The sequence below is a fragment of the Gloeocapsopsis crepidinum LEGE 06123 genome (assembly GCF_015207655.1).
Lineage (GTDB): Bacteria > Cyanobacteriota > Cyanobacteriia > Cyanobacteriales > Chroococcidiopsidaceae > Gloeocapsopsis > Gloeocapsopsis crepidinum.
Map to the genome: position 1 here is coordinate 1 of NZ_JADEWN010000050.1, position 48,139 is coordinate 48,139.

The window sequence follows — 48,139 nt, forward strand, 5'->3', positions numbered from 1 at the left end:
CCCCAACTACTGCATTCAGGGTTGATCTTCTCATTGCCACTGCACTCGATTTAATTAATCCCGTGCATTTGAAAAACTGGTTTACTCACTGTTGCTACTGTGCCTCATAAAACTGCAATAGGCTGTATGTTGAAAAAAATCATGGTAGCTACTGCTTCTCTAGTAGCACTATTTTATCCAAATTCTGTTTTAGCAAGACAATGGGTAATGATAAATTCTGAACCTTATCTTGCTGTAGATGTTGATAGTATCAAAGGCACAGGAGATGCTAGAACTTTTTGGAGTAGATTAATATACGATCAAAACTTAAGATCTAGCTCGTACATTTCATTGAGTAGCTCAACACCTCAATCCATAATGTCCTTAACTTATGTTGATTGTGTAAGCAACAAAATAGGTGTACTCAGACAGATTGAATATAATTCAAATGGAAAGGTATTAGACAATTACGACCGAAGTTATCTTACAATACCACCTAATTTGCATTCGCCCGTACCTGATAGTCTTGGGGAAGCAGAATTACTTTATGTTTGTAGCTTAAGAACTGCTAATGGAGGAAGACAACCGACAAATTCTCGCACAATTAGTAACTCAGTAGTCACGAGAAATAGTTCATTTCCCCGCAGCTCTTGTGGAGATCCCTTCCAGAGGCAAGGAACTTATTGGCCAGTATTTATCGATGGTGGTAATCTTAGTAACATTAGAACCAATTTATGTAATGATGCCTTTTCAATTGTTAGAGAACGGGGAATTAGATCAGTTCAATTAGCATCTTTCACTTCCTACGAACGAGCGTCGTCTTTCGCTAAACAAGTAGGTGGAACAGTAGGTGAAGCGACACACTATGTTAATGGACGGATTGTAAATTAGTTTGTTTTGCTAAACAAAAGCAGTTGTATCGAATCATACAACTGCTTTTGATGATGTTAATTTTGTTTACTATGAGCTAGCGGAATTAAGGGTGTACCGACTTGTAAAACTCGGATTATTTCACCTTTGGCGATCGCCGGTTGACCGATCGGAATGACTGCTAAACCGTTGGTTTGGGCTAGATTAATTAAGTTTCCTGAACTGTGGCTACCATCAGCTAAGTGAAACTCATAGCAACCCTCAATGAGATGCAGTTGTCCCCAAAGATAAGTTTCGCGCTGACCATCAGATTTAAGATCGTGCTGCGATCGTGCTTGGACAAACATTGGTCCCCAACTATGCGCTAGTCCAGAAAGCTTGCGTAATGCTGGTTGTACAAACCGCCAAAAACTGACTAAAGCAGATACTGGATTACCTGGTAATCCAAAATACAGCACTGGTTTATGTTTAGAAGCTACAGATGCAGAAAACGTAGCAAATGTCAAGGGCTTACCTGGTTTAACTGCTACAGCACGAATATGAATTGTCGCTCCTAGATCTGCCAGAATTTGCTCTACATAGTCATAATCACCAACAGAAACTCCACCAGAGGAGAGAACAACATCAGCGGTGGCGATCGCCTGTGAAATTGCTCTTCTTAAGATGTGGGGTTTATCAGGGAAAATTCCCAAATGCAAAGGTTCTGCTCCTGTCTGGGCGACAAGTGCGGCTAAAGCATATTGATTGGAATCAACAATTTGACCAAGTTGTAAAGGCTGATCGGGAGTAATTAATTCGTCGCCAGTAGACAAAATTGCGACTCTCGGTCTGCGATAAACTTTAATTTGCGTACATTGTGCCGCTGCTAGTACTGCTAATTCTGGAGGTTGTAACGCAATTCCAGGCAATAAAAGTGGCGCTCCTGCTTGATAAAACGATGCTCCCTCGCGGACAAAAGCTTTTTCTTCTGGTGGTGCTGTAAAAATAAAGACGTGATTGCCTTCGCGTTTTGTGTGTTCTTGTATCACTACAGTATCGGTTCCTGACGGCATAACTCCGCCTGTGAAAATGCGTGCTGCTTGTCCTGATTTGATTTCCCGCTTCGGTGCTTGTCCTGCGCGGATTTCTTCGACAATCTCTAAAGCTACAGGTTGCTCAGCATGACTAGTTCTGACATCTTCATAACGTACAGCATAACCATCCATTGCTGAATTATCCCAATGAGGAAAATCCAACTGACTCACAACTGGTGCTGCCAGGATGCGGTCAATTGCTGTTAAAAGTGTTACAACCTCACCATTGCGCTTTCCGTCTAGGGGTTGCACCAAATCTAAAATCATTGCCTCTGCTTGGCTTGCTGGCAGCATACAAATTAACTCTGAATTCTGTATTCCTAGCTTAGTAACAGCAATTAGCTGTTAGCAATTAGCTGTTGGTCATAATTCCTAAAAATTAATTTAGGAGTTGTCACTAGACTTGTGCAACATGTTTTATGAATCACAAACAACTCATTGCTTTCTCAAAACGTTCCCAATTACCCATGCCTTAATACAACACTTATAACAGGCTGTGTAGCAAGGCGTCAGGTATCTGCCGTTGTATTGTTGTGCTGCACCGAGTCACACGCTCTCAAGCTCTTGGGCATGAAATGGCTAAAAGCACAACTACATACAAACTTTCCGCAACAAAGTGTGATGAACGCACATACTGTATTAGTTAAGACCGCCGAGATCGAAAGAGTTTGTCTAGTAGCGAACTTATTCTCCCAGCATTCGTGCAAAAGGTCTAGTTAAATGTCACCAATATGGTAGCTATCAGCATAGGATATGAAAGTAGCCAATTACTATTTTTTGCTATGAATACTTCGCCAGACTATACCCGCTTTCCTCGGGTGCAAATGGGAAGACGCGCTGTAGCTTTTGGAATAGATTTTTTGGGAGTTTGGCTACTCAGTTCTTTGTTGGGTGGACGTCCTAGGTTTTCATGGGCGCAGGTTTTTGTATTTTTATTAGCTTGGTGTGGTATGCGAGTATTGCTCGTGTATCGAAATCAGGGACAAAGCTTTGGTCACTGGACTTTGGACATGAAATTGCTGGATGTGGAGGCGGGCACAGTTCCAGATCTACTCACTTTGGTGAAGCGCGAAAGCGTTGCTGGTTCGTGTACCATGCTAGCAGCGATCGCCTTGAGCAATTTCTTGATGAATGCAGGTAGTATATTGTTGCTAGTGCCTTTAGCACTTGACTGTGGCATTGCGTTAGCAGATAGTACCCGACATCAAGCAGGACACGACTTGATTGCTCGGACGATTATTGCTAGTTCATTGCGAGGATACTCACTTGATATTAAAGTGAGCCGTTTTCTTGCCCAAGTTCGCCAGCGTGTCGTAAAATAATAGATTGTGTTTAATTTGTTTAAACTTGAGTAAGTAGCAATATGGCTAAAAGTAAAGGTGTCCGGATCACTGTGACACTAGAATGTACTGAATGTCGCACTAATCCAGATAAGCGATCGCCTGGAGTTTCGCGTTACACCACAATGAAAAATCGGCGTAACACAACTGCAAGATTAGAACTAAAGAAGTTTTGCCCGCACTGCAACCGCCACACTGTTCACAAGGAAATTAAGTAACAATGAGTTATTTTCGTCGTCGTCTGTCACCAATTAAACCGCAAGATCCCATAGATTACAAAGATATCGAATTGCTGCGCAAGTTTGTCACCGAGCGAGGCAAAATTCTTCCTCGGCGAATTACAGGATTAACCGCCAAGCAACAACGCGATCTCACAGTGGCGATTAAACGAGCGCGGATTTTGGCTATGCTGCCGTTTATTAATCAAGAAGGGTAGATAAGAGCTAGGAGCGAGGAGCTAGTGCGGTGCATAGGTGTCCGCAACCTGTAGCAACCAGCGTCAAGAAATGCGGTTGTTTTTTGATGACTTGCCCTCAACCCTACTTTCAACACCTAAATTGAACATTAACTTAACTGCTGAGTGCGCTTGTTGTGGAAAAGGGAAAGCTAGTCGAATTTAGAGTGCAGGGCGATCGCCGACTTGGTGTTGTTGATCGTCCTGATGGCAAATCACGCTGGATCGCAATCGATGAGCGCGGTCTAACGCACAGTCTAGCTCCGCGACAAATTACCTATGAATCCGAACAAACTTGCAAACCGTCAGAAATTCCGCATTTTTTGGAGGAAGTACAAACATACCTTGACCCTTCAAGCTTAGAAGTTGCTTGGGAATTGTTGGTCGAAAGCGGCGAAACCGTTGATCCAGCACAAATGGCAATGTTGTTATTTTCAGAGCAGAACCCGTCACAATGCTATGCTGCTCACTGCTTACTCTCAGAAGATAAACTGTATTTTAAGCAAAAAGGAAACACCTACGAGCCACGGAGTGCGGCGCAAGTTGCAGAACGAAAACATCAAATCGAAGTCGAAGCAAATCGACAACGCGAACAACAGGATTTTCTAACACGAGTTTCTCAAGCGATTAATGGTGAGACAGTTGAATGGAGTCGCCAAGATCGCCAGCGAATCGAAGCTATAGAAAAGTATGCGACACTACTAGCAGAATGTGTGCGTTCGGGTTTAACTCCAGACTCGCTAGCGCGTACTTATTCTCCACCAGTTTCCGTCGTAGAAACAATGAATACTTTGGGACGTTCTGCCACACCGCAAGCGGCTTTTGAGTTGCTCGTTGATTTGGGTGTTTGGAGCGTTCATGAAAATTTGTTTTTGCGGCGCAGCCAAATTTCGGTTCAGTTCCCTACTAAGGTGTTAGAAGTGGCTCAACAGCGCATGGATTCTCCACCACCTGACCCAGATCGTCGCCTGGATCTGACTCATCTTAAAGTTTACACAATTGACGATCAAAGCACGAGCGAAATTGATGATGGTGTAAGTTGGGAACTACTCGCCGATGGACGTCAAAAGCTGTGGATTCATATTGCCGATCCTACACGGTGGTTAGTTCCAGAAGATGAGCTTGATTTAGATGCACGAAAACGAGGGACGACAGTCTATTTACCAACAGGAATGATTCCCATGTTCCCTTCTGCGTTGGCAACAGGACCAATGAGTCTATTGCAGGGAAAAGTTTGTTGTGCTTTGAGTTTCGGTGTTGTTTTAGATGAATCAGGAGCCGTACAAGAGTACAGTATCCATGCAAGTTCGATTAAACCTACTTACCGTCTAACATATGAAGATGTAGACGAAATGTTGGAATTGGGTTTAGAAGGCGAACCAGAAATTACGGCGATCGCTGCTTTAGCCCGCCGTCGTCAAATGTGGCGACAGTCGCAAGGAGCAGTTAGCATTAACTTGCCAGAAGCAATTATTAAAGTTCAAGATGACGAGATTACGATCAAAGTTTTAAATGATTCGCTGTCACGTCACTTAGTGGCAGAAATGATGATTTTAGCAGGAGAAGTTGCTGGTCATTACGGTCAAGTTCATAAAATTGCTTTACCATTTCGCGGTCAACCTCAACCAGAATTACCCTCTGACGAAGAGTTAATTCAACTACCCGCAGGATTTGCTCGCGCTTGTGCGATGCGCCGCTGTATGCCTAAAAGTGAAATGAGTACTACACCTACACGTCATGCAGGCTTAGGTTTATCAACTTATACACAAGCCACTTCACCAATTCGCCGCTATACAGACTTACTCACTCATTTTCAATTAAAAGCTCACCTCCGTGGCGAAACGCCTCCATTTTCTGGAGAACAGATCCAAGAAGTCATGTTGAGTGTGACGACAGTGACTCAAGAAGCGACATTGGTAGAACGTCAAACAAACCGCTACTGGGGCTTAGAATATTTACGCCGTCATCCTAATCAAGTTTGGCAAGCTTTGGTGTTGATGTGGCTGCGAGAGGATAGCCGCTTGGCATTGATTTTGATTGAAGACTTGGGATTGCAGTTACCAATGGTTTTCAAACGCGGTGTCGGTTTGGGCGAACAGGTGTCAGTTAAAGTCAGCTACGTCGATCCGCGTCAAGACGTATTGCAGTTTCAGGAAGTGACTTATTCCGAAGCGCAGCAAGCAGCTACTTAAGGCTATTACAATTAAATAAGTTTTGAATTCTAAGTTTTGTTAGCGTAGCGGTGCCTTAGCACGTTTTGAATTAAAGATTTTTCTCAACTCACTTAAACTCATTACTCAACGCTTACAACTCCCCTGACCCTTACTACACTAATTACCATTATTCACATATTAATTTCAATTGCCAAATTACTCCAGTACGGCTAAGACAGATTTAGGTTGTAACTTATCTTTAAACCACACAATTCTTGCAGGACAATCATTAAGTTTCACGCCAACTTTTTCTAAATTCAAGCGTTCGGAAATTGCTAATATTAAATTATCACAATTGGCTTTGCGCACTTGAGAAAACTTCTTTTGTAAGTATTCGGGTCGCCAATAACCGACAATTTCTAGTAAGAATATTCTGCCATCAGGATGTACCAACCGAAAGTCAGGAATCATCACACTACCAGGAATTGGAATTAAATCAACTTCGCGTTCTAAAACCCACTTTGTTTTCAACGACTCCCAGCGATCGACGAATGAGGCTTCAAGCATACTATCGTAGGTTTTACCTGGTGGATAGTGCGATATTAAACCGCATTCGGAATCAAGATTAAAACGACCAGTTTTCCAATTATTTGTATAAAAGTCGCGAAGTTGTAGCGCAGCGCTGAGACTCCACTTAGTAACGTGTAAGAGGGCAGGAATCAGTTTTGCGATCGCTAGTCCATAGCGAGTACTTGGGCTAAATAAACTTGTAGGACCATCAATTGTAATTGTAAATCCATGCTCTGCGTCACCCTCGATATAAGCCATTAATTGAAATAATTTTAGATAACGAAATAACAACTTATATTGACCAGGAACATTGCGATGTGCATTAATAATTAAATGACTCGCCTTATAAAAAATTCCTTGAACTTGAGATAAGTTATATCGATGTAATAATTCCTCTGGTGTAGGCGCGTCAAAAGAAGTTAAAATTCTATTTTCAGCAAGGTCGGCATACAACCCCATCCGAATTTCCTCAGCAATAACTTCTCGTTGTAACTCGTGACTTAGTTGTAAAGCTAAATTCTTGAGAGTTTGCTGACTATTAAAACTACTAGGAACTGTTTGCGCTGCAACTTTAAATACTCGTTCTCGCAAAACTTGAGGTTCCAGTGGACTAATCACTTCAAATTCACACAAACCTTTTAATAGATGCGCCAAGCCGCGCTTAATGCGATAATCAGGGCTATCTCCCTCAAAATCTTGCAAGCGCTCATTTAATTCGCCCTGAGAGTTACCAATTGATTCTTGGAAACAAGCAATTAATTCTGCTGCTAACTCCAAATTTTTAGTATCAATTGCTAATCGTTTCGGAACAATCGTTTCTCCATTCAAGCGATGTGTTAGTAAATCAGTTGGTAACATTTCAAACTTGAATTAAGTAAGTGGGTAAATAGTAGTTGGTAATTGGTAACTGGTAATTGGTGGCACAAACAACATTTATCCACAATTAGCTAACAAAGAAAGGGTGTGATATCTGATCATTCCTACCTATCCTCTTGATTATCAATATCAACTTTATACATATCTTGAGACTCAGCAGCTCTGCGTGTAATATGATTCACACCGTAAGTCGTTTGAGAAGGCAAAATCTCTAACTGCTGTATTTCCCCCTCGCCTCGCTTCGCTAACGCCCCGCGTCCCGCGCCCCTTCTTCTCACTGAAGTTCCCTCTTCCGAAGTATCCTCCGCTACCACTTCATACAACACAGCCAACTTGTCTTTATCTGTACCGCGTCGCAACACCCGCCCTAAGCGTTGAATATACTCCCGCGCCGAACCCGTACCCGAAAGAATAATCGCCACACTCGCTGCGGGAACATCAACACCTTCATTTAAAACGTGCGAAGCGACTAAAGCACGGTACTCTCCTTCCCGAAATCGCAAAAGAATCTCATGACGTTCCTTAATCGGAGTTTGATGCGTAATCGCCGGAATCAAAAACTCTTGTGAAATGCGATACACCGTTGCGTTGTCTGCAGTAAAAATTAACGTACGCTCGGGATAATGTTGTGCAAGTAAATTACTTAATACCCGTAACTTACCATCCGTACCTAATGCGATCGCCTTTGCTGTACGGTGCGCTAACATTGCTTTACGTCCTGCTGTCGAACGCGCACTTGCTTGAACAAATAATTGCCAACCTTTCAAGTTCCCTAACTTGATATTTGCTTGCTGTAAAAATGCATTGCGTAACTCGATTGATTCGTTGTAGCGATCGCGTTCGTGTTGCGACAGTTTTACTTTAATTTGAACAACTTCGTGTTTTGCTAAAGCTTTACCGGCGAGTTCTTCCGCAGTTTGGCGATAAACTTCGGTTCCAATTAAGTAATTTAAATCTGAGTGCTTCCCATCGCTGCGTTCTGGGGTTGCAGTAAGTCCTAATCGATAGGGTGCGATCGCATATTCCGCGATCGCGCGATTAAAATCGGTAGGTAAATGATGACATTCATCAAAAATCAGTAGTGCATAACGGTTTCCCAAAGCTTCTGCATGAATTGCAGCACTATCATACGTCGCAACTAACAGAGGAGATTTATCTCGCGAACCTCCACCTAGTAACCCTACTTCTGCATCTGGAAACGCTGCTAATAGTTGAGCATACCACTGATGCATTAAATCTAAAGTGGGAACTACGATGAGTGTACTACGAGGAGTAGAAGCGATCGCCAGTTGAGCTAAATACGTTTTTCCAGCAGCGGTAGGTAATACAACTACACCTTGACGCCCTGCTTGTTTCCATGCAGTTAAAGCTTGGGTTTGATGAGGATACGGTTCCATTGCCAAACTTGAGACAAGTTCCAACGCAATAAACGCTTTGGCTTCATCAATAAAATTAATGTTCTCGTTTTGTAAGGCTTCTACAAGCTGACGATAATCAATTGCTTTGATGCGGAATTTTTCTACTCTGTCATCCCAAGTAGCGTAATCTACCCAAGCCTTACCCTTGGGCGGAGGATGCAAAATTAAAGTACCGCGATCAAAAGATAGTGTAGGAATACGTACCATCAACTTATTACTGATCTATTTCCGCTTATTTTAGAAGATGGATAAAGTTGGGGAAATTCACAATGAAACTACTCGGATTAGTTTACTGTGATGTCAGTAATTAACTCAAAATATATAGAGATTCAGAACCACTACTACGGGAAAGCAATCCCTCGCCCCTCTGATACCCTACTATAAATAATTCTGCAAAGCGATCGCACTCATTACACTTTTCGGGGCAAAATCATTTCATAATGACGTAAACCGAGTCAGTGCAAATTATCCATGTTGCAGAAACAGGAAACGGTTATTGAATTCCGTGATGTCAGTTATAGCCCACAACACCGCGCGATCGTGTCGAATCTCAATTTCTCCATCCGTCGAGGTGAAGCACTGATTTTGCTAGGACGCAGTGGTAGCGGTAAAACAACGACGATGAAGTTAATTAATCGGTTACTCACGCCTACTCAAGGGGAAGTCCTATTCGATGGTATTCCAACAAATCAGTGGGATGAAATTAAACTACGCCGCAAAATTGGTTATGTGATTCAAGAAACTGGCTTGTTTCCTCATTTTACTGTGGAACGCAATGTCGGTTTAATTCCTGCTTTAGAAGGCTGGAAACCTAAACAAATCAAAACGCGGGTGTTTGAACTATTAAACTTAGTCGGTTTAGAACCCGAACAATTTGCGAAACGCTATCCGCATGAATTATCTGGCGGACAACGACAGCGGATTGGTGTTGCAAGAGCTTTAGCCGCAGATCCTCCAGTATTATTAATGGATGAACCTTTCGGTGCATTAGATCCAATTACCCGTTTAGAAATTCAAAGCGAATTTCGCCGCCTACAACAAGAATTAGGTAAAACAGTTGTTTTTGTAACTCACGATATTCAAGAAGCATTCGTCTTAGCATCCCGTATTGGTTTAATGGATACTGGGCGGTTGGTAGTCTTGGGTACGCCAGAAGATTTTTTAGGTTCGCAAGAACCTGAAGCACTCGCTTTTAAGCAATGTTTGCGGGGAATCGCATCCTCAGAAGCATCATTTCCACAATTTTCAGATGGAGATAGCAATAACGGGAAATGGATTTAAGTGAATTTTTCCTTGTCAGATACGCCCCAGAAATTTTGCAAGAAACTGGTACGCACTTATTCATTGTTGCAATTGCAGTTGGTGTTGCAACTTTAATTGGTATTCCTTTAGGAATTCTCATCACGCGCCAAGTCCGCTGGCGAAAACCGATTCTTGGCATTGCAAACATCTTGCAAACAATTCCGAGTTTGGCGCTTTTCGGGTTTTTAATTTCTGTACCCGTTATTGGTGGGATTGGAGCGCAAACGGCAATTATTGCTTTAACTTTATACTCTTTTCTGCCAATTATCCGCAATACTTACACGGGAATTACGAGTGTCGATCCGGCAATCCGAGAAGCTGGACGTGGTATGGGTATGACTGATCGCCAACTGCTCTTACAAGTAGAAATTCCCTTAGCATTAAGCTTTATTTTAGCAGGAGTGCGAGTCGCTACCGTGATTGCGATCGGTATTGCAACAATCGCCGCTGCGATCGGTGCTGGCGGTTTAGGTGTCTTTGTCTTTCGCGGTATTGCTATGGTAAACAATCAACTTATTCTCGCAGGCGCAATTCCCGCAGCAATATTAGCAATTTTAGCCGACTGGGGTATTAGTCTATTAGAGCGACGCTTGCTAAAAAAAGGTTCGCAAGCAACGACTAAGGGGTTTTAAATGAGCGCAAGCTCACTAAATCTTACCATGTTTTTCCACACTACCTACCCCTTCGAAAAGCCAACAAGTATGGCGAGTTAGCTGTATTCACTAAAATATAAGTAAATTCAACTGTTCACCCAACCGATTCTCTTGCATTAGTTCATTTCTTCCCTTGTTAAGTGCATCAAGCCACTCAGCCTGAACATACCAATTCTTACGCCAGTTGATTGTAGCTTGTGGCGGTACAAAACCAGAACAAAGTTTTTGTATTTGTTTTAGAGGCAATGCAGGAAAGGAAAAGCTCTGACGTATTAAAGTGCCATATGCAAATTCACAGTTCTCGAAATAAATGTCATAGAATTCTTTGTCTACTCCCATAATATGATGATACTGATTCCACATCCTAGGAGGAGATAAGGATATAGTTTTATCAGCTATAAAGCCTCCTCTTATAACAGAATCAGGATTAGTTTCATATAGAAGAATAAGATCGCCTAGTTCGATACCAATTGGGCGCTTTCTTAACTCAATTTTCTTAGTACCAGCAATAATACGTTCAGCATAGATCTGCTTGATGCTGAGAGCCTTAATATGCTTAACCTGCATAAACACCTCCAAGTTCAACTGCTCTTCATATAACGCTCTAAGGAAATACTATGCATGGTTTGAGGTGTTCCATTTAGGATACCATTACTTAATAAGTCACTTCGACTGATCGCTTGACGAAGTGGCATTAGGAAATCGTACTCAACAGCTTGTCGAATTTGTCCTTCCCCGCCGATTTGTTCTAGAGTAAGAACACCTCTTATACCCAAATCATTGTAGAGTTGAGCAGGTGTTCCAATATATCGATTGACGATTCTAGCAATCGCTACAACACCAGATATAGGACGGCTAGCATAAAACAATACCGATGCCCCTCTCATATCATCTTGAGTACAAGTGGGTTTACCGTAATAAACCGTTTTGCCAGCTTGAAATATTTGAATTAGAAACTGAGGACGAATTGGTATAATATAAGCCGTCCGAGGATCATAGATCGACTCTGCGGGATATATCAGATTGAGCCAGGAATGGAAAGAACAACGATGAACCGAATTTCCATCAGAGTCCAGTAAATTAATAGTTGCATCGTTGTATTGAATCTGTGTGACTTCCTTTCTACCTTCAGGATTATAAGAAGACCCAATAATTGATGGAAATAGATGTTTTGCCTTATTTATAACATCCAGTTTACTCGTATCAGGGTCATAAAATAGTAGCTTTGTCAAGAACCATTCCGGTTGATGACCTTCACGTTCCTATATCTCACGCCCTATACCTTCTACCCAAAAGCCGTAGCGTTCAAAGAATGGAATAAGCTCAACTCTAGCTGTTGTAACAAAAGTTCTTCTAATTCTCTCTGATTTCCACTGTTCAAAGCAGGTTAAAATCAGGTTTCTCCCAATACCACTACGTCGAAAATCCTGATAAACATAGAGAGTTGATAATTTAGCGATTCCACGACTTTTAGGTTTCCAAATTGCAACTCCAATAGCTTGTTTATCTCTGTAAGCCACATTGAACACAGTTTTTGAATCCCTCATTGTTCTATCTAGCCATTGAGGGAAACCAGGATAGAGGGGAGATAGTTCATTATCAAGCATCCTGACCAACTCAATCTCACGTCTAAATTCGCTACCGCTTAACTTTCTCACTCCAAATGCATCAACAACAGACTCGAACGAGTCTCCCTCAATATCTGTTCGTCCACCGACTAGTTCTGAGAAATCATCAAAAATTACAGCACGATAAAGTTTATTTACAAAATCTTGTAATTCTTGTTGATTAGGGAACCTAAACCACTCAATACCAGGTGCTTCTGAGACATGATATCCCTTTGCTGTCAACTGAGAATGAATAATTGACTCTACACGCTCGTCTGAAATTTTAATTGCGCCCAATAAATGAGGTTCTTCTGGATGCGAGGTTCTAATCTGTGCGCGTATGCGCTGCCATGCTAATTGCATAGGATCAGCATCAATACTTCCAGAGGTTCTACCAATTTTTACCCTTGGTTGCTCTCTTAGATATGAAGGAAATGAATATATGTAAAGAACAACCTGGGTTTCCATAAATTATTCAACTAATTACAAGCTACCTCAGCCTACTAGGTAGGAATAAGCAAAGGGTTTAGTGGGGTTATTATAACTAACTAAGAAGCTTTAGATGTAGTCGCCAGCATCTAAGGTCATCTTACAAGATGAGTATCACTCCTCTTCAATCTCAACTCCCAATTCACGCAACTTTTGCTGTAATGCTTCTACTTTGGCTTCCGCCGCATTAGCTCTTTGACGTTCGATTTCAGTTCGTTGACGTTCTTCTGCTTCTGCTTCCTCTGGAGTCGGAACTAATTTTCCATCTGGCGTAAAAAACCGCAATTGTTCGCCCACAATTCCCAAATACAATTGTAATTCGTCACTCCATAGCCATCCTTGCTCATTAGGGATGAGTGCTTCATAGATGCGGTAATTAAGTTTAAAACCCGCAAATTCTAAGGTATAAGGGTCAAACCAGAAGTAATTTGGCGTGCGAAACACATCCTGATACAATTGCTTTTTTAAACCTCGATCATTTTTAGCAGTAGACTCAGAAAGAATCTCTAAAATAAAGTTAGGATACTTCCCTTCTTCTTCCCAAACTGTCCAGCTTTTTCGCTCTTTGCGTTCAGTATTTAAAACAACAAAAAAATCTGGTCCTTTAATATCTTCAGATTTTATCTGACGGATACTGTAGTAAATGCTTAAGTTACCTCCAGCAAAAAAATCTTGCCGATGCCATAAGCGTTCTAAAGAAGTTAAGAGTAAGATGAGTTGTCTAAGATGGCGATAGGTTTCTAACGGCGGTTCATTACTTAGTAAGTCAGTAGGAGGATATGTTGGAGAATGTGTTTGACTGCTTTGTACCATATTACTTAAGCTGAATTTCGCGGGCAAGGCGAATCAAGTTTATTTCTAGTTTAATTCATGAAATTTTTCCTATTAGTAGGCATGAAAAAATTTATTCTTCTTTGCTTTGTTACTTTTAGTTTGATTTTGGCGATCGCAAGTTGTAACCCCAGCACAACAACGGGTGGTAGTGGGGATATTATTGTTGCTTCTAAAGATTTCACTGAGCAAGATATTCTTGGCGAAATGTTGGCTCAACATATCGAAAACACAACCGGATTAAGAGTCGATCGCCGCTTACATTTGGGTGGAACTTTCGTCTGTCACCAAGCCTTACTTGCAGGACAAATTGATACTTATATTGAATACACTGGAACTGCTTTTACTGGTATTTTGAAACAAAAGCCAATTGGCGATCCTCAAGCTGTTTATCAACAAGTGCGATCGTCGTATGCAGAACAATTTAATCTAGAAGTCACTCCACCTTTGGGCTTTGAAAATACTTTCGCTATAATTGTGCGCGGTGAAGATGCAAGAGCCTATAATTTACAAACAATTTCCCAAGCTGCTCAATACACTCCACAATGGCAAGCAGGCTTTGGTTACGAATTTATTCAACGCGAAGATGGATTTCCAGGACTCGCTCAAACCTATGGTTTAGAGTTTGCGCGATCGCCCCGAGTGATGGATTTAGGCTTAATGTATCGTGCCTTAGTTGATAAGCAAGTTGATCTAGTTGCCGGTAACTCTACTGATGGACAAATTGCCCGTTTGGATTTAGCAATTCTGGAAGATGATAAAAGCTATTTTCCCCCTTATGAAGCTGCGCCAATTATTCGCCAAGCAACTTTGCAAAAATATCCTCAGCTACTACCTGCTATTCAACAACTTGGTGGGTTAATTACTGAAGATGAAATGCGTAGTTTGAATTATCAAGTTGAAGGGGAATTACGCGATATTCAAGAAGTCGTGCGCGAGTTTTTACAAGCTAAAATTCCAACAAAAAATGTGAAGAAGTAGGTAATGATGGTTGAAGTTTACAGCTCTGTCTGATAGAATTTATACTATAATGGGCATCTGTCTAAAAATTTTATTGGAGATTAGATCTTTATTATGAAGAAAAACATATTAAAATAATACAATAAATTCATGCAGTTGTATACTACCGATTTTTTGAGAAATATTCTTAATATTCAAGTTTAAAATCATTTCCAACCACCAACGACCAGAGAGATGACATATATTTATTACATCAATGGGAAATATACTACTGCCGATGAATCTTGTTTACCAATCAACGACTTAGGAATTGTTCGAGGATACGGCGTCTTTGACTTTTTACGTACTTACAATGGAATTCCTTTCAAACTTAGCGAACACGTACAAAGGCTGCAAAAATCGGCGGAGTTAATTGGTTTAAATTTGCCGTGGTCAACGCCCGAAATTGAGGCGATCGCTCAAGAGACATTCAACCGCAATCATCTGCCTGACGCCAACATTCGTATCATTGCTACAGGTGGGATGTCAACCGACTTTATTACCCCTTCCGGTGAACCTAGCTTGATAGTCATTGTGACTCCTGTAACTGAATATCCTGAAACATATTACACACAAGGAGTCAAAGTTATTACAGTCCAAGCTGAGCGATTTATCCCAGGAGCCAAAAGCCTAAACTATATCTCTGCAATTATGGCATTACAACAAGCAAAACAAGTGAATGCAATTGAAGCACTATATATAAATCAGCAGAGACACGTTCTAGAAGGAACAACCACAAATTTATTCATATTTCGCGACAATAAACTCATTACCCCAAAAGAAAACATTCTCCAAGGTATTACTAGAGAAGTTGTTTTAGAACTTGCAAAAATTGAATTTGAGATCGTCGAACAGCCAATTCACTACAGTGACTTAAACAATTGTGACGAAGCATTCATTACAGCCACAAACAAAGAGATTATGCCAATAACGCAAATCGACGATCTCCAAATCTCAAGCGGCAAATCAGGGAAAAACACCCAAAATCTTATACATTTATTTCGCAACTATACGAGATTTGGTCATGGGTTATAAGTAATAGGTGAAAAAAGTCATTACAATTACCAATTACCACTTTTTATCCATAAGAACACAATTATATTAAAGTTCAGGTGTAGCTTGTAAAAACCTGAAATGTGGATAGCTTCTAAGTGCAAGCAAGTGACGCTTGTCACCATTTTTCTATACTTTATTACTCCTGCCAAACCTGCAACCTCTGCTTATGTTCAACCACTCCGCACCAAACAAGCAATGGTTGTTTCCGCACATCCTTTAGCTAGCGAAGCAGGAGTAGAAATATTACGCAAAGGAGGTAATGCAGTCGATGCCGCAGTTGCAACAACGTTTGCGATCTCTGTTGTTGAACCATTTTCAGCGGGTATCGGAGGGGGTGGTTTTCTTTTACTCCACCAACCAGGGAAAGAAATCAAAGCTTTAGATTTTCGCGAACGCGCACCCCTAAAAGCAACGCGGAATATGTATTTAGACGCGCAAGGCAAAGTGCGCCCCAATGTCAGTATTGATGGTTATTTATCAGTAGCAGTTCCTGGTACTGTGGCAGGAATGTACGAAGTGCATCGCCAGTATGGAAAGTTACCGTGGGCGACATTAATTGCACCAGCAATGCGCTATGCTCGTGATGGCTTTGTGGTATCACCAAGGTATACTAACGCTGCTGAAAGTCGTCAGGAAGCTATTCTAGCAAATCCAGCAGCACGACAAATTTTTACACGCGATGGCAGAATGTACCAGCCAGGCGAGAGATTAATCCAGCGAGATTTAGCAGCAACGTTACAATCAATTGCCAAGAATCCTCAAAGTTTTTATACCGGAAATATTGCGCGGGCGATCGCCTCCAACATGGCAAGAAACGGTGGTTTAGTTTCTCTTGAAGACCTTAGAACCTATAAACCGATTTGGCGTACTCCTGTTTGTGGCAACTTCCGTACATACCGCATCTGTTCAATGCCACCGCCGTCTTCTGGAGGGGTACACTTATTACAGATTTTGAATATCATCGGCAATACTGACTTGAGATCGCTAGGATGGCGTAACCCTGATGCACTGCATCTGATGGTAGAAGCCATGCGAATTGCCTATGCAGATCGTTCCGAATATCTCGGCGATCCTGACTTTGTGAAAGTTCCTGTGGCGCAACTTACTAGTCGTGACTATGCTACTCAAAGACGTCAGGAAATCCGTATGGACACTGTACGACGTTCAAGCGAAGTCAAACCCGTAGACAGACAAACGCTACTGCGCTACATCAAAGGCAAGGAATCATCCGAAACAAGTCATCTAACAGTCATTGATCCGCAGCGTAATGCTGTAAGCCTCACCTTTACAATCAACTACGGTTTTGGTTCTGGTGTTGTAACGCCAGGAACAGGAATTCTCCTCAACGACGAAATGGATGACTTTGCTGCCGCACCAGGTGTTCCTAATGCTTATGGACTTGTTGGCGGAGATGCCAATGCGATCGCACCGCGTAAAACTCCTTTATCGAGTATGACACCTACCATCGTTACTGAAAATAGTCGCTTGCGGATGGCAGTTGGCGCACCTGGCGGTAGCACGATTATCACTACAGTATTACAAACAATCCTCAATGCCCTAGAATACAGCATGGATGTCGGCTCTGCAGTAGCTGCACCTCGAATTCATCACCAATGGCTACCCGATGAGTTACGAATAGAACCTTTCGGTTTAGACTATGCCACAATTGTCGAACTGTGTCGTCGGGGACATAAAATTGAGGAACGCTCCACTTGGGGTAATGCAAATGCGATCGTTGTGACTCCTGATAATATGCTAGAAGGTGCTGCCGATCCTCGTGGAGAAGGTTCTCCGAGGGGATTTTGACTCAAGAGTTATAAGCGATCGGGGTTGAGTGTTGAGTTTAGGAGAGTTATGAGTCGTGAAGTGCTGAGTTATGAGTTATGAGAATTCTGTTAATTTAAAATTCAAAACTCAAGACTAATCACTAGCCACTAGTGACTATTCACTCACTCCTCGCCCTTAGTATAAAATTTCTGCTTCTGTGGCAACCTTACCAAACTCTGTAGCGCGGGCACTAGGCACTAAAATCCAACCCTGCTTGATCAGTTTTTGGTAAGTCGCCCAACCTTTAGAACCTCCAGGAATTTGGTAATCGGGTATCGCATACTGCGGAAAATGCGTGTAAGGTTTCCACGGTTCATTGGGTGCAGTTCGCAAATACAAGACTTTCTCGCCATCTGTACCGGATTTTGATAGCCAGCACAATTGTCGAGGCATAGGCACTCCTTGTCTCAAATAACGGCATAAAACGCAATGTGCTAATTCGCATTTAGCAAAAGCTTGTACTTAGGCTGATAACTTTGAAGAATTATGTTGCCTCAAGCTTATAAATGTTTAAGCATACTATTTTACCTTTGTCAAGAGTGTTGACTTGCAGTCAAGATACTTTTTTCTTTAAGTTTTGTATATCTATCTAGGGTAAGAGTTCATACCGATCGCTCAGTACTAATGCAGGGGATCGCCATATATTAAGGTTTTGCAATATAGAAAGATCAGGTGCAGGGGAATTAAAAAATTCTAATGCCTCCGGCAGCTTTGTTCGCGAACAATTCAAAGCTCAAAACTAATCACTAATCACTAGTCACTAGCCCCTGCAAGACATAACTCATTGTCTGACGAATTTCTGCCACTTTGTGAGCATAAGCTGCGTCGGATAAAACAGGTTGGAAGTTTGCTACAGAAATTGTTTGTGCTATGTCAATCCAAGACTTACAACCGCCATATTCTGCACGGTAGGAAATATGCACCTGAGGAAAGATGTAAACTCGTAGCAGCAATACGTATAAAGGCTGACGTGATTTCCACTTCAGGCGATCGCTAATAAATTTTTCATTCCAGATATGAAATGGCAACAATGCCTCTATTGCTTGCAGATCGCTAACAGGCAAAATATCAGTAATTTCTGCCCAACTACCGATACGCACAGTTTCAGGATGCCAACCAGAAGTGACAGGAATTACGGTGTCAGCATATTCCGGTTTTAACAATGCAGGTTGCTGATGCTCGTAGGTAGGGTAAAGCAAAACTTGGTTGTAAGCAACCCGAAAGCGCCCGCTTTGTTCGTGAATACCACCTTTGCGTAGCAGCATAATTGTTTTTGCTTGCTCTAGCGCTTCAACTGCTACAGCCCATTCTTTGAGTGCATGAGAAGTATGTAATTGCATATGGATTTCAGTAGAGGGGGCAGAGGACGCAATTTTCTCAGACCTACGGTTCAGGGATTAGGGATAGTTTCTGATTTTAAATGATGGCTAAATATTATTTTAGTTAATTTGTCTAATGAAAGCTTTGGATATCAGCGATCGCAAAATTCATACGATCTCTTGCCAGTAAAAAACAGGTGGAGATCAAATATTATCCCCACCTACTTTGTTACTAAATTACAATTAGTTTAATGACGAAAAACGAATACTACTTACCACTCAGCATTACGTTGAGGTTTAAAAGGTTCTCCGGTAAACGGTTGAACTCCCGTCATTGGATAAGCATCATCGCTTGGTCCAAAAATTCGCGTGACAGCTTCAGAAATATAGCGAGCCATGCTGTCGATTGTGCGATAAATACTCATAGGATCATTCTCCTAATGATGATTATGAGGAAGTCAGTTTTTAATGTGTGTAGTTTAATTCCCTTCTGCTTCAATTATGATACTTGCTTAATTCTTTGCACGTATTTGTAATGCTTATTCGTTTATGTTTGCAATACTTTATTGGGAGTTAGAGGTTAGGGATCAGAAGTTAAACATTCTTAGTTTATATTAGGTTCAGTTTTGTTGAGTCATGTGTATCAACTCAATTCTATATGAAATATTAGGTGTGGGTTAGGCATCTTGAGCTACTTACCAACCAATAAGTTGACTTACTTAGAGGGGAAAATATAGTAAATTTGACTACAAACGAATATAAATTAAGTGAGTATTTTATGTAACAATTGCCGAGCTTTAAGCTAAAAGTCCGGTATCTGGCAAATAATTACAGCTTAGCTTGACAACATTTTGGTGAATTACACTATAATTAAACAAACTACACAATTGCTGTGCAATGACACCCTCCCTGGATTGCGTACCAACTCAGGAACTTACGTTGAGTGCAGAAGATTATAGTCTACTGACAGACCTTTATCAGCTGACAATGGCAGCTTGCTATACAGGTGAAGGGCTAGAGCAAAAATGGGCAAGTTTTGAACTATTTACCCGCCGCTTACCTGATGATTTCGGTTACTTGATCGCAATGGGGTTAGCCCAAGCATTGGAGTATCTCGAAAATTTACACTTTAGTGCAGCGCAGATATCCGCTTTAAAAGCAACCAAAATTTTTAATAACGCACCAGAAAGCTTTTGGACGCTGCTAGAATCAGGACACTTTACCGGAGATGTTTGGGCAGTACCCGAAGGAACCGCCGTTTTTGCGAATGAACCACTTTTGCGAGTCGAAGCGCCGCTATGGCAAGCACAGCTAGTGGAAACCTATTTACTCAACACACTTAATTTTCAAACACTAGTTGCAACACGGGCAGCGCGACTGCGAGATATTGCTGGATCGTCTGCAACACTTCTGGAATTTGGGACGCGACGGGCTTTTAGTCCGCAATCTTCATTATGGGCAGCAAGGGCAGCGCTAGCTGCTGGATTAGATTCTACCTCAAATGTGTTAGCTGCACTGCGGCTTGGTAGTCAACCGAGTGGGACAATGGCACATTCTTTAGTCATGGCGATCGCTGCAATGGAAGGTACGGAAGATCAAGCTTTTACAGCGTTTCATCGTTATTTTCCAGGCGCACCCTTGTTGATTGACACTTACGATACTGTCGCAGCTGCCCAACGTTTATCCGAAAAAGTCAAAGCAGGAGAAATGAAACTTACAGGAGTGCGGTTGGATTCGGGAGACTTGGTCTCGCTGTCGAAACAAGTGCGATCGCTTTTACCCGAAGTCAGTATTTTTGCTAGCGGCGATCTTGATGAATGGGAAATTGCCAACCTGAAAGCAAATGGTGCAGAAATTGATGGTTATGGTTTGGGAACGCGCTTAGTCACAGGTACCCCTGTCAATGGAGTCTACAAAATTGTTGAAATTGCCGGCATCCCTGTTATGAAACAATCGAGTGGTAAAGCAACTTATCCAGGATGCAAACAAATTTTTCGGAGTTTTGAGGGCGATCAAGCAATCAAAGACTGTTTGGGCTTAGTGACAGAAACAGATGCACAACCATTATTGCAACTAGTCATGCAGCAAGGCAAACGAATTCAACCGCCAGAGTCAATCACACAAATTCGCGATCGCACCGCTAAATCAGTTGCCAGTTTACCTGATTGTGTCAAGCAACTTGATAATCCGACACCTTTTCCTGTAGAAATATCTCCCGCCTTGCAGCAATTGACTGAGAAAACTCGGCTAGCTGAGACAACCGTAACCGCTTATAGCAGGGTTCAGGGGTCAGGGGTCAGGGGACACTAAGGCAGACCTCCGGTTCAGAGTTAACACAGGTTCGATTGCCAATAATAAATCTAAAATTTAAAATGCTCAAAATTGCGTTATTTGGTACAAGTGCTGATCCTCCTACCGCCGGACATCAAGCAATTATTAGCTGGTTATCACAATGCTACGATTGGGTGGCAGTATGGGCAGCAGATAATCCCTTTAAGTCTCACGGTTCACCTCTAGAACATCGCGCTGCTATGCTGCGGTTGCTGATTGAGGATATTAATCCTCCTCGATCCAATATCGGCTTACATCAAGAATTAAGTAGTCATCGCACGCTAGAGACAGTCTATAAAGCAAAACAACACTGGGGTAAGAACACAGTCTTTACACTTGTTATTGGTTCTGATTTGATCGATCAGTTACAACAATGGTACGCCATTGAAGAATTGTTGCAACAAGTTCAGTTATTAGTTGTACCACGACCAGGATATGAAGTAGAAGACAGTGATTTGCAACCGCTAAGACAGTTGGGCGCGAAGGTGGCGATCGCCAATCTAACTGCCCCTAATGTTTCCTCAACAGCGTATCGTGAAAGTGGAGATGCCGAAGCGTTAACACCTCCTGTAGAAGCATATATTCATCAACAGCATTTGTACGAATGCCAACACGCAGCCAAAGAAAAATTGCCGATGTAGTTAAGCCACAGCCCTTAGCAGATTTTAAGGTTGGGGTAGACAACGCGATCTTTTCCGTTGACACTGCCCAGAATCGGCTTTTAGTCCTACTAGTGATGCGGCAGCAACAACCTTTTTTAGGTCAATGGTGTTTACCTGGAACCTTGGTACGCCAAGGCGAATCGCTAGAAGACGCAGCGTATCGTATTTTAGCAGAGAAAATTCGAGTCAAAAATTTATACTTGGAGCAACTGTACACCTTTGGCGGACCCTACCGCGATCCTCGTGAGGAAACAGACAAAGTGCGCTATCTTTCGGTCAGTTACTTTGCGTTAGTGCGCTATGAAGATGCGGAACTGATTGCCGATGGAGTGAGTGGAATCGCTTGGTATCCGGTAAAACAAGTTCCACAACTAGCATTCGATCATAATGAAATTTTAGCTTATGGACATCGCCGACTCAAAAATAAATTGGAATACAGCCCTGTCGCGTTTGATGTCTTACCCGAAGTTTTTACGCTCAACGATCTATATCAATTTTATACTACAGTATTAGGTGAATTTTCTGATTATTCAAATTTTCGTGCCCGACTTTTGAAGCTAGGTTTCTTGTGCGATACAGGTTTGAAAGTCTCACGCGGTGCAGGACGTCCCGCAAGTTTATACCGCTTTAATGCTACAGCCTTTGCTCCCTTTAAAGATAAACCTTTAGTATTTATTTAGCGATTAGCAGAACTAACGACTCCAACACAACTGTTACTTCCTTTATCTTCATTTACTAGTCACTAGCCACTAACCACTTAGTATGAAAATTGCGATCGCTCAAATTAATCCTACTGTTGGTGATTTAGCAGGTAATGCGCAAAAAATTCTCACAGCTGCCCAAGATGCAGCGGCACAAAGTGCAGACTTATTATTAACACCTGAACTTTCGCTATGTGGCTACCCACCTAGAGATTTATTACTCGATCCGAGTTTTATTACGGCGATCGCATCAACCCTACAACAACTCGCACAAGACTTACCACTTCAGTTAGCAGTCTTAGTTGGTTGTGTCGAACCTAACGCCCAAGCATACATTTCTGGTGGTAAACCTTTATTCAACAGCGTTGCTTTACTTCATCAAGGAATTCAGTATTTTCACAAACGCCTCCTTCCTACCTACGATGTTTTCGACGAAAATCGCTACTTTGAACCTGGGCAAGAAACTAAATTTTTTACACTTAATTCCTCGCCTCAGAAAATCGGTGTTACCATCTGCGAAGATTTGTGGAATGATGAAGAGTTTTGGGGAAAACGTCACTATGCAGTCAGTCCAATTACTGACTTAATTGAGGCAGGCGTTGACTTAATTGTCAATTTATCAGCTTCTCCTTACAGTGTCGCTAAACAACAACTACGCGAAGCTATGCTGAGTCATGCTGCTAGCCGTTATCGTTGCCCAATTCTGTACGCCAACCAAATCGCTGCTAATGATGACTTGATTTTTGATGGTTGTAGTGTCGGATTTAACCGTAATGGTGAAATGGTATGCCGCGCTGCTGCATTTGAGCCAGATTTACTTTTTGTTGAATTTGATGAAAAAAAGCAAGACTTACAACCTAGTATAATTGCCTCGATGCCAGAAAATAATGATGCCCAAATCTGGCAAGCTTTAGTTTTGGGCGTAAAAGATTATACCCGTAAATGTGGCTTTTCTAAAGTTGTCATTGGTTTAAGTGGGGGTGTTGATTCTGCATTAGTAGCTGCGATCGCCACAGCAGCCCTAGGTAAAGAAAATGTTTTAGGCGTATTGATGCCTTCGCCCTATAGTTCCGAACATTCAATTAAAGATGCATTGCAACTTGCCGCAAATTTAGGAATCCAAACACAAACCTTACCTATTGAAGAGTTAATGCAAGGCTATGACAGAACTTTAGCATCTTTATTTGCTGATACGGAGTTTGGACTTGCTGAAGAAAATATTCAGTCGCGGATTCGCGGTAATTTGTTAATGGCGATTTCCAATAAATTTGGACATCTACTACTATCTACAGGAAATAAATCAGAAATGGCAGTCGGCTATTGCACCCTGTATGGTGATATGAATGGTGGCTTAGCCGTTATTGCTGACGTTCCTAAAACCCGCGTTTACTCTTTGTGTCGCTGGTTAAATCAAGACTTAGAGATTATTCCAGGAAACATCCTCACTAAAGCCCCTAGCGCCGAATTAAAACCTGGTCAAGTCGATCAAGATTCCTTACCATCATATGATGTACTTGATGATATTTTAGAGCGCTTTATTTGCAATCATGAATCTGCTAGTCAAATTGTAGAGGCAGGTCACGATCCAATAATAGTAGATCGCGTCATTAAAATGGTGGTACGGGCTGAATTTAAGCGCCGTCAAGCACCACCAGGGCTAAAAGTTACCGATCGCGCCTTTGGTACAGGCTGGCGAATGCCAATTGCCAACAAATGGGTATCCACAAGTAACTGCCAAACGAATACTCTTGAGCAAACCAGCCTTACCTCACAAACCTCAGCCTAATTTCTGGTCTAAAGCCGCCAATTCTTCTGCGCATGGGATAGCGGTTATTATGGATGCGGCGACGGTGGAAACTACCAGTATACAAATGATAGAAAGGATCGGCACGGTAAGCAGTATTGACACGCTGTCGATAGAATCTACGCGATCGCGGCAATCCATGCAGGCGACCAAAATCTGATGTGTAGACTCTACCGCGATACCCAGCACTATTATCGTAAGACTGTTGTGCTATAAATGTTGAAGTATCTGCTAGCAAGGGCATAGCTGGGACAGGACAGGATATTCCATTGACTAGGGCAATAATTCCTAAGGTAGCGATGACTCTACAAATGAGTAGCATGACCCTTTCTTAGCTATCTATCTCCTAATATATCAAGACTAAAATACTACTTCGCCAAAGCGATGAACTTCACATATATCTAAATATTCAAGCGATTAGCACTAAGTCATTGATGATTGGCAAACTACTTATATCTTAATAAAGATAAACAGCTCCTGTTCTGCTAATGTTAACAACACGATATCCTTCTTCTTTTGTTGGCTGAACAAGGACTGTTAGTATATTATTTCTGACAGAAACAGCATAAGTAAGATTAACTTCATCTCCCGCTCCTGCCTTTGGTGAGGGATCGTAAACCGCTATGTTCATTGGTAAAATAGCTTTGTTGAGCTGAACTTGGTCGCCAACAATCAAATTTGCTTCGGCACGGTCATCTAAAAAGTTATACTTGAGCGGCATCTCAGTTTGATTTTCTAAAATAACTGTAACAGGCATTTTTGGATTGACCCGCGCTCGTGGTTGCCAGTATCCAGGTTGATAAGTGCGTGCAGGTGGAGTCTGGGCAATTACAGGTACAAATGAGTTAACCAATAACGCAGTTCCAGCAAGGCACAACAACTGTGCCCAAGCTTGTGATCGCATATATTTACCTACCTTGGTAGAATTAAATCTTATACTTCAGACAAATTATTATCTCAGACTGCTTCAGCACGAAATGGAAAATTTTAGACTAAATTTATTTCCTTCGTTACTCTATTCTCTTTCCATCAAAAGAATGCTGCGACTACCAGCGAATTGATTTTTGTCTTGCAAGTCGGGTTGTGTAACTACCGTCGCACACTAGTGATGCTCTTGCAACCAGCGCGTAGCGAAACCTAGGTGATAATTTAAGTATGAATAGATTTAATGAACTAACGTAAATATTGATGTCTGCTGTCTTGCTGCAAAACGTTCACAAGTTTTACAACAACATTCCTGTTGTTAATGACCTGTCTTTTACAATTCAACCTGGAGAAATGTTTGGTTTGCTAGGACCAAACGGCGCTGGTAAATCAACAACAATTCGGATGCTGACAACTTTAACGAAACCATCTCAAGGGCGGATTGAAGTCGCAGGGTTTAATGTCATGCGTCAATCACTGCAAGTCAAGCAGTGCATTGGAGTAGTTTTACAGCAAACAAGTGTTGATGGCGATTTATCTGTGTGGGAAAATATGGAGTTGCATGGCAGACTACATCACATTGATAATCCTCAGCGTCAGCGACTCATTAGCCAATGGCTGGAGTACGTAGAACTTGCAGATCGGCGAGATGCTCTTGTGAAAACATTGTCTGGTGGTATGAAGCGCCGCTTACAAATTGCTAGAGCATTGTTACATCAACCCCAAATTTTATTTTTAGATGAACCAACAGTAGGACTTGATCCGCAAACTCGGCGACGTTTGTGGGAAATCATTCTTGATTTAAATAAGCAGGGAATGACAATGTTACTGACAACGCACTATATGGAAGAAGTCGAGTACTTATGCGATCGCATCGGCATTATGGATAATGGCAAACTGATTTCCCTAGGAACGCTACAACAGTTACGTGCCAAACACGGAGAAGGATTAGCGATCAAACAAACAGATACGAAGGACGCAGGGCGCTGGGAATATCAATTTTTCCCCACCCTAGAACAAGCCAACGCCTACCTTAACCAGCAAAAAGATAAAACTGGCATTATGGTACGTCCCTCAAACCTTGAAGATATTTTTGTCGAACTCACCGGACGCCAACTCGATTAGTTATAAAGTTGAGGGAGACTTCCCATACAGCAGAGACGGAGAGTCTTGAAGTGTTGAGTGTTGAGTTATGAGAGTTATGAATGTTGAGTTATGAGTTTAAGAGAAGTTTGAAATTTCTTTTAATTAATTCAAAACTCACGCATTCACAACTCAAAACTTAAAATAAATGCCTCCGGCACCTTTGTTTGCTTTCCAAAACTCAAAACTAAAAATTCAAAACTCACGCACTAGCCAAAGCGCCACTAATCCCTAATTTCTCTTAAAGCCGTGACGGAAGAGGACGATTTAGATGATTGCTACCTGGTTGATTGAGCAGCATATCATTCATTGCTTTTTGGGCTTCTGCTAAATCTGGCTGCAACGCCAAAGCACGTTTGTATGCGTCTATTGCACCTTGAACATCGTTTTGAACTCTGAGAATGTCCCCCATTTGAAGTAATGCTTTGACATTTTGTGGGTCTATTTGAATAGCTTGTCTCAAAGTCATTAACGCTGCAGTGATATTGCCTTGAGTCGCCCAAGCAGTAGCTAGATTGACTAAAACGTTAGCGTTGTTAGGGTCAATTGTCGCTGATCTTTGCAAGGTAGCGATCGCATCGCGAAACTGATCTTGTTGCAGTTGAATTGCACCCATTAATTCATAAGCACTCGCATTATTTGGATCGCGGTTGATTGCCTGCCGTGCTGCCCACTCTGCACCTTTATAATTCCTTTGGCGCAATAGCACTACACCTAATCCAAGATAAGCATTAATATTGTTCTGGTCTAGCTCTGTTGTTCTCCTATACGCACTTGCAGCCTCTGCATACTGTCCCGTCCTTGCTAGCGTATAGCCAAGAGCGTAGTGAAAGTCTGCATGGGTTGGCGCTGCGTCAATAGCTTGCCGATATGCTGTTGTTGCTGCTGCAAAGTTTCCTAGACGGGCGTACAAAAAGCCAATTGTTGAAAAAATCCGCGCATTTTTCGGTGATAACTTCGCTGCTTGTTGGTAGCGAGCGATCGCTGCAGCTGATTTTCCTGCATCCATCAATCTACGTCCTTCTTGCAGCAATTTTTGCAATTGCTGACTTCTTTGGTAAGGACTACTTGGTACCGCGCCTTTATTTTGTGCTGCTACTACCTGAGCCTCAGCAGTTGGCGGTACAATAACACCAATTCCTCCTAGCAGCAAGATACTGATAGCTAATAAACTTTGCTTTTGCACGACTAATTTTCTGCTATACTTTTGCGATTTTTGCCAAGGTTCTACTAATGCTCTACATTAAACCAGGAAACCCTAGATTTGGAAACTTTTTTTCTTACTTTCTAGTTCGCTGCTTTTAGCTCCTCTCTGCTCAATTTAGCTTTTACGCTTCTTCAGAAGAGTTTACTTTTCTCAAGCAAATTTTGTTTTTCTAGGTTGCCCTATGCTTTTAACGACTACAGATGTTATTCAAGGCTCTACGATTGAAGCTTACTTAGGCATTGTGACTGCTGAAGTTGTTTACGGTAGTAATGCACTACGTGATTTTTTTGCTGGAATTCGAGATGTCATCGGCGGGCGAACTGGCAGTTACGAACGTTTGTTCGAGAGGGGTCAGCGAGATGCACTTCAGGAATTAGAGAAACGCGCACTTAAACTAGGTGCCAATGGAATCGTTGGCATTGAGATAGATACTGGCACAATTAACATTGATCAATCAGGGGCTTTACTGCTCATCACAGCAACGGGAACTGCTGTTAAGCTTCTTTAAATACCCTTGAAAATTAGTTTGAGCCAAGCTAGAAATCAAGATATGTTGAGATTTGACTCTTTCACTTCTTATTTGATAAGTTAATCAAACTTATAAATACTGACAATTCCTATTATTCATTAAGTTTTAGTAACTTAATAGAGTACCGATAAATTAATAAAAAAATAAATTTTTATTAGCTAATTGAACATCCGTATCTGATTGAATTCACTTTACTCCCAAAGGTAGATTTCGGAACTATTTCTACTGATAGATAGTTAAAATGAAATTCCAATTTAAACTTATAGGCTCAAGTAGAAATATAACAAAGTAGAACAGGGAAGGGGGGCAAGTTACCCATGTCATATGTAAACAGACCGGCAGATGATGTCATTTCAGAGCCTGCCGTTGCGACTAGAGCAGCTGTCGTCGATTATCACGATCGCGTTCGCTGGGGTCCTATTATTTCAGGTTTAGTTGTTGCTTTAGCAACTCAATTACTCCTCAGTGCGCTATTTGGTGCAATTGGTGCAACGACAATTTCAGGTTCCGGTGCTCCAAGAACAAACGCACCAGATGTTGCCGGTAACGTAGGTATTTGGTCAACTATTGGTTTATTGATTTCCTTATTTGTTGGTGGCTGGGTAACAGCCCGTGCTTGCGGACCAATGAATCGTAGCACAGCTCTTTTAAACGGAGCGATTCTTTGGGCAACAACATTAGCACTTGGTTCTTGGTTACTCGCAAGTGGAGTAACAGGTGCCTTTGGTTTAGCAACTCAGGCAGCTGCTAATGTAGCAGGAGGTGCTATTGGTCAGGTGCCATCTCCTAACGTTAACGTAACTCCACCGAATGTAACTGCTCAAGATACTCGTAATATCGCAAGCAATCTCTCTCAAGGATTGTGGTGGTTCTTCTTTGGTTCCCTATTAGGTTTAATCGCTTCAATGATTGGTGCAGCTGCTGGCGCACGTAGCCCAAGAACAAATGTCACTACTACCAGCACTTACTAATTAACAGTACCACTTAGAAACAAATCACAATGATATTTTTTAGCACCTAGTCCTAGGTGCTATTTTTGTCTTCTCAGGGGTTAGCAACTGCGTGAAAAACGATTAACTGATTGACCACTGAGTAAAAAGATGGAGTAGGGCAATCCCTCTCGAATGGAGAGATCTACCAGCTTGGTGCAACAACTGCAAACAAACACAACACCAACTATTCTCGACCGAGATAGCGATGGTCAACCAATAGCAGACAACACCAAACAATTGTGGTATCCAGTTTAGGGAGACAATTACACACTACGCACTAAAATATTTTGCTACAGGGTGATAGGCAATAATTGCCGTAGTTGATTGTTCAGGATAAAGTTGTTCGCTTTCATCCATGTAGAGATTGATGCGATCGCTTTCCAATAACTCCAACAATTTATATTGATCCTGAATATTCGGACACGCAGGATAACCAAAACTATAGCGCGAACCGCGATAGCGCTGCGCCAAAACATCCCGAATATTATCCGGTTCCTCAGCCACAAAGCCCAACTCGCACCGAATTCGTGCGTGAACCCACTCTGCCAAAGCTTCCGCCATCTGCACCGCCAAGCCGTGGAAATAGAGATAGTCAGTGTATTGATTCGCAGCAAACAATTCCTGCGCAAATTCCGTTGCAATATTTCCCATCGTCACCGCCTGCATCGGAAACACATCAATCACACCCGACTCTTGCGATGCAAAGAAATCAGCAATACAAAGCCTCCTCAAAGACTTTTGTCTAGGAAACTCAAACCTTGCCACTTCCTGTGTATCTTTATGGTTTGGAGCGTAAACTATCAATGAATTTCCCATAGCCTGACATGGAAAATACCCATAACTCACCTGTGGATGCAACAACTTTTCGGCAACAATCCGCTGCTTCCAATGCTCTAAAATCGGATATACCTTCTGTGTTAAGAACGCCTGATATTCCTCCTTTGATTGCTCTTTTGGTTTACGAAACTGCCACTGTCCTGCAATCAAAGCTTGTAAATCCAAGTACCAAAATAACTCATCCCAAGCAATATCTTCTGGTTGCAAGATCTTCATTCCCCAAAAAGGCGGCTTAGGACGCTCAATATCGACTGCTACAGCTTCAGAACGACGTGTATCAACAGGGAGAGGTGAGGAGTTAGGGGTGAGGGGTGAGGGATTTTCTGCAGGGGGTTCTTGATGCCCATTTTGTGATGTTTGAGGATCTTTCGCCAATCCATTTAAAAAGCCTTGGAGATTGTCCCAGTTACCTTGCGACTTAGCGGGCATTAACTTATCCATAAAATGCAAGTCAGAGAAGGCATCTTTACCATAAACTACGTGTCCTTTGTACGTTTGCTGGCAATCTTCATAAACAAATTTAGGGGTCAACGCTGCACCGCCCAAAATCACCGGAACCGTAATTCCTCGCTGGTTGAATACTTCTAAATTTTCCTTCATGAAAGCAGTGGACTTCACTAACAACCCACTCATCGCAATGCAGTCAGCTTTATGCGCTTCATAGGCATCAATAATGTTTTCCACTGGCTGCTTGATACCAAGGTTAACGACTTTGTAGCCATTATTCGACAAAATGATATCAACAAGGTTTTTACCAATGTCATGAACGTCACCCTTAACCGTCGCAATCACTACCGTACCTTTAGAGTTATTACCGCTTTCTTGTTTTTCCATCAATGGCTCAAGATAAGCCACTGCAGCTTTCATTGTCTCCGCAGATTGCAACACGAAAGGTAGCTGCATTTGTCCAGAACCGAACAGTTCTCCAACAACTTTCATGCCATCGAGTAAGAAGCTATTGATAATATCTAATGGTGCATATTTTTCCAAAGCTTTTTGCAGTTGTTCTTCTAAGCCAATACGTTCGCCGTCGATGATGTGACGCTTGAGACGTTCTTCGATCGGAATACTTTCGTCAATTGTGCGATCGCGTTTAGTTGTTGCGCCTTCAAACAAGGTTGTCAACTTTGCCAAGGGATCGTAAACACAAATATCTCCATCAAATTGCCGGTCATCATAAATCAACTTGCGACAGAGTTCCTGGTGTTCTGGTTCAATCTTAGCTAACGGCAAAATCTTGCTAGCACTAACAATTGCTGCATCCATTCCTGCCATCATTGCTTCGTGGAGAAACATCGAATTAAGTACCACACGCGCAGCGGGATTTAAGCCAAACGAAACATTGGAAACCCCCAAAACCACATGACAGCCTGGTAGTTCTTCGCGAATGCGACGAATTGCTTCAATCGTTGCTTTACCATTAGCGCGATCTTCTTCAATTCCTGTCGAAATCGGTAGCGCTAAGGTATCAAAAAAGATCTCTTCTGGTGGAATACCGTATTCTACAGCTTGATTGTAAGCACGTTGGGCAATTTCAAATTTCTTTTCGGCAGTTCGCGCCATTCCATCTTCATCAATCGTGCCCACAACGACACCAGCACCATATTGTTTTGCTAACTCCAATACCTTAAAAAATCGTGGCTCTCCATCCTCGTAGTTCGTCGAGTTGAGCAAACATTTACCACCAGCTACCTTTAACCCTGCCTCCATCTTTTCCCATTCAGTGGAGTCGAGCATTAACGGCAGTGTCACATTCGTTACTAATCGAGATACCAGTTCATGCATATCCCGTTCGCCATCACGCCCTACATAGTCTACGTTGACATCGAGAATATGTGCGCCTTCTCTTACCTGTCCTTTAGCCATCGACACGAGTCCATCCCAATCTTCCGCATTAAGCAATTCGCGGCATTTTTTGGAACCACTCGCATTTAATCGTTCGCCGATAATCAAAAATGAATTATCTTGGTCATAGGGTTGCGCACTGTAAATTGATGCTGCTGCTGGCTCATAGCTAGGATGCCGTTCTTTAGGCTTCAGTGTCGTGGCAATTTCCGCTAATTGTTGAATGTGATCGGGACGCGTACCGCAACAGCCACCAATCACCTGCACTCCCAAATCTTCAATGAAATGCATCAACGCCATGCGCAATTCCATCGGTGTGAGTCGATAGTGCGCTTGACCGCCTACGTTTTCTGGTAGCCCTGCATTAGGAATACAAGAAACGACAAACGGCGAATGCTGCGAAAGATATTTAATATGTTCTGCCATCCGGTCTGGACCCGTAGCGCAGTTTAGACCGAGAATATCAATTGGGTATGGCTCTAAAATTGTCAACGCAGCACCAATATCGGAGCCTACCAGCATCGTACCAGTTGTTTCCATTGTCACCGATACCATCAGGGGACGTCGTTCTCCCTTGCGATGAAACACTGATTCGACTGCATTTAATGCTGCTTTGATTTGCAGCACATCCTGACAAGTTTCAACAATGAATAAATCAACCCCACCGTCATATAACCCTTCAGCTTGTTCGGCAAAAGCCGCTTGCATCGTATCAAAGTCGATGTGTCCCAATGTTGGTAATTTGGTTGTGGGTCCCATTGAACCAGCAACAAAGCGGGGTTTTTCTGGAGTAGAAAATTCTGCGGCAACTTGAAGCGCGAGTTCTGCTGCTTTTTTGTTTAAATAGTAAGCTTGGTCTGCTAAGTCGTACTCTGCTAGGACAATTGATGCAGCACCAAATGTATCTGTCTCGATAACATCCGCACCTGCCATTAAAAAGTCACGATGTACCTTGGCAACAGCTTCGGGTTTTGTATGAACTAAATACTCGTTACATCCTTCGTATTGCGCTCCTCCAAAGTCCTCTGCGCTGAGATTTTGGGTTTGCAAATTTGTTCCCATTGCGCCATCAAAGACGATGACAGGGCGATCGGGACTGTGAAGGCGAGTCAGAAAAGGGCTGTTCATATATAAATATCGCTAGCAAATGGGACGAACTGTCTGATTGCTGAGAATTAAGTTAAGAATATTCAACTTCTATATATTTTGCAAAATTTCTGCGCAAGAGGGGGCGATCGCATCGAAATAATTACCTTTTATTACCTAATGTCCTACAAAAACCCATCATGCCTATCTATGATGCGATCGGTCAATTCTATACTTGCTCTCGCCTTCCAGATGTTCGGATAGTCGATTCGCTAGTACAGTTACTTGCGTTGCATCCAGGAAGTGTTATTGCTGACATTGGTGCAGGAACAGGTAGCTATAGTAGGATGCTTGCTGAACGCGGATTTAATCTTTATGCGGTCGAACCTTCAGCCGTGATGCGATGTCAATCACTGGCGACACCACATCCACAAGTGCAATGGCTGAACAATTACGCTGAAGCAATTCATTTACCTGACGATGCAGTAGATGCTGTTATTTGTCTTCTGGCAATTCACCACTTCTTTGATCTCAAAAAAGCCTTTTGCGAGATGAACCGGATTGCTAAAAGAAAGTTATTATTCTTACTTTTGACGCGATCGCAGGTGAAAAATTCTGGTTGTATGATTATTTCCCTTGTATTCGAGAGTATGACAAACAAGTCTTTTCATCTTTAAAAGACGTCGTATCTCTCCTTAAACAAATGACCCAAGGAATCGTTGATGTTTATCCTTTTATGCTGCCACCAGATTTATCAGATGTGTTCTTAGCCGCAGGCTGGAGACGACCTGAAATCTATTTAAATCCTCAAGTTAGAGCAAGTATGTCAGCTTTTGCGCTAGCTAATCCTGATGCAGTTCAAACCGGAATAAATCTTCTTCAAGCCGATTTAAATAATGGTCAATGGAATGCAAAATATGGGCAATTTAAGCAACTTAATCAGTTGGATGTGGGCTATAGATTCTTATGCGCGAAAAAATGAATTAGAAGTTAATTTCATAACAACAAAGGAGTAGGAACATTTTTCTCTCCTACTCCCTGTTACTCTACAATGCTTTAGGAACAACTTGAGTCTTAGCTGCATCCACAACCACTGTGACCGCAACCTGAACCACTTGTATGACCATTAGCACAAGCTTCGCTGCAATAAGGCTTACCGTCTTTCTGGATAGCGTCTTCTAGCGAAACAATACACAAACAATTTTCGCACGCACACTTCATTTGGGTTACAGTTGTCATTTTTTTCTCCTAGCTCTGAATATTAATATAACATATGAACAGATATTCATGTATTTTTTAAAAAATTTACAGCAAAAATCTTTGGTGAACTAGCGATCGCTCTAGCGGTAGTTAGTAAACTGCAAAGCTACCGGAAAATCTTCTTGCTTCAGACGTTGCATGACAGCTTGCAAGTCATCCTTTGTTTTACTCGAAACTCGCACTGCATCGCCCTGAATCGAAGCTTGTACCTTCTTAAATTCATCGCGAATCAGCTTCGAGATTTGCTTACCAATTTCTTGACTGATGCCTTTTTTTAACTTAATTTCTTGGCGAACACGGTTTCCACTTGCTGATTCAACTTTGCCAAAATCAAAAATCTTCATCGACAATTGACGCTTCGCAGCTTTCTCTCGCAAGACAGTGTGTACTGACTCTAGAGTAAATTCGCTATCAGTGTTCACTGTGATAACTTCATCGCCAAGTTCCACAGTAGTTTGGGTATCTTTTAAGTCATAGCGACTTTTAATGTCCCGTACAGTTTGATCTACCGCATTGACTAACTCTTGACGATCAAAATCACTAACGATATCAAAAGAGTATGTAGCAGCCATAAGCAAGGGGTCAGGGGTCAGGGTTTGTTGAAGCTGGGGGAGACTAGAAGTGTTGAGTGTTGAGTTATGAGTTAAGAAAATTCAAAATAATTGCCTCCGGCACCTTTGTTCGCTTTCCAAAACTCAAAACTAAAAATTCAAAACTTTTCACTAACTACTAATCACTATTCACTCGCTCCTAATTAGTTTGCAAAAGACTTAGGACAAATAGAGTACCAGAACAGAGGGAACCGATCGCGAACATGAACGATCGCCCAATAGGAATGTCGGCAACATAAAATACCGAGTACAGGAAACGAACAATCACGAATGCGATCGCTGCGCCGACGGCTAAGTTAGAATTCACCCCTGTGACATAAGCCATCAAAGCTGCGGCAGCAAAAATCATAAAGGCTTCAAAAGAATTTTGATGTGCCCACGTTGCCCGTTGTGCATAGGGTGGCAACTTATCAAACATAGCGCGAGGAGCGGCAATATCATAGCCAACTTTTACCCGCGCATAACCGACGACTAAGAACGGCAGATAAATTAAGATGACTGCCGCAACAATGCAATATAAAAAGACTACAGAAGCTGGTAGTTGTGAGAAATCCATATTTTACCAGTTGAAAAGAGCGAATAACTAACAGCCTTAGTCTAAATAAAATAGCGTCACTACCTTGCGCTGATCCTCTGCCTCTTGGCAAGTTTGTAGCAAAGTACGGCTATCGTGAAACGCAAAGCAAATCAACTGCTGACAGCGCGAGATAATTTCTTGGTTACAGATAGCACTAGCTTCTGCCAAAGACAAATTGTCATTGCTGGGGTTTTCTACTAAGTGCATTACTTGCTCAAGCTGTTGTCGTGACTCCAGTGGTTGGCGTTCTAGACTTTGAGGAAGAATGACCGTTAATAAATTAGCATCAGCCCGCATTGCACCTCGGATCGCAGCAGAGTTCGTTCCAGTTGCGCCAGAGGTGATCAATCGATTGCCAGATAAAACGAGGGCATAACTCATCATTTCGATCAGATGCTGATGAGTAAGGGGAACATGACGAGAACCTAATAAGGCGATTCGCTTAGCACCTGTTTGCTGAATCGTTGCTAGTTCTTGCGCTAAGGTGTCAACGTTGTTGACGAGATCTATAGACTGACTCAAAGACGGAATCAGATTAAACAACCTAGCTATTCTAGCAGACAGCGCGATCGCAGTTATTTACGATTAACGAAGTATTTCAATTGCGCGATCGCACCAAGCCACCCAGTCGGTTTCATAACTAATACCTTTAAGCAGCGTTAGATAATGAAACTTCTCGGCTAAAGACAGCGTTTGTAGATTTTGGAAGTACCGCTGTTCTAGAGTTTTGTATATCGATAACTTCTCTAAATGCGCTTGGCGATGCTGCTGTAACTCATCCAAAATTATTTTTGGGGAAGCTATATAACCTGCAAAGATTTTTACTAAAAGATCGTCTTTAATTGCTGCTGGCTCACAAGGTTGAGCGATCCACGCTTGCAGTTCTTGTTTCCCTGCTTCGGTAATGTAGTACAGCTTTTTATCAGGACGTCCTTCTTGCGGAATGATTTCACCACTCAGCCAACCTTGCTTTTCGAGTTTCGATAACTCCCGATAAATTTGTTGATGACTGGCTGCCCAAAAGAACCCTACAGAACCATCGAATTGCTTTGCTAAGTCGTAACCACTATTGGGGCAATCAACCAGAACTGCCAAAATTGCGTGTGCTAAAGCCATGAAATTATTTCCTTGACATATGCAAACAGTTGCATATAATTTATATATGCAACTAAACACATATTAAATTAATTGCACAAAAAATCTCCAGTTGGGTATGATTTGCGTTCATATACGTTATCAGCACCTGACGAGTTAAGCGAATTGTTTGTAAAACCTTGCAATACAACGGAAGATAGTCATGGTTCAAATCATGCCAGGGCGCTTTACAGCGCAAGTTGACGAACCCTTTGTCGTATTTCTGATTGGAATGCGAATTAATCAATTCTTCGCTTTTTCCAAATGGATTCCCACAGCACGGGCAATGGCACCAATGCTGAATACGCTTTACCAACATCCAGAAAAAGGATTTTTAGGCGGAGAAAACTTTTTCTATTGGCGGGGTGCTGGGCTAATTCAATACTGGCGCTCGTTTGAGGATTTAGAGCGTTTTGCCAGGAATCCTGCTGATCCTCATCTAGCGGCATGGCAACATTTTAGTCGCGCCATAGGGAACGATGGCAGTGTAGGAATTTGGCACGAAACTTACCTGATTGAACCTGGTAACTATAAAGCCATTTATGGCAATATGCCAATATTTGGCTTAGCCAGTGCAACTAAGCATGTTCCAATTACAGGACGCAGAGAAAATGCACGGCAACAGTTAAAAACCGATCAATCTACTTCCACTACTTCATGAGATTCTGAGGCAATGCCACTGCAGGCTTTAAGTCTAATTGCGACAACAAGCGCTCGATATCAAAATGCTCCTGCATCAACTCGCGGATACATTGTACTTTAATCGGTTCATGCAGACGGACTTGTCCAAAAGTGCGATCAATAATTTCTACTGTCGAGAGTGTATCGAGATCGACCGACAAAATGGGAATTTCTAGTTCCTCAGCTTTGGAAAGAATAAATGGTGGTGGTGGTAGTTGTCCCGTTAAAATTAAACATTGCGTCGAACTTTCCAAAGCAGCAAGTTGAATTTCGACGCGATCGCCACCTGTTACCACTGCCAGGTTCTGCCGTCTGCGGAAATATTTTAGTGCCGCATTGACATTCATAGCGCCAATTGCCAGACTTTCTACCATTAAATCCAGGCGATCGGGACGACACAATACTTCTGCACCTAAGTGCTGAACAAGTTCAGCGACGCTGACGCTCCGCAATAAATTATTTTTTGGTAGTGTTCCCAAGACTGGAACACCTTGTTTTTCCAAAAATGAGCGGACTTCTGTATTAACAGTCTCCATCTGTTCTGGAGCAATATCATTGATTAAGAGACCAATTAAGCGATCGCCCAAGCGCTGCTTCGCCGATAAAAGTGCCTCTACTAAAAACACTGGTTTGTATCGTGCGACAAGCAGTACTTTCGCATCAACAACTTCAGCAATCTCTAGTAAGCTTAAACCAAATAAGCTGCCTTCTTCTAAAGTACCTGGACCTTCAAGTAGCACCAAATCTCCCTTTGACTGCAGATATTGTGTTGCAGCCGATTGGTAATCATTTGTATCTTCACCGCGCAGGCGCTTTTGAATGTTTGCTTCATTTAAAGTCAGGAGCGATGGTAACAGTTTGTTTTCTGGTAGCTGAAGTATTTGGTTAATAAACTGAACATCTGCGTCAATCAGCGATTCATCAGAGTCATTCATCCAATTACCCAAAGGTTTGCCATAGGCAATATCGAGTTTTGAATCCTTTAGCTGATCGGATAACCCCAGCACTGTTGCCGACTTACCGCTGTAAGCTTCCATTGATCCAATCAGCAAGTACTTAGCATTCGGCACGTCCCCACTCCCTAAACTCAACATTTTGCCGCACGCGACTTTTATTATTTATATATTCTAGGTTGAACATGCTATTTGATAAGACTCATCAGCAGTTCTTGTAGTTTGAGGGTAGACGGCTAACAGATTGGAAGTTTAAGTTACAAAATGAAGTAAGATTTTCTGATCTAATCGTCGAAGCGGAGTAGTTTTCGGTAAAAACCCTTAGAGAAATCAACTGTATTAGTCCGTTTGAAATGTAAAATCGTCTCGATCAGAAAGTCTACGAGTTCCGAACTAGACATCATCACCTCATAACTGAGATCTGCCTTACCGTCGAACTGCATTCGATAGCGAGTTAAATCGGCAGGTAGAGTAGAAACGTTCCAAGTCGCAACAAAAGGAATATCATCACCACCTTCTATATTGCGCTGTCCTTGAAGCACTCCTTGTTTGTAAAGACTAATTGCTAAGGGGAGTGTATTGCGTTTATTGCCCTGAAAATACGGTTGATAAACTCTGACTTCTTGCAAAACAGCAGGTTGTAGTTGCTCAATTGACATATTGGGATTGTGAAAATATTTATACGTGGCAATAAGGAGTAAAAACAATAAAATTAGCTCCTACGCCTAGTATTCCCAAATATTGAGCTTCTGTAGCACGGGTGTGTGGAGTAATAAGTTATGAGTTTAAGAGGGTTGATAAAATTTTTCAATAAATGCCTCCGGCACCTTTCTTCGCTTTCCAAAACTCGCGCATTCAAAACTCAACATTAACCAAAGCACCACTAACACTTCCCCCTTGCTCCTCTCAATGTCGGGTACAATAGGGCTGCACTTGCTTTTATTGGAGCTAAGAAAAATTGCATTGAAATTCGTGCTTCAGCGGTTGTTGCAGCAATCGCGATTTTTCCTGACAACAAAATCTGTTTCTGATGCTAGCGCTACCATACTCGGTCTGAGACAATTAGGTAACGCAAGACAAAGTTACGTTGAGACGTCAGTATGCATGATATTAAGGCAATCCTAGCTTCTTTAAAGTGTGTAAATAAATTCTGGTGGTTGATCAAGTAAATTATGCCAGCGAATTCCTGGCCGGAAAACGATTCTTACAGTGAGCTTGATGCTCTTGGCTCCTTGTTATCTGAATTATCAGAGGACGAGTCACAAACGTTGCAAACAACGTCTCTCAAGTCTTGTGGCGAGAATCGCAGGCGTAAAGCGGCTGTTGTGTTAGTCGTAGTTTGGAGTGGCACAATTGCCCTTCATTTAATTTCTTTTGGATTTTGGCTAGTACTAGGTTTAACGACTTTGTGGGGAATTCATACCCTACGGTTGGTTTTTGCTCGTCCTCGTACGCGAAATGCGCCAGCTGATTATTTACCTTCGGTTTCTTTGCTAGTTGCAGCTAAAAATGAAGAAGCAGTCATTGGTAATTTAGTCAAGACTCTTTGTAGCCTCGATTATCCAGTAGACCGCTACGAGGTTTGGGTGATTGATGACAATAGTTCCGACCAAACACCAGCACTTCTAGAAAAATTACAGCAAACTTACCATAAGTTAAAAGTGTTACGACGGGGTACAGGTGCTGGTGGTGGTAAGTCAGGCGCATTGAACCAAGTTTTACCACTCACTAAGGGTGAGATTTTGGCAGTATTTGATGCGGATGCACAGGTAACGCCTGATTTGCTGCAGCGTGTATTGCCAATATTTCACAGACGCGCTGTCGGAGCCGTACAAGTACGCAAAGCGATCGCCAACTCTTGCGAGAACTTCTGGACTCGCGGACAAATGGCAGAAATGGCTGTAGATAGCTACGTTCAGCAGCAGCGCGTAGCTGTTGGTGGAATCGGTGAGTTGCGCGGAAATGGTCAATTCGTACGCCGTCAAGCGCTTGAGCGTTGTGGTGGTTGGAACGAAGAAACAATTACTGACGATCTCGATCTCACTTTACGCTTGCACTTAGACAATTGGGAAATTGAATTTGTCAGCTACCCAGATGTCGAAGAAGAAGGCGTAACAAATGCGATCGCCTTATGGCATCAACGTAATCGCTGGTCAGAAGGTGGCTATCAAAGATATTTAGATTATTGGCGGTTAATTGTCAAAAGCCGCATCGGTGCTGGTAAAAAATTCGACTTGTTGATGTTTTTGCTGATTCAGTACATTGTCCCGATCGCTCAAGTTCCTGATCTACTGATGGCGATCGCCCGCAACCGATTACCTGTGCTCACGCCGCTAACAAGCTTTACTGTCACCATATTTATGCTCTGGATGTTCCTTGGTTTAAAGCGCATTCGCACGCTTGAAGATAAGCTCACTTGGTCAGCATTGTTTGTTATCTTTCTACAAACGCTGCGCGGTACTTTGTACATGTGCCATTGGATGGTGGTGATGGCAAGTACCACTGCACGAATGTCAGTGCGACCAAAGCGGCTAAAATGGGTGAAAACCGTCCATCAAGGCAATAATTAGAAATCAAAATCGGTATCTTCAGCATCATCCCAATCTAAGGCAGCCTGCGGTGGTAGGCTGCTTGTTGTCATTGGTTGAGTAAATAGCGAACCATCATTGAGTTGCAGAATCTCACCCTTGAAAAAATCAGCTAAACGTTGAGCGGCGATCGCTACTTCATCTGTGGCATCAGCAGATTCAAAAGCTGAGAGTGGTTCGCTAATTGGTGTTTCCGGAACAGCTTCAAGTCCGATCGTCTCTGGTGCTGCACTCTGGGTAATCGCGCCTTGTGTGACTAACGTAGACGTAGTGGTGGGTGCTGATGCAGTTGCTTGGGGAGAAGAGACGGTACTTACCGCAGAATTTCTTGTAGGCTGTGGTACTGCTTGAGGAGCAGATTTTGATTGATGAGTTGCTGCAACTTCTAGCTGTACTTTTATCTTGCGATCGGATATTTTTCCTAATGCCGCTTCCAAATCTGTTACTTTAGTTTGAGCAATTTTGAGTAATTTCGGCGAACGAATCCCAATGACAGCTTGTTGCTCATAAATTGCGACGAGGCTGCCATGTTCTTTAAACAGTGCTTTACTTGGCAATGGTAGGTTTTGTAGTATCTGTTGCCAAACTTGTTCTAAATCAACAGAGTGATTTGCTACAACTTCTTCAGTCTGAATTTCAAGTTCATCTTCTTCACTGCTGGACTCTAGATTATTTTGATGAACTGGCGCTGGAGGTAATGGTTCAACGACTTCTTGTTGTACGGCTTGTACAGGCGCAGCAATGACTGTTGATGAAGAAGGTGTTTGGGGCTGTGGAGTGTCTTTGACGGGTAATGCGTTGGCGTTACTGATATTACGATTGATGCTCACCGGAGATATCTGATGCGTACTTGTTATAGGTAATAATCCAAGTAGTGTGACCTCTAACCACAGTCGCGGTTGCGTAGAAGTTTTAATTTGTACTTCACTCGTTTTGAGATTTTTTTGTCCTTCGAGAATTGTTGCTATTTCCCACTGCTGCACTAAGTGACACATTGCTTGCCATGTTGTTGGAGTACAAGCAACTAAATCGTTACGGTGAGGGGCGGTTTTGGCAATGAGTAAATCGCGATAGCAACTTGCGAGATTTTGCAAGATTGTTAGAGGTTCTCTACCGCGTTCTAACAATTGACGCGTACGGTCTAAAAGTTGTTCAGCGTTATTATGAGCGATCGCCTCTAGTAATGCGAGTAAATCTGGTTCAGCAACAGCACCGACTAAGTCCCAAACGCTCTCTACTGTGACACTGCCTGATAACAAACTCAGTTGATCTAAAAGGCTTTCGGCATCTCGCAATCCTCCTTGAGATAGTTGTGCAACTAGTGTTATGGCTTCACTGGTAATGTGGATTTGTTCTTGTGCCGCGATCGCTTGGAGATGCTGCACCATCGCTTCTAAGGGAATTCTGCGAAAATCAAACCGCTGGCAGCGGGAAATAATTGTTGGTAAAACTCGCTGGGGATCAGTTGTTGCTAATACAAAAACAACGTGTGGTGGTGGCTCTTCGAGCGTTTTCAGTAAAGCGTTAAAGGCTGCGGTACTCAGCATATGGCATTCGTCGATCGCATATACTTTGTAGCGACACTGCACTGGAGCAAACTGCGATCGCTCGATAATTTCCCGAATGTTGTCTACCCCTGTATTACTCGCAGCATCAATTTCAATTACATCCAACGCGGAACCATTTGCAATTCCTCGACACACCTCGCACACTCCACAAGGATCTGCGGTAGGCATGTTGCTTGTTAAACAATTAAGCGATTTTGCCAAAATGCGAGCGCTAGATGTTTTTCCTGTCCCTCGCGGACCTGTAAACAAGTACGCAGGAGCTATTCTGCTGGTACGAACAGCATTACTCAACGTTGTGGCGATCGCCTCTTGTCCCACCAGTTGTGCAAAATTTTGGGGTCGATACTTGTGATGTAGTGGCTCGTACATGCAAAAAGGTTTAAAGGTGATACATTTGAGCGAGTGTTGTCTTTGAAGGTCAAAAGAAGCGTGGTTTATTCGAGTGAGATCTGTTGCAAAGTAGAACAAATATACTAATAAGGTAACTTGCTAGCAAAAATTTAGGTAGAACCAAACGCAATTATGCTAGCCTTAATAGTCCTTCACCTTTTTGTTATCAAGACTTAGCAGTATTGTCTTTAGGCGAAGTTATTTTTGAGGCGTGTATAGCAGTCAATTTTCATATGCCTTCTAACTCCACAATCAAAAGCATATACACTGATGGAGCCTGCACTGGCAACCCTGGTCCTGGTGGTTGGGCTGTTGTTGCTTACCTGGCTGATGGCTCAGTTCACGAACTCGGTGGTTACGAATCACAAACCACTAACAATCGCATGGAAATGCAAGCTGCGATCGCCGCGCTAGAATTGCTCGCAACCGTACCGACTCATGAACCCATTACGCTGTTCACCGATAGTGAATACCTAATTAAAGGCATCACACAATGGGTAAAAGGTTGGAAAAAGAAAGGTTGGAAAACTGCCCAAGGAAAACCAGTACTTAACCAAGATCTCTGGCAAATTCTGGATGAAAGAAATAACCAAGGCGTGCAATGGCAGTATGTGCGAGGTCATGCAGGTAATGTGGGTAACGAGCGCTGTGACAAAATTGCGCGGGCATTTGCCATTGGTAAAAACCCAACGCTGCAACAACTCACATCAAATTCTGTACTGGTAACAGAAGTATCTGATTGCGTACCACACTCTACGATAACTTACGAAAAGACTACAACTTCTAGCCACCTTGTCTCAGATATGACCATGATGGAATCTACCACACCAAACTCCGTTGTCGCTAGTGAAGAAATGCCCCGCGAGACGAGAGTGGCACTGCTACGTAGCTTAGTAGAAACTTTACGGATTGCTGACGAAATCGCAGCAAAAGGTTACTTAATTACAAGCTCTGAATTAGCCGATTTGATGGACGTACACGCCAGCGCAGTAACTAGTCGTGGTGACGAGTGGCGCTGGCGCAACTGGATTGTGTCACGCGTCCGACGCGAAGGAAACCAAATTCTTTGGGAATTAGAACGCGCAGATCAAGTTAACTCGGACGATCGTAGTGGCGACCCCGCCACTGAGTAGGAGTGTGAAAAGCAGATAAGAAAATCCGTAACACTGCTAAAGGATCGGCGAAAGGTGAAAACCAGAATAACCAACCTCCTTGTGCTTGAGAGCGATCGTAGGAAGGCGCGATCGCAAATAATAAAGCAAAGCGGATGATTAGCACAAAGACATTGAGTCCCAGCAATGATAGTAAAAAAGGTGTAGGTGTAGACGGTAAAAACAGCAAGTAGCTCAAGACAATGGGCAAAGGTAAAGCTTGAGCTGCAAATAGCAGCCACAAATCCCACCATAAAGCCGCAGACGAGGAGGCATCTTTTAAATCAAGCGATCGCCCCCATTCTTGCCATGTTTGGATTGCTCCTTCATACATCCTTACCTTAAAAACCTTTGCACCATCCAAAAACCCTACGCGGAAGCCCTGAGATGAAATATTTCGTGCCAATGTTACATCATCACAAAAAGAGCTTTTAGCGCTACTATAGCCACCCACTTGAGCCAATACCGCACGACGGCACAAAAAGCACTGTCCATTCGCCATGACTCTTTCGGCAACTGCAGCATCGACACCAGCACTGTCAAATCTATACAGCAGGGTCATTAATAACGCAGGTTGTAACCAGCATTCGCCAGGAGACTTGAGAATGAATTGCGGTGATAAAGAGACCAAGTCATAGCCTTCATCTTGTGCAGTTTTCACCAAGCTAGCAACTAAACCAGGATGAGGTTGAGTATCCGCGTCCATCCCTAAAAACCATTCACTATCTTCCGAACTATGTAAAAACCCATTATGTAATGCCCACGGACGACCTACCCAACCGGAAGGTAAAGGGTCATCTGTCATCAAATGAAAGCGCGGGTCGTGTTTTTGTGCCGCCTTTACTAAATCTGGTGTCCCATCCTGAGAGTTGCTGTCTACAACAATAACTTCTCGAACTTCGTAACTTTGCCGACTCAACCCAGCTAAACAGGGACTAATGCGGTCAGCCTCATTTAAAGTGGGAACCACAACACTCACACTACCTACAAGTTCTGGTGTAGCCAAGGTAGGTTCTAAGGGAGGATGGCGACGAGGACCTTTGAGTAAGCGCGATAGCAAAACTGCTGTTGCTGGAATTTGAATCAGTAGCAACAATGCGATAGCGCCTTGAAATATTAACCAGCTGACCACATCAACTCCCTGCACGGTTTACTTTAAAGCAACTTTGACAGAAGGGTTGTTAACAACACCTGTCGTTGCTTCTGTGACAGGAGTATTTTCTGTACTGGGTTGTGCCATCCACCATAGAAAAATAACTGGAATGACACCCAAGATTAAACCTATAGCTACTGGAATCCAAAATCCAGAAGCTAAGCTAATAGCAGCAGCAAACGCAACGTTACTTAAATAAACAATCAATGGCACAACTAGCTGCGAGCGGTTTAAGTTTAATGGGGGATTTTTCCATAACAATGCAGCCACACTCATAAATAAGGCACTCGTGCCATACCAGCCCAAATAATTACGATAGGGTGTACCAAAGAAAGCTCCTGGTTCTGCCCAATACCAAAAAGGAAAAGTTGTTTGACTCATTGCTGGTTCCAGTGCAAAATCCCAAGCTGTAAACAGCATTGCACCTAGCAGCACAGCACCCAATTGGCGCAACCAACTAGACTTAGCAGTATTCAAAGCAACATTAGCAATTAAATAGGAAGAAAAACCCATATAGAACCAAGACAAAGGGATAGTAAAAGGCACTAGCCCTGCAATCTTGTAACCCAATCCACTAAGGTAGCTGTAATCTCCAAACGGAAACCCAGTACCTGTTCCTAATAATTCACTCGCCAAAGATATAAAAATGGCTGGCAGCATAAATGCTAATGTTAGTCGTACTCCAACCGTGCGGTAGGCAAAAATTGAGACAGCGACTAATCCTAACAGGATGTCAGTTACACCACCTCCAGCCATAGACTTTTCTACACTCCACTGAAATAAAGTGCTTCCCTCTGGCAGTAAATGTAAGATGGCGTCAGCATGCGGTACGACTAGGATCAACCCTGCAAGTCCAAAAGTCTTTGCCAAAATATGACCAATCAAGCAGTAGCGTTCAGCAATAACAAGTTGCTTCATGAGAGTTCCTTGAGACAATCTGACACTGGATAAATGTCACTCATAATAGTTTACAAATGTTTACGAATACAGCGAATAAGTTTTTTGTTCATAAGGAAGATAGTTAACTGACTTGCTAAAAGGCTAAGTATAAAGCGCAGAGTGTAGAAGATAAAGATATCTCATACTGGTTCTGCTGGTGTAAGCCTCAATCATAAAGTCTTTGTGAAGGTGTAAAACTCCTAAGACAGGTAGTGCAGTACGAGTAAAGCTATAGCCGAGTTACAATACGACTGCTTAAGTAGGAATTTGGCATAAAACTACAGCTAGATAGAAGTTTTATCCAATTTGTTGCACATAAAGACAATTATGAACAGAGCTGTTAAGCAAATTTTGTTGTTACCTCTACTACCCTCACCGACGTGTTAAATGAGTAACTTACCAGTTCAATGCTAAGTTTCAAAATTCCTTGGCTATCTTTCACCTTACTGCTATTAACGTACATTTCCTTAGGCTGGTTGTTAGAAGCATTCGACGATCCCATAGCAGCTTGGGTAGTTGCGATCGCGTGTATTGTCTTCCTCTCCACCCTCCTGGCTTCTCCGTGGTCTCAATTAAAAAATGATCTAGGACTTTTATTTAAGTCTGACACCAGAGCTTTTTTTGTCGCTGTCGTCGGAGCTTTTTTAACCGTCCTGATTATCTCCTGGTTTCATATATTTGCACATGGATTAGTTGCTGTGTCTTCTGCTACATTATTTCGCTTGGATGCACAAAGAGCCGGATGGAGTGAAATGCAAATATTTTGGATATTAACTGCTGTTTCGATTGTTGGTTTGGTGATAGGTGGAGTAGCACAAACTTGGATTTACTGGTGGCTGTAATTGAGTGAATAAGCAAATTAAAAGGCTACCGCCTTAAGCAAGTAGCCTTCCTGACCTAGAAGATCGCCTGTTACGATCCTGTTGCTGCCACAGCTTCTTGTACGGCAGCCGGATATATACTAACTTTTTTGCGGGTTCTGTCCTTTCTTTCAAAAGTCACCACCCCATCAATTAAAGCGAATAAGGTGTCGTCGCTGCCAATGCCTACATTATTGCCAGGGTGAAATTTAGTACCGCGCTGGCGCACTATTATGTTACCAGCACGAACTTTTTCGCCACCGAAGCGTTTTACACCTAGGCGTTGGGCATTTGAATCACGACCGTTGCGGGTACTACCAGTTCCTTTTTTGTGAGCCATAATTTCCTCTGATCTCTGTCTTTCTATTGTGCTTCATCAGCAGTTTCAGCAGAGGATTCTACCTCAGGTTTGTCAGATGAAGCAGCTGCGCTCGCATTTGGTTGTGCTGCGTCGGAAGTAAACACCGAACCATTCAAGCTGATGGAATTAATCATCAACCGCGTGATTTCCTGACGATGTCCCCGCTTTTTGCGTGTTTTCTTCTTGGGTTTCATTTTGTACACAAGAATTTTGCGATCGCGTAGATGACGTAACACTGTGCCTTCTACTGTCGCTCCATCCACAAACGGCTGTCCAATCGCAATGCCGTCGTCGTGTTGTACAAATAAAACTGAGTCCAAAGTAACTTTTTCATCTTGTTCAACGCTCAAGCGTTCAATATCGTAAAAGCGACCAGGCTCTACTCTTAATTGCTTGCCGCCAGTTTCAATAATTGCGTAAGTCATGGGATATTTTGTAACTTTGCCGTACAGGTAGCTGGTAAGCTTTGCTGATAAGCTACCAACTTTTGCTAATCATTCACCTGATCCGAGCAGGGTTTAGACAGCACAATCTACTATTGTAGTAGAGTTGTTAAGGATTTGTCAAAAAGTGAAGAGCGAGTAATCAGTGGCTAGTGGAAGAGTGATTAGTTTTGGAAAGCGAACAAAGGTGCCGGAGGCATTAGAATTTTCTTAACTCAAAACTCTCTTTAACTCATAACTCAACACTCTTAACGAGTAACTTTTTAACTGCTAATCGCTAATTCCCAATACACAAAAACATCGCCGTCAGTGATAATGAAGACAACGCTACAAAACTTAAACTTGCTGCTCTATGCCAAGAATTGAAACGAGAACGGAACCTATGGTGCTGAACATGGGTCCGCACCATCCTTCGATGCATGGCGTACTACGACTCATCGTCACCTTGGATGGCGAAGATGTAGTAGATTGCGAGCCAGTCATTGGCTATCTGCACCGTGGAATGGAAAAAATCGCGGAAAACCGCACCAATATCATGTACGTTCCTTATGTTAGTCGCTGGGACTACGCTGCCGGAATGTTCAATGAAGCCG

49 protein-coding genes and 3 pseudogenes are annotated in these 48,139 nt (G+C 42.5%); 26 read left to right on the plus strand and 26 right to left on the minus strand.

What is annotated here, in order from left to right; all coding sequences use genetic code 11:
• Positions 1-126: 126 nt before the first annotated feature.
• Positions 127-870, plus strand: a complete 744-nt coding sequence (locus IQ230_RS18050) for a surface-adhesin E family protein (protein ID WP_193933666.1) — start codon at positions 127-129, stop codon at positions 868-870.
• A gap of 56 nt (positions 871-926) precedes the next feature.
• Here the strand turns inward: IQ230_RS18050 and IQ230_RS18055 are convergent, their stop codons facing one another.
• Positions 927-2,216, minus strand: coding sequence for a molybdopterin molybdotransferase MoeA (locus IQ230_RS18055; RefSeq protein ID WP_193933667.1), 1,290 nt, complete (start codon positions 2,214-2,216; stop codon positions 927-929).
• A gap of 488 nt (positions 2,217-2,704) precedes the next feature.
• Here IQ230_RS18055 and IQ230_RS18060 point away from each other — a divergent pair, with 488 nt between their 5' ends.
• The 4 genes from IQ230_RS18060 to IQ230_RS18075 all read left to right on the plus strand — a co-directional run bounded on the left by IQ230_RS18060 (position 2,705) and on the right by IQ230_RS18075 (position 5,908).
• Entirely contained in the window at positions 2,705-3,244 is a 540-nt protein-coding gene (locus tag IQ230_RS18060) for an RDD family protein (protein WP_193933668.1), read from the plus strand.
• Between the two features lie 41 nt (positions 3,245-3,285).
• The gene (rpmG, locus tag IQ230_RS18065; protein ID WP_099702478.1) at positions 3,286-3,480 is read left to right on the plus strand and encodes a 50S ribosomal protein L33; all 195 of its coding nucleotides are present in this window, start codon (positions 3,286-3,288) and stop codon (positions 3,478-3,480) included.
• Positions 3,481-3,482: 2 nt separating this feature from the next.
• Positions 3,483-3,698, plus strand: coding sequence for a 30S ribosomal protein S18 (gene rpsR, locus IQ230_RS18070; RefSeq protein WP_099702477.1), 216 nt, complete (start codon positions 3,483-3,485; stop codon positions 3,696-3,698).
• Positions 3,699-3,853: 155 nt separating this feature from the next.
• Complete coding sequence (locus tag IQ230_RS18075; protein ID WP_193933669.1) at positions 3,854-5,908, plus strand: ribonuclease catalytic domain-containing protein; 2,055 nt, start codon at positions 3,854-3,856, stop codon at positions 5,906-5,908.
• 177 nt (positions 5,909-6,085) lie between these two features.
• Here the strand turns inward: IQ230_RS18075 and IQ230_RS18080 are convergent, their stop codons facing one another.
• Both IQ230_RS18080 and IQ230_RS18085 read right to left on the minus strand, forming a co-directional pair.
• A complete protein-coding gene (locus tag IQ230_RS18080; RefSeq protein ID WP_193933670.1) occupies positions 6,086-7,297 on the minus strand; it encodes a DUF790 family protein in 1,212 nt (403 codons plus the stop codon).
• A gap of 122 nt (positions 7,298-7,419) precedes the next feature.
• Complete coding sequence (locus IQ230_RS18085; RefSeq protein ID WP_193933671.1) at positions 7,420-8,940, minus strand: DEAD/DEAH box helicase; 1,521 nt, start codon at positions 8,938-8,940, stop codon at positions 7,420-7,422.
• A 264-nt stretch (positions 8,941-9,204) separates the two neighbouring features.
• On the opposite strand from IQ230_RS18085, the gene IQ230_RS18090 reads away from it, so the two are divergent.
• Together IQ230_RS18090 and IQ230_RS18095 are read left to right on the plus strand one after the other, a co-directional pair.
• Positions 9,205-10,014 carry an ATP-binding cassette domain-containing protein gene (locus tag IQ230_RS18090; protein WP_193933672.1) on the plus strand — a complete coding sequence of 270 codons (810 nt, stop codon included), beginning with the start codon at positions 9,205-9,207 and terminating at the stop codon, positions 10,012-10,014.
• A pseudogene (locus IQ230_RS18095) lies at positions 10,005-10,622 on the plus strand (ABC transporter permease); the annotation flags it as partial. The gene IQ230_RS18090 and the pseudogene IQ230_RS18095, both read left to right, overlap by 10 nt.
• A gap of 135 nt (positions 10,623-10,757) precedes the next feature.
• On the opposite strand, the gene IQ230_RS18100 reads toward IQ230_RS18095, so the two are convergent.
• The 4 genes from IQ230_RS18100 to IQ230_RS18115 all read right to left on the minus strand — a co-directional run bounded on the left by IQ230_RS18100 (position 10,758) and on the right by IQ230_RS18115 (position 13,597).
• Positions 10,758-11,255, minus strand: coding sequence for a hypothetical protein (locus tag IQ230_RS18100; RefSeq protein ID WP_193933674.1), 498 nt, complete (start codon positions 11,253-11,255; stop codon positions 10,758-10,760).
• Between the two features lie 14 nt (positions 11,256-11,269).
• Complete coding sequence (locus tag IQ230_RS18105) at positions 11,270-11,920, minus strand: hypothetical protein (protein WP_193933675.1); 651 nt, start codon at positions 11,918-11,920, stop codon at positions 11,270-11,272.
• A 30-nt stretch (positions 11,921-11,950) separates the two neighbouring features.
• Positions 11,951-12,763 carry a GNAT family N-acetyltransferase gene (locus IQ230_RS18110; RefSeq protein ID WP_193933676.1) on the minus strand — a complete coding sequence of 271 codons (813 nt, stop codon included), beginning with the start codon at positions 12,761-12,763 and terminating at the stop codon, positions 11,951-11,953.
• A 135-nt stretch (positions 12,764-12,898) separates the two neighbouring features.
• Complete coding sequence (locus IQ230_RS18115; RefSeq protein WP_193933677.1) at positions 12,899-13,597, minus strand: Uma2 family endonuclease; 699 nt, start codon at positions 13,595-13,597, stop codon at positions 12,899-12,901.
• 81 nt (positions 13,598-13,678) lie between these two features.
• Here IQ230_RS18115 and IQ230_RS18120 point away from each other — a divergent pair, with 81 nt between their 5' ends.
• The 3 genes from IQ230_RS18120 to ggt all read left to right on the plus strand — a co-directional run bounded on the left by IQ230_RS18120 (position 13,679) and on the right by ggt (position 17,476).
• Positions 13,679-14,596 (plus strand): glycine betaine ABC transporter substrate-binding protein, encoded by a 918-nt coding sequence (locus tag IQ230_RS18120; RefSeq protein ID WP_193933678.1) that lies wholly within the window; start codon positions 13,679-13,681, stop codon positions 14,594-14,596.
• Positions 14,597-14,809: 213 nt separating this feature from the next.
• Positions 14,810-15,649 (plus strand): aminotransferase class IV, encoded by an 840-nt coding sequence (locus IQ230_RS18125; RefSeq protein WP_193933679.1) that lies wholly within the window; start codon positions 14,810-14,812, stop codon positions 15,647-15,649.
• Between the two features lie 99 nt (positions 15,650-15,748).
• A complete protein-coding gene (gene ggt / locus IQ230_RS18130; RefSeq protein WP_193933680.1) occupies positions 15,749-17,476 on the plus strand; it encodes a gamma-glutamyltransferase in 1,728 nt (575 codons plus the stop codon).
• 156 nt (positions 17,477-17,632) lie between these two features.
• Here ggt and IQ230_RS18135 read toward each other — a convergent pair whose 3' ends face one another.
• The 3 genes from IQ230_RS18135 to IQ230_RS18145 form a co-directional block, all read right to left on the minus strand.
• Positions 17,633-17,890, minus strand: a complete 258-nt coding sequence (locus tag IQ230_RS18135; protein ID WP_193933681.1) for a hypothetical protein — start codon at positions 17,888-17,890, stop codon at positions 17,633-17,635.
• A 353-nt stretch (positions 17,891-18,243) separates the two neighbouring features.
• Positions 18,244-18,837 (minus strand): DUF1802 family protein, encoded by a 594-nt coding sequence (locus IQ230_RS18140; protein WP_193933682.1) that lies wholly within the window; start codon positions 18,835-18,837, stop codon positions 18,244-18,246.
• Between the two features lie 251 nt (positions 18,838-19,088).
• Positions 19,089-19,241: a hypothetical protein gene (locus tag IQ230_RS18145; protein WP_193933683.1), complete on the minus strand. Its 153-nt coding sequence runs from the start codon at positions 19,239-19,241 to the stop codon at positions 19,089-19,091.
• Between the two features lie 472 nt (positions 19,242-19,713).
• Between IQ230_RS18145 and IQ230_RS18150 the strand changes: the two genes are divergently transcribed.
• From IQ230_RS18150 to IQ230_RS18165, 4 genes are all read left to right on the plus strand, one after another.
• Complete coding sequence (locus tag IQ230_RS18150) at positions 19,714-21,126, plus strand: nicotinate phosphoribosyltransferase (protein WP_193933684.1); 1,413 nt, start codon at positions 19,714-19,716, stop codon at positions 21,124-21,126.
• A gap of 62 nt (positions 21,127-21,188) precedes the next feature.
• Entirely contained in the window at positions 21,189-21,788 is a 600-nt protein-coding gene (locus IQ230_RS18155; RefSeq protein WP_193933685.1) for a nicotinate-nucleotide adenylyltransferase, read from the plus strand.
• Positions 21,752-22,489, plus strand: coding sequence for an NUDIX hydrolase (locus IQ230_RS18160; protein ID WP_099702464.1), 738 nt, complete (start codon positions 21,752-21,754; stop codon positions 22,487-22,489). Before IQ230_RS18155 ends, IQ230_RS18160 begins: the two co-directional genes overlap by 37 nt.
• Positions 22,490-22,571: 82 nt before the next feature.
• On the plus strand, positions 22,572-24,296 hold the full coding sequence (locus tag IQ230_RS18165; RefSeq protein ID WP_193933686.1) for an NAD+ synthase: 1,725 nt from the start codon (positions 22,572-22,574) through the stop codon (positions 24,294-24,296).
• Here IQ230_RS18165 and IQ230_RS18170 read toward each other — a convergent pair.
• Both IQ230_RS18170 and IQ230_RS18175 read right to left on the minus strand, forming a co-directional pair.
• Entirely contained in the window at positions 24,274-24,636 is a 363-nt protein-coding gene (locus IQ230_RS18170) for a hypothetical protein (protein ID WP_193933687.1), read from the minus strand. The two genes, IQ230_RS18165 and IQ230_RS18170, sit on opposite strands and share 23 nt — an antisense overlap.
• Before the next feature lie 135 nt (positions 24,637-24,771).
• On the minus strand, positions 24,772-25,218 hold the full coding sequence (locus IQ230_RS18175; protein ID WP_193933688.1) for a hypothetical protein: 447 nt from the start codon (positions 25,216-25,218) through the stop codon (positions 24,772-24,774).
• Positions 25,219-25,502: 284 nt separating this feature from the next.
• On the opposite strand from IQ230_RS18175, the gene IQ230_RS18180 reads away from it, so the two are divergent.
• Positions 25,503-26,363, plus strand: a complete 861-nt coding sequence (locus IQ230_RS18180; protein WP_193933689.1) for an ABC transporter ATP-binding protein — start codon at positions 25,503-25,505, stop codon at positions 26,361-26,363.
• A 259-nt stretch (positions 26,364-26,622) separates the two neighbouring features.
• On the opposite strand, the gene IQ230_RS18185 is transcribed toward IQ230_RS18180, so the two are convergent.
• Positions 26,623-27,567: a tetratricopeptide repeat protein gene (locus tag IQ230_RS18185; RefSeq protein ID WP_193933690.1), complete on the minus strand. Its 945-nt coding sequence runs from the start codon at positions 27,565-27,567 to the stop codon at positions 26,623-26,625.
• 202 nt (positions 27,568-27,769) lie between these two features.
• On the opposite strand from IQ230_RS18185, the gene IQ230_RS18190 reads away from it, so the two are divergent.
• The 3 genes from IQ230_RS18190 (at position 27,770) to IQ230_RS27470 (ending at position 29,364) form a co-directional block, all read left to right on the plus strand.
• Positions 27,770-28,096: a YbjQ family protein gene (locus tag IQ230_RS18190; RefSeq protein WP_099702459.1), complete on the plus strand. Its 327-nt coding sequence runs from the start codon at positions 27,770-27,772 to the stop codon at positions 28,094-28,096.
• 338 nt (positions 28,097-28,434) lie between these two features.
• Positions 28,435-29,088, plus strand: a complete 654-nt coding sequence (locus IQ230_RS18195; protein WP_193933691.1) for a hypothetical protein — start codon at positions 28,435-28,437, stop codon at positions 29,086-29,088.
• A 153-nt stretch (positions 29,089-29,241) separates the two neighbouring features.
• Positions 29,242-29,364, plus strand: a complete 123-nt coding sequence (locus IQ230_RS27470; protein WP_265576231.1) for a hypothetical protein — start codon at positions 29,242-29,244, stop codon at positions 29,362-29,364.
• 15 nt (positions 29,365-29,379) lie between these two features.
• On the opposite strand, the gene metH is transcribed toward IQ230_RS27470, so the two are convergent.
• Entirely contained in the window at positions 29,380-32,919 is a 3,540-nt protein-coding gene (gene metH / locus IQ230_RS18205; protein WP_193933692.1) for a methionine synthase, read from the minus strand.
• A 158-nt stretch (positions 32,920-33,077) separates the two neighbouring features.
• On the opposite strand from metH, the gene IQ230_RS26835 reads away from it, so the two are divergent.
• Both IQ230_RS26835 and IQ230_RS26840 read left to right on the plus strand, forming a co-directional pair.
• On the plus strand, positions 33,078-33,554 hold the full coding sequence (locus IQ230_RS26835) for a class I SAM-dependent methyltransferase (RefSeq protein ID WP_228055105.1): 477 nt from the start codon (positions 33,078-33,080) through the stop codon (positions 33,552-33,554).
• Between the two features lie 26 nt (positions 33,555-33,580).
• Positions 33,581-33,859 carry a hypothetical protein gene (locus IQ230_RS26840; protein ID WP_228055106.1) on the plus strand — a complete coding sequence of 93 codons (279 nt, stop codon included), beginning with the start codon at positions 33,581-33,583 and terminating at the stop codon, positions 33,857-33,859.
• Between the two features lie 92 nt (positions 33,860-33,951).
• Here IQ230_RS26840 and IQ230_RS18215 read toward each other — a convergent pair whose 3' ends face one another.
• From IQ230_RS18215 to IQ230_RS18235, 5 genes are all read right to left on the minus strand, one after another.
• A complete protein-coding gene (locus tag IQ230_RS18215; protein ID WP_015189173.1) occupies positions 33,952-34,116 on the minus strand; it encodes a metallothionein in 165 nt (54 codons plus the stop codon).
• A gap of 101 nt (positions 34,117-34,217) precedes the next feature.
• On the minus strand, positions 34,218-34,709 hold the full coding sequence (locus IQ230_RS18220) for a YajQ family cyclic di-GMP-binding protein (RefSeq protein ID WP_193933693.1): 492 nt from the start codon (positions 34,707-34,709) through the stop codon (positions 34,218-34,220).
• 178 nt (positions 34,710-34,887) lie between these two features.
• Positions 34,888-35,304: an MAPEG family protein gene (locus tag IQ230_RS18225; RefSeq protein WP_193933694.1), complete on the minus strand. Its 417-nt coding sequence runs from the start codon at positions 35,302-35,304 to the stop codon at positions 34,888-34,890.
• Positions 35,305-35,340: 36 nt separating this feature from the next.
• Positions 35,341-35,847 carry a hypothetical protein gene (locus tag IQ230_RS18230; protein WP_015189176.1) on the minus strand — a complete coding sequence of 169 codons (507 nt, stop codon included), beginning with the start codon at positions 35,845-35,847 and terminating at the stop codon, positions 35,341-35,343.
• 63 nt (positions 35,848-35,910) lie between these two features.
• Positions 35,911-36,441, minus strand: coding sequence for a PadR family transcriptional regulator (locus tag IQ230_RS18235; protein WP_193933695.1), 531 nt, complete (start codon positions 36,439-36,441; stop codon positions 35,911-35,913).
• 181 nt (positions 36,442-36,622) lie between these two features.
• Here IQ230_RS18235 and IQ230_RS18240 point away from each other — a divergent pair, with 181 nt between their 5' ends.
• On the plus strand, positions 36,623-37,120 hold the full coding sequence (locus tag IQ230_RS18240) for a DUF4188 domain-containing protein (RefSeq protein WP_193933696.1): 498 nt from the start codon (positions 36,623-36,625) through the stop codon (positions 37,118-37,120).
• Here IQ230_RS18240 and IQ230_RS18245 read toward each other — a convergent pair.
• The gene (locus tag IQ230_RS18245) at positions 37,110-38,234 is read right to left on the minus strand and encodes a phosphotransacetylase family protein (protein WP_228055107.1); all 1,125 of its coding nucleotides are present in this window, start codon (positions 38,232-38,234) and stop codon (positions 37,110-37,112) included. The two genes, IQ230_RS18240 and IQ230_RS18245, sit on opposite strands and share 11 nt — an antisense overlap.
• A 143-nt stretch (positions 38,235-38,377) precedes the next feature.
• Entirely contained in the window at positions 38,378-38,752 is a 375-nt protein-coding gene (gene ebsA, locus IQ230_RS18250; RefSeq protein ID WP_193933698.1) for a type IV pilus biogenesis protein EbsA, read from the minus strand.
• Between the two features lie 513 nt (positions 38,753-39,265).
• Between ebsA and IQ230_RS18255 the strand changes: the two genes are divergently transcribed.
• Positions 39,266-40,663 carry a glycosyltransferase gene (locus IQ230_RS18255; protein WP_193933699.1) on the plus strand — a complete coding sequence of 466 codons (1,398 nt, stop codon included), beginning with the start codon at positions 39,266-39,268 and terminating at the stop codon, positions 40,661-40,663.
• Here IQ230_RS18255 and IQ230_RS18260 read toward each other — a convergent pair.
• Positions 40,660-42,618, minus strand: coding sequence for a DNA polymerase III subunit gamma/tau (locus IQ230_RS18260; protein WP_193933700.1), 1,959 nt, complete (start codon positions 42,616-42,618; stop codon positions 40,660-40,662). The genes IQ230_RS18255 and IQ230_RS18260 overlap by 4 nt on opposite strands.
• A 254-nt stretch (positions 42,619-42,872) precedes the next feature.
• On the opposite strand from IQ230_RS18260, the pseudogene rnhA reads away from it, so the two are divergent.
• Positions 42,873-43,301: pseudogene (gene rnhA / locus IQ230_RS26845) on the plus strand (ribonuclease HI); the annotation flags it as partial.
• Positions 43,302-43,451: 150 nt separating this feature from the next.
• Positions 43,452-43,772 (plus strand): hypothetical protein, encoded by a 321-nt coding sequence (locus IQ230_RS26850; RefSeq protein WP_407646682.1) that lies wholly within the window; start codon positions 43,452-43,454, stop codon positions 43,770-43,772.
• Here IQ230_RS26850 and cruG read toward each other — a convergent pair.
• Complete coding sequence (gene cruG / locus IQ230_RS18270) at positions 43,732-44,922, minus strand: 2'-O-glycosyltransferase CruG (protein WP_193933701.1); 1,191 nt, start codon at positions 44,920-44,922, stop codon at positions 43,732-43,734. The two genes, IQ230_RS26850 and cruG, sit on opposite strands and share 41 nt — an antisense overlap.
• 18 nt (positions 44,923-44,940) lie before the next feature.
• The gene (cruF, locus tag IQ230_RS18275) at positions 44,941-45,861 is read right to left on the minus strand and encodes a gamma-carotene 1'-hydroxylase CruF (RefSeq protein WP_193933702.1); all 921 of its coding nucleotides are present in this window, start codon (positions 45,859-45,861) and stop codon (positions 44,941-44,943) included.
• Positions 45,862-46,289: 428 nt separating this feature from the next.
• Between cruF and IQ230_RS18280 the strand changes: the two genes are divergently transcribed.
• Complete coding sequence (locus IQ230_RS18280) at positions 46,290-46,724, plus strand: hypothetical protein (protein WP_193933703.1); 435 nt, start codon at positions 46,290-46,292, stop codon at positions 46,722-46,724.
• A gap of 70 nt (positions 46,725-46,794) precedes the next feature.
• Here IQ230_RS18280 and rpmA read toward each other — a convergent pair whose 3' ends face one another.
• Both rpmA and rplU read right to left on the minus strand, forming a co-directional pair.
• The gene (gene rpmA / locus IQ230_RS18285; RefSeq protein WP_099702443.1) at positions 46,795-47,082 is read right to left on the minus strand and encodes a 50S ribosomal protein L27; all 288 of its coding nucleotides are present in this window, start codon (positions 47,080-47,082) and stop codon (positions 46,795-46,797) included.
• Between the two features lie 23 nt (positions 47,083-47,105).
• The gene (rplU, locus tag IQ230_RS18290) at positions 47,106-47,528 is read right to left on the minus strand and encodes a 50S ribosomal protein L21 (RefSeq protein WP_193933704.1); all 423 of its coding nucleotides are present in this window, start codon (positions 47,526-47,528) and stop codon (positions 47,106-47,108) included.
• A 370-nt stretch (positions 47,529-47,898) separates the two neighbouring features.
• Here rplU and IQ230_RS18295 point away from each other — a divergent pair.
• Positions 47,899-48,139, plus strand: a pseudogene (locus IQ230_RS18295) (NAD(P)H-quinone oxidoreductase subunit H); the annotation flags it as partial.

Coding starts and splice junctions, on each gene's coding strand:
- rpmA (WP_099702443.1), bottom strand. CDS start 47,082: ATGGCTCACAAAAAAGGAACTGGTAGTACCCGCAACGGTCGTGATTCA.
- IQ230_RS18220 (WP_193933693.1), bottom strand. CDS start 34,709: ATGGCTGCTACATACTCTTTTGATATCGTTAGTGATTTTGATCGTCAA.
- rpmG (WP_099702478.1), top strand. CDS start 3,286: ATGGCTAAAAGTAAAGGTGTCCGGATCACTGTGACACTAGAATGTACT.
- IQ230_RS18225 (WP_193933694.1), bottom strand. CDS start 35,304: ATGGATTTCTCACAACTACCAGCTTCTGTAGTCTTTTTATATTGCATT.
- IQ230_RS18050 (WP_193933666.1), top strand. CDS start 127: ATGTTGAAAAAAATCATGGTAGCTACTGCTTCTCTAGTAGCACTATTT.
- IQ230_RS18255 (WP_193933699.1), top strand. CDS start 39,266: ATGCCAGCGAATTCCTGGCCGGAAAACGATTCTTACAGTGAGCTTGAT.
- IQ230_RS18235 (WP_193933695.1), bottom strand. CDS start 36,441: ATGGCTTTAGCACACGCAATTTTGGCAGTTCTGGTTGATTGCCCCAAT.
- ggt (WP_193933680.1), top strand. CDS start 15,749: ATGTGGATAGCTTCTAAGTGCAAGCAAGTGACGCTTGTCACCATTTTT.
- IQ230_RS18160 (WP_099702464.1), top strand. CDS start 21,752: ATGCCAACACGCAGCCAAAGAAAAATTGCCGATGTAGTTAAGCCACAG.
- IQ230_RS18115 (WP_193933677.1), bottom strand. CDS start 13,597: ATGGTACAAAGCAGTCAAACACATTCTCCAACATATCCTCCTACTGAC.
- IQ230_RS18195 (WP_193933691.1), top strand. CDS start 28,435: ATGTCATATGTAAACAGACCGGCAGATGATGTCATTTCAGAGCCTGCC.
- IQ230_RS18240 (WP_193933696.1), top strand. CDS start 36,623: ATGGTTCAAATCATGCCAGGGCGCTTTACAGCGCAAGTTGACGAACCC.
- IQ230_RS18085 (WP_193933671.1), bottom strand. CDS start 8,940: ATGGTACGTATTCCTACACTATCTTTTGATCGCGGTACTTTAATTTTG.
- IQ230_RS18170 (WP_193933687.1), bottom strand. CDS start 24,636: ATGCTACTCATTTGTAGAGTCATCGCTACCTTAGGAATTATTGCCCTA.
- ebsA (WP_193933698.1), bottom strand. CDS start 38,752: ATGTCAATTGAGCAACTACAACCTGCTGTTTTGCAAGAAGTCAGAGTT.
- IQ230_RS18080 (WP_193933670.1), bottom strand. CDS start 7,297: ATGTTACCAACTGATTTACTAACACATCGCTTGAATGGAGAAACGATT.
- IQ230_RS18165 (WP_193933686.1), top strand. CDS start 22,572: ATGAAAATTGCGATCGCTCAAATTAATCCTACTGTTGGTGATTTAGCA.
- metH (WP_193933692.1), bottom strand. CDS start 32,919: ATGAACAGCCCTTTTCTGACTCGCCTTCACAGTCCCGATCGCCCTGTC.
- IQ230_RS18190 (WP_099702459.1), top strand. CDS start 27,770: ATGCTTTTAACGACTACAGATGTTATTCAAGGCTCTACGATTGAAGCT.
- IQ230_RS26840 (WP_228055106.1), top strand. CDS start 33,581: ATGACCCAAGGAATCGTTGATGTTTATCCTTTTATGCTGCCACCAGAT.
- IQ230_RS18090 (WP_193933672.1), top strand. CDS start 9,205: ATGTTGCAGAAACAGGAAACGGTTATTGAATTCCGTGATGTCAGTTAT.
- IQ230_RS18245 (WP_228055107.1), bottom strand. CDS start 38,234: ATGTTGAGTTTAGGGAGTGGGGACGTGCCGAATGCTAAGTACTTGCTG.
- IQ230_RS18175 (WP_193933688.1), bottom strand. CDS start 25,218: ATGCGATCACAAGCTTGGGCACAGTTGTTGTGCCTTGCTGGAACTGCG.
- rpsR (WP_099702477.1), top strand. CDS start 3,483: ATGAGTTATTTTCGTCGTCGTCTGTCACCAATTAAACCGCAAGATCCC.
- IQ230_RS18145 (WP_193933683.1), bottom strand. CDS start 19,241: ATGAGTATTTATCGCACAATCGACAGCATGGCTCGCTATATTTCTGAA.
- IQ230_RS18155 (WP_193933685.1), top strand. CDS start 21,189: ATGCTCAAAATTGCGTTATTTGGTACAAGTGCTGATCCTCCTACCGCC.
- IQ230_RS18280 (WP_193933703.1), top strand. CDS start 46,290: ATGCTAAGTTTCAAAATTCCTTGGCTATCTTTCACCTTACTGCTATTA.
- IQ230_RS26850 (WP_407646682.1), top strand. CDS start 43,452: ATGGAATCTACCACACCAAACTCCGTTGTCGCTAGTGAAGAAATGCCC.
- IQ230_RS18260 (WP_193933700.1), bottom strand. CDS start 42,618: ATGTACGAGCCACTACATCACAAGTATCGACCCCAAAATTTTGCACAA.
- IQ230_RS26835 (WP_228055105.1), top strand. CDS start 33,078: ATGCCTATCTATGATGCGATCGGTCAATTCTATACTTGCTCTCGCCTT.
- IQ230_RS18150 (WP_193933684.1), top strand. CDS start 19,714: ATGACACCCTCCCTGGATTGCGTACCAACTCAGGAACTTACGTTGAGT.
- IQ230_RS18055 (WP_193933667.1), bottom strand. CDS start 2,216: ATGCTGCCAGCAAGCCAAGCAGAGGCAATGATTTTAGATTTGGTGCAA.
- IQ230_RS18180 (WP_193933689.1), top strand. CDS start 25,503: ATGTCTGCTGTCTTGCTGCAAAACGTTCACAAGTTTTACAACAACATT.
- IQ230_RS18120 (WP_193933678.1), top strand. CDS start 13,679: ATGAAAAAATTTATTCTTCTTTGCTTTGTTACTTTTAGTTTGATTTTG.
- IQ230_RS18135 (WP_193933681.1), bottom strand. CDS start 17,890: ATGCCTCGACAATTGTGCTGGCTATCAAAATCCGGTACAGATGGCGAG.
- rplU (WP_193933704.1), bottom strand. CDS start 47,528: ATGACTTACGCAATTATTGAAACTGGCGGCAAGCAATTAAGAGTAGAG.
- IQ230_RS18110 (WP_193933676.1), bottom strand. CDS start 12,763: ATGGAAACCCAGGTTGTTCTTTACATATATTCATTTCCTTCATATCTA.
- IQ230_RS18140 (WP_193933682.1), bottom strand. CDS start 18,837: ATGCAATTACATACTTCTCATGCACTCAAAGAATGGGCTGTAGCAGTT.
- IQ230_RS27470 (WP_265576231.1), top strand. CDS start 29,242: ATGGAGAGATCTACCAGCTTGGTGCAACAACTGCAAACAAACACAACA.
- cruF (WP_193933702.1), bottom strand. CDS start 45,861: ATGAAGCAACTTGTTATTGCTGAACGCTACTGCTTGATTGGTCATATT.
- IQ230_RS18215 (WP_015189173.1), bottom strand. CDS start 34,116: ATGACAACTGTAACCCAAATGAAGTGTGCGTGCGAAAATTGTTTGTGT.
- IQ230_RS18060 (WP_193933668.1), top strand. CDS start 2,705: ATGAATACTTCGCCAGACTATACCCGCTTTCCTCGGGTGCAAATGGGA.
- IQ230_RS18100 (WP_193933674.1), bottom strand. CDS start 11,255: ATGCAGGTTAAGCATATTAAGGCTCTCAGCATCAAGCAGATCTATGCT.
- IQ230_RS18125 (WP_193933679.1), top strand. CDS start 14,810: ATGACATATATTTATTACATCAATGGGAAATATACTACTGCCGATGAA.